Origin of the sequence: Nostoc sp. ChiSLP03a (assembly GCF_034531215.2) — a bacterium.
Taxonomy (GTDB): domain Bacteria; phylum Cyanobacteriota; class Cyanobacteriia; order Cyanobacteriales; family Nostocaceae; genus Nostoc.
Genome location: NZ_JAVRBQ020000132.1, coordinates 1 through 44,714, shown reverse-complemented (window position 1 = coordinate 44,714; position 44,714 = coordinate 1). Strand labels below are relative to the sequence as shown.

At 41.5% G+C, this 44,714-nt stretch carries 36 protein-coding genes, 1 other RNA gene and 1 CRISPR repeat array; of the genes, 19 read left to right on the top strand and 18 right to left on the bottom strand.

All coding sequences use genetic code 11. The annotated features are described in order from the left end of the window. Positions 1–130 precede the first annotated feature (130 nt). Positions 131–484, top strand: coding sequence for a gamma-glutamylcyclotransferase (locus RMY32_RS21700; RefSeq protein WP_322712229.1), 354 nt, complete (start codon positions 131–133; stop codon positions 482–484). Here the strand turns inward: RMY32_RS21700 and RMY32_RS21695 are convergent. The 4 genes from RMY32_RS21695 to RMY32_RS21680 form a co-directional block, all read right to left on the bottom strand. Continuing rightward, positions 468–1,307: a class I SAM-dependent methyltransferase gene (locus RMY32_RS21695; protein ID WP_322712228.1), complete on the bottom strand. Its 840-nt coding sequence runs from the start codon at positions 1,305–1,307 to the stop codon at positions 468–470. The genes RMY32_RS21700 and RMY32_RS21695 overlap by 17 nt on opposite strands. Beyond that, the gene (locus RMY32_RS21690) at positions 1,291–1,680 is read right to left on the bottom strand and encodes a DUF120 domain-containing protein (protein ID WP_322712227.1); all 390 of its coding nucleotides are present in this window, start codon (positions 1,678–1,680) and stop codon (positions 1,291–1,293) included. Before RMY32_RS21690 ends, RMY32_RS21695 begins: the two co-directional genes overlap by 17 nt. 136 nt (positions 1,681–1,816) lie before the next feature. Continuing rightward, a complete protein-coding gene (locus tag RMY32_RS21685) occupies positions 1,817–2,425 on the bottom strand; it encodes a TetR/AcrR family transcriptional regulator (RefSeq protein WP_322673064.1) in 609 nt (202 codons plus the stop codon). 113 nt (positions 2,426–2,538) lie between these two features. Next, positions 2,539–3,042, bottom strand: a complete 504-nt coding sequence (locus RMY32_RS21680; protein ID WP_322712226.1) for a GNAT family N-acetyltransferase — start codon at positions 3,040–3,042, stop codon at positions 2,539–2,541. Between the two features lie 467 nt (positions 3,043–3,509). Here RMY32_RS21680 and RMY32_RS21675 point away from each other — a divergent pair, with 467 nt between their 5' ends. Next, positions 3,510–3,995 carry a beta-lactamase hydrolase domain-containing protein gene (locus RMY32_RS21675; protein WP_194040625.1) on the top strand — a complete coding sequence of 162 codons (486 nt, stop codon included), beginning with the start codon at positions 3,510–3,512 and terminating at the stop codon, positions 3,993–3,995. A 270-nt stretch (positions 3,996–4,265) separates the two neighbouring features. Here the strand turns inward: RMY32_RS21675 and RMY32_RS21670 are convergent, their stop codons facing one another. Next, positions 4,266–4,589 carry a hypothetical protein gene (locus RMY32_RS21670; RefSeq protein ID WP_322692259.1) on the bottom strand — a complete coding sequence of 108 codons (324 nt, stop codon included), beginning with the start codon at positions 4,587–4,589 and terminating at the stop codon, positions 4,266–4,268. Between the two features lie 730 nt (positions 4,590–5,319). On the opposite strand from RMY32_RS21670, the gene RMY32_RS21665 reads away from it, so the two are divergent. The 9 genes from RMY32_RS21665 (at position 5,320) to RMY32_RS21625 (ending at position 16,724) form a co-directional block, all read left to right on the top strand. After that, entirely contained in the window at positions 5,320–5,844 is a 525-nt protein-coding gene (locus RMY32_RS21665) for a pentapeptide repeat-containing protein (protein ID WP_322712225.1), read from the top strand. Continuing rightward, the gene (locus RMY32_RS21660; protein WP_322712233.1) at positions 5,841–7,010 is read left to right on the top strand and encodes a 5-(carboxyamino)imidazole ribonucleotide synthase; all 1,170 of its coding nucleotides are present in this window, start codon (positions 5,841–5,843) and stop codon (positions 7,008–7,010) included. Before RMY32_RS21665 ends, RMY32_RS21660 begins: the two co-directional genes overlap by 4 nt. A 56-nt stretch (positions 7,011–7,066) precedes the next feature. Then, positions 7,067–7,250: non-coding RNA, 6S RNA (gene ssrS / locus RMY32_RS21655), on the top strand. 538 nt (positions 7,251–7,788) lie between these two features. After that, positions 7,789–9,384: a serine/threonine-protein kinase gene (locus tag RMY32_RS21650; protein ID WP_322712224.1), complete on the top strand. Its 1,596-nt coding sequence runs from the start codon at positions 7,789–7,791 to the stop codon at positions 9,382–9,384. Between the two features lie 847 nt (positions 9,385–10,231). Continuing rightward, positions 10,232–10,990: an FHA domain-containing protein gene (locus RMY32_RS21645; protein ID WP_322712223.1), complete on the top strand. Its 759-nt coding sequence runs from the start codon at positions 10,232–10,234 to the stop codon at positions 10,988–10,990. Between the two features lie 722 nt (positions 10,991–11,712). Beyond that, positions 11,713–11,871: a hypothetical protein gene (locus tag RMY32_RS21640; RefSeq protein ID WP_322712222.1), complete on the top strand. Its 159-nt coding sequence runs from the start codon at positions 11,713–11,715 to the stop codon at positions 11,869–11,871. A 164-nt stretch (positions 11,872–12,035) separates the two neighbouring features. Next, positions 12,036–12,230: a hypothetical protein gene (locus RMY32_RS21635; protein ID WP_322712221.1), complete on the top strand. Its 195-nt coding sequence runs from the start codon at positions 12,036–12,038 to the stop codon at positions 12,228–12,230. A 698-nt stretch (positions 12,231–12,928) separates the two neighbouring features. After that, on the top strand, positions 12,929–15,427 hold the full coding sequence (gene hetF, locus RMY32_RS21630) for a cell division protein HetF (RefSeq protein WP_322712220.1): 2,499 nt from the start codon (positions 12,929–12,931) through the stop codon (positions 15,425–15,427). 95 nt (positions 15,428–15,522) lie between these two features. Continuing rightward, positions 15,523–16,358: a CRISPR direct-repeat array (repeat unit 37 nt; unit sequence GTTTCAATCCCTAATAGGGATTTTGATGAATTGCAAT). A 183-nt stretch (positions 16,359–16,541) separates the two neighbouring features. Continuing rightward, the gene (locus RMY32_RS21625; protein WP_409883668.1) at positions 16,542–16,724 is read left to right on the top strand and encodes a hypothetical protein; all 183 of its coding nucleotides are present in this window, start codon (positions 16,542–16,544) and stop codon (positions 16,722–16,724) included. Positions 16,725–16,757: 33 nt separating this feature from the next. On the opposite strand, the gene RMY32_RS21620 is transcribed toward RMY32_RS21625, so the two are convergent. Both RMY32_RS21620 and RMY32_RS21615 read right to left on the bottom strand, forming a co-directional pair. Then, complete coding sequence (locus RMY32_RS21620) at positions 16,758–17,075, bottom strand: hypothetical protein (protein WP_322712218.1); 318 nt, start codon at positions 17,073–17,075, stop codon at positions 16,758–16,760. 356 nt (positions 17,076–17,431) lie between these two features. Next, entirely contained in the window at positions 17,432–18,268 is an 837-nt protein-coding gene (locus RMY32_RS21615) for a prephenate/arogenate dehydrogenase (protein ID WP_322712232.1), read from the bottom strand. A gap of 70 nt (positions 18,269–18,338) precedes the next feature. On the opposite strand from RMY32_RS21615, the gene RMY32_RS21610 reads away from it, so the two are divergent. The 3 genes from RMY32_RS21610 (at position 18,339) to RMY32_RS21600 (ending at position 21,556) form a co-directional block, all read left to right on the top strand. Beyond that, the gene (locus RMY32_RS21610; protein ID WP_322712231.1) at positions 18,339–19,901 is read left to right on the top strand and encodes a pentapeptide repeat-containing protein; all 1,563 of its coding nucleotides are present in this window, start codon (positions 18,339–18,341) and stop codon (positions 19,899–19,901) included. A 97-nt stretch (positions 19,902–19,998) separates the two neighbouring features. Then, complete coding sequence (locus RMY32_RS21605) at positions 19,999–20,589, top strand: DUF1517 domain-containing protein (protein ID WP_322712217.1); 591 nt, start codon at positions 19,999–20,001, stop codon at positions 20,587–20,589. Positions 20,590–20,671: 82 nt separating this feature from the next. Then, on the top strand, positions 20,672–21,556 hold the full coding sequence (locus RMY32_RS21600) for a hypothetical protein (RefSeq protein WP_322706421.1): 885 nt from the start codon (positions 20,672–20,674) through the stop codon (positions 21,554–21,556). A 130-nt stretch (positions 21,557–21,686) separates the two neighbouring features. On the opposite strand, the gene RMY32_RS21595 is transcribed toward RMY32_RS21600, so the two are convergent. Together RMY32_RS21595 and RMY32_RS21590 are read right to left on the bottom strand one after the other, a co-directional pair. Further along, positions 21,687–21,923 carry a hypothetical protein gene (locus RMY32_RS21595; RefSeq protein ID WP_322712216.1) on the bottom strand — a complete coding sequence of 79 codons (237 nt, stop codon included), beginning with the start codon at positions 21,921–21,923 and terminating at the stop codon, positions 21,687–21,689. Positions 21,924–22,164: 241 nt separating this feature from the next. After that, complete coding sequence (locus tag RMY32_RS21590) at positions 22,165–22,938, bottom strand: hypothetical protein (RefSeq protein WP_322712215.1); 774 nt, start codon at positions 22,936–22,938, stop codon at positions 22,165–22,167. 275 nt (positions 22,939–23,213) lie between these two features. On the opposite strand from RMY32_RS21590, the gene RMY32_RS21585 reads away from it, so the two are divergent. After that, positions 23,214–23,681, top strand: a complete 468-nt coding sequence (locus tag RMY32_RS21585; RefSeq protein ID WP_322712214.1) for a hypothetical protein — start codon at positions 23,214–23,216, stop codon at positions 23,679–23,681. A 40-nt stretch (positions 23,682–23,721) separates the two neighbouring features. Here RMY32_RS21585 and RMY32_RS21580 read toward each other — a convergent pair whose 3' ends face one another. Beyond that, on the bottom strand, positions 23,722–24,129 hold the full coding sequence (locus RMY32_RS21580; RefSeq protein ID WP_322712230.1) for a hypothetical protein: 408 nt from the start codon (positions 24,127–24,129) through the stop codon (positions 23,722–23,724). A gap of 67 nt (positions 24,130–24,196) precedes the next feature. On the opposite strand from RMY32_RS21580, the gene RMY32_RS21575 reads away from it, so the two are divergent. Further along, positions 24,197–24,862, top strand: a complete 666-nt coding sequence (locus RMY32_RS21575; RefSeq protein WP_322712213.1) for a class I SAM-dependent methyltransferase — start codon at positions 24,197–24,199, stop codon at positions 24,860–24,862. Positions 24,863–24,916: 54 nt separating this feature from the next. Here the strand turns inward: RMY32_RS21575 and RMY32_RS21570 are convergent, their stop codons facing one another. The 5 genes from RMY32_RS21570 to RMY32_RS21550 form a co-directional block, all read right to left on the bottom strand. After that, positions 24,917–26,623 (bottom strand): fasciclin domain-containing protein, encoded by a 1,707-nt coding sequence (locus tag RMY32_RS21570; RefSeq protein WP_322712212.1) that lies wholly within the window; start codon positions 26,621–26,623, stop codon positions 24,917–24,919. Between the two features lie 768 nt (positions 26,624–27,391). Continuing rightward, positions 27,392–27,859, bottom strand: coding sequence for a GNAT family N-acetyltransferase (locus tag RMY32_RS21565; protein WP_322712211.1), 468 nt, complete (start codon positions 27,857–27,859; stop codon positions 27,392–27,394). Between the two features lie 41 nt (positions 27,860–27,900). Continuing rightward, positions 27,901–29,586, bottom strand: a complete 1,686-nt coding sequence (locus tag RMY32_RS21560) for a M14 family metallopeptidase (protein WP_322712210.1) — start codon at positions 29,584–29,586, stop codon at positions 27,901–27,903. A gap of 49 nt (positions 29,587–29,635) precedes the next feature. Further along, positions 29,636–33,496 carry a CHAT domain-containing protein gene (locus RMY32_RS21555; RefSeq protein WP_322712209.1) on the bottom strand — a complete coding sequence of 1,287 codons (3,861 nt, stop codon included), beginning with the start codon at positions 33,494–33,496 and terminating at the stop codon, positions 29,636–29,638. A 197-nt stretch (positions 33,497–33,693) separates the two neighbouring features. Further along, entirely contained in the window at positions 33,694–34,383 is a 690-nt protein-coding gene (locus tag RMY32_RS21550) for a hypothetical protein (protein ID WP_409883675.1), read from the bottom strand. Between the two features lie 390 nt (positions 34,384–34,773). On the opposite strand from RMY32_RS21550, the gene RMY32_RS21545 reads away from it, so the two are divergent. Then, a complete protein-coding gene (locus RMY32_RS21545) occupies positions 34,774–36,858 on the top strand; it encodes a DNA polymerase III subunit gamma/tau (protein WP_322712207.1) in 2,085 nt (694 codons plus the stop codon). Positions 36,859–36,924: 66 nt separating this feature from the next. Here the strand turns inward: RMY32_RS21545 and RMY32_RS21540 are convergent, their stop codons facing one another. Next, positions 36,925–38,331 (bottom strand): glycosyltransferase family 2 protein, encoded by a 1,407-nt coding sequence (locus tag RMY32_RS21540; RefSeq protein ID WP_322712206.1) that lies wholly within the window; start codon positions 38,329–38,331, stop codon positions 36,925–36,927. 686 nt (positions 38,332–39,017) lie between these two features. Here RMY32_RS21540 and ebsA point away from each other — a divergent pair. Next, the gene (gene ebsA, locus RMY32_RS21535) at positions 39,018–39,392 is read left to right on the top strand and encodes a type IV pilus biogenesis protein EbsA (RefSeq protein WP_322688958.1); all 375 of its coding nucleotides are present in this window, start codon (positions 39,018–39,020) and stop codon (positions 39,390–39,392) included. 167 nt (positions 39,393–39,559) lie between these two features. On the opposite strand, the gene RMY32_RS21530 is transcribed toward ebsA, so the two are convergent. Together RMY32_RS21530 and RMY32_RS21525 are read right to left on the bottom strand one after the other, a co-directional pair. Then, positions 39,560–40,363, bottom strand: a complete 804-nt coding sequence (locus RMY32_RS21530) for a PEP-CTERM sorting domain-containing protein (RefSeq protein WP_322712205.1) — start codon at positions 40,361–40,363, stop codon at positions 39,560–39,562. Between the two features lie 426 nt (positions 40,364–40,789). Further along, entirely contained in the window at positions 40,790–42,229 is a 1,440-nt protein-coding gene (locus RMY32_RS21525) for an AAA-like domain-containing protein (protein WP_322712204.1), read from the bottom strand. A gap of 474 nt (positions 42,230–42,703) precedes the next feature. Between RMY32_RS21525 and RMY32_RS21520 the strand changes: the two genes are divergently transcribed. Beyond that, positions 42,704–44,233 carry a PAS domain-containing sensor histidine kinase gene (locus RMY32_RS21520; protein WP_322712203.1) on the top strand — a complete coding sequence of 510 codons (1,530 nt, stop codon included), beginning with the start codon at positions 42,704–42,706 and terminating at the stop codon, positions 44,231–44,233. The last annotated feature ends 481 nt before the right edge of the window (positions 44,234–44,714 follow it).

Genomic DNA, 44,714 nt, shown 5'->3' with positions numbered 1-44,714 from the left:
TGTCGCCTGACGATAATGAGCCAGTAGTTCTTCCGTACTCATGTGGTTAACGATCGCAATCCGTTTCGGCATAAGACGTAGATAGATACACTGCAACGATCCCAGCTTTATTATAAGTATTTATCCGAACTTGATATTACTGCTGATTTGGCGACGAGAGATGTTAGCTGGTGTCTACATTGCTCGTTGGGTGAAGGTATTTGACGGTACGCAGGAATTCCCAGCGATCGCTTTTGTTGCTAATCGCCAACATCCCAGGTACGCTCATAAGATACCATTAACAACTACTGTGAATAGCATTGCTACCGCATCGGGAAAATTGGGTTCCTGTGCTGATTATCTGATGAAAACTGTTGAGGGATTAATCGCAGAAGGCATTAAAGATAGACAATTACTCTGGTTACATAAACAAATGTTGGCAAAACAACAAGCACTTTTAGTTAGTGGCGATCGCTCTATTTTAGGGCCTATTTCCGGGCAATAGCCATGATGTGAGCGCTCATCCCCAACATAGAGGGTTCGGTTTCTAACCAACGAATCGCTTCTAAAAGGCGATCGCGGCGACCGACATCATTCCAGTGTTCCTGAAAGTTTTGTAATAACCAGCCTGCCCCTTCAATCGCTAAAATCTTTTCAGAATGTAAACCCGCTTCTTCAACCTCTGCTCTGAGTTCTTCTGGATGATGAAAGAAGGTTTTTGTAAAGTAGCGAGGATGGTTGTTTGGGTTACGGTGTTGACCATCAATCAAATCCTGTTTAACAATCTCTACAAACTCAGGATCGTCTAAATGTCCGCCAAATAATCCATCTAAGGTTGAGGCAAAGCGAGAAACTCCCGCAGCGAAAACAAAACCTCCAGTTTTTAAGATCCGATAAGTTTCACGCAAAGCAATAATCCGATCTGTACGTTCAGTCAGATGATACAGAGGCCCAAGTAAGAGAACAGCATCAACACTATTATCCGCCCGATTCAGTTGCCGAGCATCTCCAACAGCCAAACTAGCTAAAGGATATTCCGGTTGAGCTTGAGATAAATGTTGAGCTTGCTCTATGTGCAAAGGAACCGCATCAATGAGATGAACTTCATAGCCTTGTTGAGCAAGCCAAAAAGAATAAACGCCAGCGCCACCGCCAACATCGAAAATCACTGCGGGTGGAGACGGTAGGTAGCGGCTAATAAGTTCTTGGCTTCGGGCTAATTCCAGCAAACCTGCACCTTTTGATAACCGATTTTGCTCCCGACCACTCGCGTAATGGATTAATGCTTCATCTCCAAGCAGATTGTTTAATTCAGATAAATCTGACATCGTGAATCTCAACTTCAATCAAATCATTATCTTTAAAGTTATATAGCTCCCGCAGTTTCACATCGCAAGCTATCTCAATAATTGTTTTTGGATGATCTCCATTTTCAGTATTATTTTTGTCCGTTCTTAAGATAAAAGCATCTCTGCCAAATATCTTACAGGGAACAATGCTCACAGAAACAGTCCCTCCATATTCTTCCTTTTCCAAACGCATAACATTTTTCGGGAGATGGTAAGGTCGATCTAATTGAATATTTAAAGTTCCAGGGAAGAATTTCATTCCGGTTTTTCTCAAGTAATATTCCTGGAATTTCTCAATCCAGTAAGAAAAGTTTCCTAAACCACTGACAACCTTACCTTTTAAGATTTTCATATATCTTTATGTATATAAATAAGCTGGTATTTATATCAGTTGAACTTAAAGAAGAATTCAAAATTCAGAAACAATAATTTGTCTCTAACTCTTTCCCCCTGCTCCCTATTTGTATCAACCTTAAAGTAAAATGGTATTAGAGGGGAGTAGTACTGATACCGCGCACAAAAATATCTACACAGGTTTCGATATAGTCCTCACAGCTATAGTTGCCTTGATTGAATTTTGCACTGCGGCATAGCATTCCAGCTAACAGCATTCCTGTGAACATATCGACAGCCGGAAATGGATCGAGGTCTGCTCTGACAGTGCCTCGTTTCTGACTCGATTGCAGGTAAGCCACCAGTTTTTCCCCTAAAGGCTTGGCAGCTTCTTGAATCACTTGTTTAGCTGCCTCTGGATGACGTTTGGCTTCTCCAATGAAGGTGCGAATTAAGTCCTCCTGTGTCTCTAGCATAGTATTGTAGAGATGGGCATACTGTTTTAAATCAATTTTTAGATCCTGTGTCCACGCTTCGGGGTATGCAAGGGCTTCTGTCTGGAGTGCCAAGGCATTCTTCATTACTGCTCCCAGAAGTTGTTCTTTGCTAGCAAAGTGGCGAAATAAAGTCACCTCATTCACACCAGCAACACGAGCTATTTCACGGGTAGTTGCTCCTTGAACACCTAAACTGGCAAATACCTGTAAGGCGGCTTCTATCAAACGTGTACGGGTGAGAGTTGATGAACGGATGGTTTTATGCATTTATGCTGGCAAGTACTTACTTTCATCATAGATTATGTAGAAAAAGTGGTGATAATTTGAGGAAAATAGTGTTGATGCCAACATTTTTAAAATTATTTAAAATATTTACCTTCTCAAATTGATTTTGGTGTGGTAACTAATGTTTTACTCATTTTAGTAACTGGAACAACTATCCCACTTCTTAAATAATGAGGTGCTTTTTGGATAGCAGTAAATCCTAGTCGTAAATAAAACCCTTCAGCATAAAGGCTAGCGGTTGTAATTACCTTATCTATACCTTGCTCAGTTGCTTCATCGCAAAAATGTTGAACTAAAGCACGTCCAATACCTTTACCTTGATATTTAGGGTGAACATACAGCCCGATTAGTTCATCAACAATGAAACTAGCAAAACCTATAACAACATCTCCCTCGATCGCAACCCAGAAAGATTCGGTTTTCATACTCTTCAAGATATTTGAACCATCAGGTTTATCGCGGTAATTGCGCCAAGCTAAAAGTTCTTTTTGAGTGTAGAAAGTTGCAGGCAGAGCTTTGATAGCAGCAATATGAATTGCACTCAGCACCCACGCATCTGTTTCTTGGGCAGGTCGAAGAGATATTTCGTTAGCGCTCATAGGTTCAGGGCTGGCATTGGAGGCAGGGGGAAGGGGACAGGGAGCAGGGGGCAGGGGGCAGGGGGCAGGGGGCAGGAGGGAAGCAGTATGAATGAAAACTTTAGTTCTGGGCTATGTGCCCAAGTTTAAAAAGAAGAATTGTTCTATTTATACACTTGTTCGCGAAAATCTCGATCCAATTGCTCCCCCAACTTGCCCAATAGTATAACTCCTGAAATATAATCTACGGTAATTTTATCGATAAAAAGTATAATAACCTTTAATCAACACTAATTCTATCGGCAAACCGTATATTATGGATAAAGCAATAAATTAACCAACTTCAAAAGGCAAATTTTGAAGCAATTAAGCAATATCTTGTGATAATTGGCTAATTTTGCTGTGTTTATTTTGAATATCTGCTTAAAGCTTGCTCCTTTGGAGTATTTAGCAAGCTGGCAGATATTAGAAAGTTAAAAGGAGTGAATGTGATCAACGCCATACAAATTAACGAAAACTTGACAACGACAGGACAAGTTATACCGAAACAGCTTGAGCAAGCTATTCAAGAGGGTTTTAAGTCTGTTCTCAATCTGCGATCGCCTGATGAACTAGGATTTTCCAAAGATGAGCAAAAAGTAGCGGAAGCATTGGGGCTGTATTATCAAAATGTTCCACTCAAGGTGGATCTCAAAAATTTGAATGAAGAGGTGATTACCAAAATCCTCACGACACTCGAACAAATCCCGAAACCAGCAGTTGTGCATTGTGCCGCCGGGATGCGATCGACTGGAATTGCGCTGTTGAGTATCGCTATCCAGGAAGGATTAACGCCAGAGGAAACCTTAGCAAAAGCAAGGAATCTCGGTTTTGGATTCTTTGAACACGCTGGCGTTAGTCCCCGATTGAAGCAATTATTTGTGGACTACGTTAATAAACACGCGAAGGTAGCTTTACCTGCTAGCTGCTCTTAAGTATTAGTAATTTCTAATTGTTATGTCTTAATAGACTAAACGGCTGCTATACAAATTATTGAAGAAGAATTCAGAATTCAGCAATCTTGACGCTCTCTACGTTCGCGCTGCGGTAGCGAGTCCCACAGAATTCAATTCTGTTAGCGGATAGCTAATGTTTAGCCCATTCTGACTTTGTGACTCCTGAATTCTTTCTTCTTAAAAATTCAAAACTGCTCTTGCTGAAAGCAGACAAGAGCAGTTTTGAATAGCAAAGCCCAACATAAAAACTTAGGCATCTTCAAGTTCAAATTGAGCCACCGTAACAGCATTAAAAGCGAAAGCTAAAACTAATGGCATCGGCGACTGAAACCAAAAGGTAAAAAGAACAGCTAGGATTGTGCCAATTACTGCGGATATTGACCACAATCGTTCTTCCAAAGTCAGTCCTTTTTCGGCTTTAATCAATCTGAGAACATGAACTGGAATTGGCTCTGGCATTACCCCACCCGGAGGAAAAGCCCAGAAATTGTTACGTCGCTCAACAAATAAATCTGTCCAGCCATTTTCTTGGCACCATGCCTCAATCCATTGAACAGAGTAATGATTCATCATCGGGTTTCGGAGTTCGGTTTGTGGAAGTTGTGTACTTGGTGAATGTAAACTCTGGGAGATTCCTGAAGAACTAACTAATCGCTATAAAATTAACGCTAATTATCGAGCTTTAAACTTTGTTAAGCAATTGAGACGCATATAATTACGCTCAAACCTTGCTTTCATTAATTAAAAGACTAACAGTCTATCGGGGCTGTTGAATTTAAAAGACAACAAACTTTACTTGAAAAATGGGAAGTCAAGAATTGTAAATAACTCCGTGAGTATTACTGCTCAAAAAAACTTTTTATATCTTGAAAATTTAAATCTACGAATGAAGAATTGTAAATAAGTCAACAAGCATAGACTATAGGAAACATTGCTTTATCAGCTAAATTATTCCTTGAGAGTTAGGAATTTAAAGTTTTATTTTCATCAAGAGCGATAAATTATGCTCCCCGTCTCTATTTTACTAAAGCTTGCTTGCTGTGAGAAATAATTTATACTCAGTCATGGCGATCGCTATTGTATTTAATAAATATTCTTCTCAGTATCTAATTTTAGCGCGATCGCAGATTGCCCCTCTCTACCTCAAGTAGCTGGGAGAATTTTGCTAAAGTAAGAAGTCTATGCTCTTTTTGCGTTACAAAATATTAAGCAACGGAAATACACGTTATGCAAGTCCAGTAGCAAGGCTGCGAGTCTCAATTAGTACGAGCCAGTCTTGCTAATATTCAAATGCGGTAATTAAATGGGTAAACTATACACTAAATTGGCTCTCAATATTTTTTGGCGGCAAACACTAGCATTCCTTCTCGGAATTATTATCTGGTGTGTGGCCGATCCAGCAGTGGCAGTAGACTGGACTCATCCGCTGTCATTTAGCAATGCAGAGCTATCAAGACGTGATTTTTCTGGACAAAGTTTGCAAGCTGCGGAGTTTTCTAACGCCAATATGGAATTGGCTAACTTTACAAACGCTGATTTACGGGGAGCAATCATGAGCGCTTCGGTGATGACAAAAGCAAATCTTCACGGAGCGGATTTAACGAATGCAATGGTCGATCAGGTAAACTTGACTAAGGCAGATTTGAGCGATGCAGTTTTCAAAGAAGCTCTTTTGCTCCGTGCCATATTTAATGATGTAAATATAGACGGTGCAGATTTTACAGATGCAATTTTGGATAAAGCGCAAATCAAAGAACTGTGCATCAAAGCCAGTGGTGTGAATTCCAAAACAGGCGTGCAAACTCATGATTCTCTAGGATGTCAATGAAGCGTGTTGGTGTAATTGGTGGCGGACAACTTGCCTGGATGATGGCGGATGCAGCACAGAAGCTAGGAGTAGAATTAGTAGTACAAACTCCAAGCGTTCACGACCCGGCCGTGTCAATCGCCAAAGAAACTGTTTTTGCGCCAGTTGATGATGCAAATTCTACGGAAATATTAGCTCAAAAATGCGATGTTATCACCTTTGAAAACGAATTTGTTAACCTGAATGCTTTATCTGGTTTAGCACAGCAAGGCGTTTGTTTCCGTCCCAGATTAAAAGCTTTAGCTCCTCTTTTAGATAAATATCATCAGCGTTGCTATTTACGCGACTTGGGCTTACCAGTTCCTCAATTTTTCGCCCTTGACAAGGTAGAAAATCTCAAATCAAAAATAGAATATCTAGGTTTTCCAGTAGTTTTGAAATCCCGCCGTCATGGTTATGATGGTCAAGGTACTTTCATAATTCAGGATTTTGCTACTTTAGAACAAAAGTTAAGTGATGAAACCACAACACAAACTTTAAATCGCTCGCTATTCTTGTTAGAAGAATTTGTTCCTTTTGAAAGAGAACTAGCAATAATTGCAGCTCGTTCTGTGGAGGGGGAAATTGTCACTTACCCAGTAGTGGAAAGCCAACAAGAACAACAAGTGTGTCGGCGGGTGATTGCGCCAGCAGAGATTACGCCTAATCAAGTAGCAGAAATTCAAGCGATCGCACATACTCTATTAAATAGCTTAGAAGTCGTAGGCATTTTTGGAATTGAGCTATTTCTGAGTGCTGATGGCAAAATTCTGGTAAATGAAATTGCACCACGTACCCACAATTCTGGGCATTTTTCTCTTGACGCTTGCGAAACTTCTCAGTTTGAGCAACACCTGAGAGCAGTTTGTGGTCTACCTTTGGGGAATCCGGCTTTGCAGTACGCTGGTGCTGTCATGATCAACTTACTAGGGTATGAAAATTCTCACAGCGACTACCAAAGCCAGCGTCAACAAATAGCAGAAATTCCCCAGGCGCACGTTCACTGGTATGGGAAGACAGAATCACGTCCTGGGCGGAAGTTGGGACATGTTACCGTTTTGCTCGACGATCAAAATCGAGAGTCGGCAAGTGCATACGCCAATGACATCGCCCACAGCATAGAATCTATCTGGTATCCAGGTAAATAGATGGGAAAATTTCGCTGTTGAACACACAACATCTTTTGAAAAGCTATAATGAGTGAGTTGCACTACGACGTTGGTGACTGCCATCAAGTTTTTTGATCTATGCCTTTAATGACAAGGGAGTCAACTGTTCTCGTGGCAGTATACCGGGCATGTACCCGGAAACTTTAAACGAGGAATTTAGGTTCCCACCTGGATAAACCCAGGTCATAAACTTAGGTAAAACGGCGTCGCGGTGAACTTAAAATTATTAGCTCCCAAAATCAGTTAGAATTTGGGAGCTTTAATTATTTCAATCAATTTAAAATAAGCGAACTGACAGTAAAGATTGCCATATTTTTGGGAAACCTAGATACTATCGTGTAATCGCCGCAGCCCACGCCAAATGCGGCAAGCGAGTCCGCGCTCGTCTGGGGTTTGCCCCAAATTAGTAACTGGCATTGGGCACTGCTCTTTAATACTTTTAATACCAGTTTTTCCATATAAACAACAGATTAAAGCTGATTTTCTGAATGGAATAACAGCACAATGCACGCCACAAGCCTTGAGAGAGCGTGATTAGGAATTACGAATTGGTAGAAAGTAGCATACACAGTCTTTACCAATGTAAGTATAATAAATAATCTTGTTTAGCGATCGCTTTAGGTAATCTCAGTTAAACTTTAGGAACTCTTCAAAGGATTTCCAGCAAAAATTACCTGGCAAGAGTTGATTAATGTCTAAATAATTGGAAGGGAGTATAACACTCCCCGTGATTATTCGTGCAGCGAGTTGAGAGTGCATGAGCTACTGCTTAAATCCTACCTGTTCCAATCCAGAAAATTTGGTATATAGCCAAAGGTGTCAGTCTTGTGGCTCGCAACTACTGTTGCGCGATCGCTATCAGGCGATCCAACCATTAGGCCAGGGTGGCTTTGGAGCGACCTTCCTAGCCAACGATCGAGGCTTACCAGGAGAACCGAGTTGCGTAATCAAACAATTACGCCCATCAGGAAGCGCCCCACACGTTTTACAGATGGCTAGAGAACTTTTTGAGCGAGAAGCTAAAACTCTAGGTAAAATTGGCAACCATCCCCAAGTACCAAGATTGTTAGACTATTTTGAAGATCGCGAGCAATTCTACTTAGTTCAAGAATATATTAGTGGTGACACCTTGCAAGAGGAGGTCAAACTTAACGGCATCTTGAGTGAAACTGGAGTCAAGCAATTTTTGAGCGAGATTTTGCCACTGTTGCAATACATCCACGAGCAAAAGGTGATTCACCGTGATATCAAACCAGCCAATTTAATCCGCCGCACTCAAGATGCCAGAATGGTACTCATCGATTTTGGTGCTGTCAAAAACCAAATTAGCCAAAGTGCGACAGGCCCATCAGGACAGACAGCATTAACTGCGTATGCTATTGGTACTCCTGGTTTTGCACCTCCAGAGCAAATGGCTATGCGTCCAGTCTACGCCAGTGATATTTATGCACTAGGTGTGACATGCATTTATTTACTGACTAGCAAAACTCCTAAAGATTTAGATTACAATCCCAACACTGGCGAGATGATGTGGGAGCAGCTTGTGCAAGTGAGCGATCACTTAGGCAATGTGTTGCGAAAAATGTTAGAGGTGTCTGTACGTAATCGCTATCAGTCAGCAGCAGAAGTTCTCAGAGCATTGGAAATAGAACCATACTTAGATAGTTTAGCAAAGGGTTTGCTGACTAAATCTGATAATCGATCTAAGGAGCGAACACATAACCACCTGGAAAATTCTGCTGTTTTATGTAACAACCCTGCTGGTACCAACACTGGAGTGGCACAGGTAGCGGCAGCGATTCGTGCTAGACGAGCCAAGGCAGCGGAAGTTGCGGGATTACACCAGGGTTCTGGGATGGCCAAATCAACGACTTTCAGTAGCAACAGCAATGGTTCACAAAGTCAAAATTCTAAAGTTGGGCGGAAGTTAGATACCCAAGGTTTATTAACAGCTTATCTGAAGGGAAGACGAGATTTTGCCTTACACAATTTAAATTTGCTAAATCTGCAAGGTGCTGATTTATCTCAAACAAATTTCCATTCTGCTCAATTGCAAAAAACCAATCTTCAGGGAGCTAATCTTCACAATAGTGACTTTGGCAGAGCCAGTCTGACTCGAGCAAATCTTAAGGATGCTAATTTGAGCAAAGCATACTTTAACCATGCTGATTTAGAAGGAGCAGACCTGAGAGGCGCAGACCTTAGCAATGCTTATCTCAGCAACGCTAACCTCCGAGGAGCTAATTTGTGTGGTGCTAATCTCACCAGTGCTAAAATTTCTGATGAGCAGCTAGCACTAGCAAAAACAAATTGGATGACCGTGCGTCCCAATGGCAAACGAGGCCTGTTGTGATTTGAAAGTGTGAACTACTGCAATCTAGAGACGGATGGAGTTTCCTAATTCATCGGGAATAGCCTCTTTTGCCGCCGTAGTTCTATGCGAATATTCTCCTATAGCAATCCGATTTGATTTGGAGAATCACTCGTAGAGGTAAGGGACTGGGGATGGTGGGGCCCCCTCTGGGGATAAGGGGTAATGGAGATTGGGGACTGGGAAGAAGGAATAAAGCTGTACCTAGCCTCGCAAAAATCAAATATGAGTCCTATATATTCGGTTCTAGATTATCTTGAAGGATGAATCCTTTTTATTGAAATCAATTATTTTCGATTAGCAGAATAGCCTCAACCTCCCTGCTTTTCAGTTCTCCATTTTTATTAACAATTTTCAAATACTTGTTCGATCGGAATCACTATGCTGAATTTTTCTTATATATGGGAAAATTAGCCCTGATTCTTTTTGATAAAACTTAGATTTATTCAAAAACGATCGAATATGTATAATGTTTAGGTCGAGCAATGACCATCACTCTCACGAATATTAAGAAATATCCAACTATCTAGCAAAAATACGTAGATAATTGTCAATTCTTCATGAAATCTTTATGATTTTTATCTGTTACAAACAACAAATGATTATTTACAATAAACAATGAAGCATCATAATAATTTTCTAAAGATATTTATATGCTTTTTATGGTTATAAATAGCAAAGAATCTCACACCTAAAATTTGTAAAATAGTATGTTCCTAAAGCACTAAATTTTTCAGATGGCAGTAAAAAGCAAAAAATTAATTATCCCTGATTGTCGGCTGGAGAAGTAGATCGCAACCGAAATCAGGTAATATAAGGTTTACGTATAATGACTGACTTTGCACAAACGGAAATAGAACGGCGATTAACTTTATATCAAGTATTCCTCAAGTTGTATGAACACCACAGCAGTCTTCTAGATGAAATTCTTCAGCTAGAAAACCTATCTCAACCGTCGTTGAGGAGAGTCAAGACGACAAGTTACGTACATGGTGTAGTGGATAGTGTTGCTGTTTATCTGATGACTAACTTGGGCGATAATCAGACTCAGAGTTTACGACAGCCACAACAAATCTGGACGATAGGTCGTAATCACACGAGTGGTATTTGCATTGCTGACAATCATCTGTCTCGTCGCCACGCTGCTATTCAGCATATTGACGAGCAAGGCTTTTACTTAATTGATTTCAACAGTACCAATGGCTCCTTTGTGAACGGTAATCGCGCTGTTAGGCCGATTAAGCTCAAAGACGGCGATCGCATCCGTCTAGGAAATATGACTTTTGATTTTTTTGTGACTTCTACCTACCGCGTTTTGCCAACTGTTGCAATAGATTTATTGATGCAGCTTGTGCATCGAAGGAGTAATCATCCAGTAGATATACTTAGTTATTCTCAGAATAGACAAAAACCTTTAATTGAAAAACCAGATTCTAATTTAGAGGCCTTCAGAAATTTCGGAATAGTTGAGAAGCTTGAAAATTTTTATGACAACTTCAGTTCAGAACAAAAATCAGAAATTTTAGACCGCCTGTTCACCACACAATTATCGTCTAATCTCAACCAGCTAAAAAATTGTAACTTATAGCAGTTTTCAATTGCTTCAGGGGTGCTGTTAGCGGTAGCCTGATATTTAGTCTGTTAGTGTGTGCTGAGAAGGTAAGGTTTGCTGAGGCAGACAAATAGTGAAAATTAAAAGGAAACTCGTCAGACAATTTTGGATTTTAGATTTTGGATTTTGGATTGACCCTATAGATAAATCTAGGGGCTTGGGAATTTTAGATTTTAGATTAACTCCATAGATGAATCTAGGAGCTTGTACCATCAAGGAATGTCGCTCAAAATATATAAAAAAAATTAAGAATGTGATTAAATATCATAGCAATCATTTTGGAGTGGCGTCTCTAGCTCACAATAAAAAGAAAGCGATTCAGGGATTGAGTGAGTAAGTTATGCTCTATCCTGGCAACAGGAGGATACTCAAGGTCTACCAGCAGTAGCAACAAGAGTAGTGATAGTGATTTACTCCGGTTATGTGGCTCACTGCTACGCGTCTGGGGCAAAAAAACCCCCAGTGGGTGTTAACCTACTAGGGGAGTTAGTTATCAGGGTGCATCTACCAATTAAGTGTTCTCAGGTTGAAGACCATACTCCGGATAAATTTGGACAAAGGTCAGTTATTTTTTTAAATAAAAAACCCCCCAGTGGGTGTTAACCTACTAGGGGAGTGAGTTATCAGGGTGCATCTACCAATAATCTTTTCTAGGGGCAAATAGCATCTTCCGGGAAAAAAGAACTAAATTAGAGTTGATGTCTACGACGATGGGCTGTAAAGCTCGTACCTCTATGGAAAAGCAAGCTACGGTAGCATCTCTAAGAGGAGAAGACTCGGTAACATTTTTCTACCAGAGGCATTTGCGATCGCTATTGGTAACGCAACTAGTAGAAAAAACTCCCAGTGGATGTTAACCTATCAAGGGAGTGAGTTATCAGGGTCAGTTATTTTTTTTAATAAAAAAAACCCCCAGTGGGTGTTAGCCTACTAGGGGAGTGAGTTATCAGGGTGCATCTACTAATAATGTTTTCTAGGGGCAGATAGCATCTTCCGGGAAAAATGAACTAAATCAGAGGCAATGTCTGCCACGATGGGCTGTAAAGCTCGTACCTCTATGAAAAAGCAAGCTATTAGCATCTTTGAGAGGAAAAGACTCGGTAACATTTCTCTACGAGTCGTATTTGCGATCGCTATCAGTGATGCAATAAAAAAAAACCCCCAGTGGGTGTTAACCAACCAGGGGAGTGAGTTATCAGGGTGCATCTACCAATAATCTTTTCTAAAATAAATGGGTCGCTACCGGATAAATTAGCAGAAGTTGAAGTTGTTACTGTTTGTCGATGGAAGAAAAACCTTAGAGGGGTTAGTTATCAGGACAGACCTACCAATTAAACGATCGGTGCGCTGCTTTACAAAATGGGTGTTTCAGGGTTAATCAATAGGACTCAATTTTCATAAAAAAAACCCCCAGTGGGCGTTAGCCAACCAGGGGAGCTAGTTATCAGGGTGCATCTACCACTTAAATGTTCTAGGTTTAACCACCATGCTCAGGATAAATTTATGAGAAAATTGATTGTTATCGTGTGTCAAAAAGACCAAAGTGGATATTAACTCAATTAGGGGAGTTAAAGATCGAGGGACATCCATCTATTAATCAAGTATTCTAGGATTAAGCACTATTTTCTGGTAGAGAATATCTGCGTCAGAAGTTGCTGTTGTTTGCCAAAAATAAAAAAACCCCCAGTGGGTGTTAGCCAACTAGGGGAGTTGAAGATCAAGGTGCATCTACCAATTAAGTGTTCTAGACCCAGGTAATCCGATCCGGATAAAGTTGTAAAGGCAGAAAAACCAAAACGACACCGAATCAGAAACATTCAGGGGTAGGATGCATCTAAATTATCAGAGGAAGCGAAAAATCGACTTGAAACTTTCGCGTTTCAAACCAGATTTAGGAGGCGGACAGGAGAAACTGTGACCCAGGAATTCCACATTTCGGTAACTCCTGTAGGGCAAAATGACTACTTGGTGCGGACGGAACAAGTCGCGCCTGGGGTACCATTGGCAGAAGAATTGGTGACTTGGCCTATAGCTGATTGGTTGATGGCTGCTGGGCATTTGATGAATGACCCGTTGAATTCAGTGTTGCAAGGAGATCCATTTACCTCTGGCGGACATGAAAGCGATATCGCCAGAAACTCTGTGAATTTAGTGGCGTTGGGTCAACAATTTTATAACGCCCTATTTCAAGGCACTCTCAGAGATAGTTGGATTACTGCCCAAGGTATTGCTCAGAACCATCAACAAGTACTCCGCTTACGCTTGGGGCTAAAAGACACTAGATTAGCTCGTTTGCCTTGGGAAGTGATGCACGCAGGCGATCGCCCTCTGGCTACTGGGCCTTATGTGGCTTTTTCTCGCTTCCAAAGTGGAATTTTGGGAGCTTCTCCTTTGCGGTCGCAAAATATGCCCACACCACCAGAACAAGGTGGTGTCAGAGTCTTAATGGTAATTGCTTCTCCCTCAGATCAAGTCCGGCTTGACTTACAGAAACAAGAAGCAATTAAACTGCAAGCGGAACTTCACCGTCAAACGTCACGACTTGGTGAAAGTCGGAATCGTTTCCCAGAAATTGAACTTACTGTCTTAGACCAACCAGGACGGGAAGAACTGACGCAAGCCCTAGAACAAGGTAGATATCACGTTCTCCATTACTCTGGTCATAGTAACTTAGGCGCAAATGGGGGAGAAATTTATCTTGTTAGTCGCAGAACTGGCTTAACGGAAATCTTAACTGGGGACGATTTGGCAGGTTTGCTCGTCAACAATAATATCCAAATGGCAGTGTTTAATTCCTGCTTGGGGGCATACACAGCAGCGTCTAATTTCTCTGGAGATACTGGCGAACGAAACTTAGCGGAAAGTCTGGTGAAGCGCGGAATTAGAAGCGTTTTGGCGATGTCAGAAAGGATTCCTGATGAAGTGGCGTTGACGCTCACACAATTGTTTTACCGCAATTTAAGTCAGGGATATCCAGTAGATTTGTGTGTAAGTCGGGTGCGCCAAGGATTAATTTCTGCTTATGGTTCTCACCAGATGTACTGGGCATTACCGATTTTATATCTCCAGCCAGAATTTGACGGTTTTTTAAGTCAGGAAACTGAGGTATCTACAAGTACAGATTCGCTGAATCAGTATAGTTCGCCTTTAGGGGTAACTTCCATGATGTACCCTGGTATACCTGATGAGAGCGAGATGCCTTTAGGAATGGAAGATATGATTCCTAGTGGTTTGACGCGGGATTCTGGGTTGGACTGGCTGGGTGAAGATACTTGGGGCGATCTGGTTGATGAAATTGAGTATGATGACCCAAGCTATGAAGAAGATTCTGCGATCGTTTCGGATTTGTTTCGTCAGCTAGATAACCAAAAACCTGCAACTGAACCGGATCGACAAATTAGCGAAAATAGTCTTCACCAAAGTCAGATTTCAGAGGAAATGACTTCTTCAGAAGAGTCAGCAGATTTGTGGGGAGAAGTTCCCCCACCGCCACCTGCAACTCCTGGAAACCTGGAAGAAAATTGGCAAAATTCTAATTTTTCGCAATCGCAACCACCCCCGCCAAGAAATCGTATTCGTCGCCGCCAACTGTGGCCGATTGTGGGTGTTGTGGGGATTAGTGCGATCGCTGCGGCGATCGGTTTAAATTGGTGGCAAAATCGCCCCCAAGCATTGCCTAAAATACCAGAAATTCCCGCCCAGTCTCTACCTGATTCTCGACCGATTCAAAAGCAGCCGAACATCGATTTAGGAATAGAAGCAACTGGAATTGTCACCGCTACTGCTACGGAAAAATTGAGTCAGGGTGACTTGCAAGGTGGGTTATTGGCTGTAGAAGAACTACTGAATCGGGGCGCACTGGCTGCGGCTGGAACTTCCTTAAAACTAATTCCCAGCAAACAAGCTGACGATCCATCTGTGAATTTTTACAAGGGACGATTGGCGTGGCAGTCTATCCAAACTGGAGACAATAACTATAGCGTCGATGATGCCCGTCGTTATTGGGAAACTGCTGCCAAAGCTAAACCCGAATCGCTTTTGTATAATAACGCTTTGGGATTTGCCTACTACACAGAAGGCAATCTGAATCGAGCCAATGATGCTTGGTTCAAGGCTTTGAATTTAGCTCTCAAAGAACAAAACACAAATTCAACATCCCAAAACACAGCAGTTCCTCAAGATGCTTTAACTTCTTATGCTGGTTTAGCTCTTGGATTGTATAAATCTGCACTTAGTCAATCTAATGGTAAGCAAACGCAATATTTGAATGAAGCGATCAAATTGCGGCAAACGGTTCTCAAGTCCGATCGCGAAAATTTTCAGGTAGATAAATTAGCTAAAAATTGGCTGTGGACGGAGAAGGCGATTGAAGATTGGCGATCGCTTCTTCAAGAAAAAGGCGAAAAACAGTAATAAGTAGGTGCGTGTAAATATTTGTCGTTGGGATGAGGTAGGAGGCAAGAGGGAAGAGGGTTTTAGCAACGCTAATGCTAAAACCTATATGGGGTTTCAGCTTCCCTAATAGGGATTTTAATGAATTGCAATACCTTTTTCCTGCTTGTCTTAGCTGCCAGCACAGATGTTTCAATCCCTAATAGGGATTTTGATGAATTGCAATACTACCCTCACAATTGAGCCTGCATCTGCTGCTTTGTTTCAATCCCTAATAGGGATTTTGATGAATTGCAATATAAAAGCTCAAATCGATATTGCCAGCACTATTTGGTTTCAATCCCTAATAGGGATTTTGATGAATTGCAATAGATGTGCCAGGACTTCACTAGCGCAAGTAAACTGTTTCAATCCCTAATAGGGATTTTGATGAATTGCAATCTCCCTTTAATTCCTTAGCTATTTTTTGCACGATCGCTGTTTCAATCCCTAATAGGGATTTTGATGAATTGCAATTTTGAGGTGCAAGTGACGAAAACTGACTTTTGTAGTTTCAATCCCTAATAGGGATTTTGATGAATTGCAATGAATTAATACTAGCAAGCGAGTTTTTCGATACGCGTTTCAATCCCTAATAGGGATTTTGATGAATTGCAATTTGAACTTCGCTCGAATTGGTAATGGTTCAATTGTTTCAATCCATAATAGGGATTTTGATGAATTGAAATGGGGTGAGCAGTGCTGAGTATACGGCCGGAGTAAGAGGCACGTTTCAATCCCTAATAGGGATTTTGATGAATTGCAATTTGAGAGTATTTTTAGATGGAGTGGACTTAGGAATAGGTTTCAATCCCTAATAGGGATTTTGATGAATTGCAATCGAATAACACGATCTCCACCTTGCCCTTCATAAAAGTTTCAATCCCTAATAGGGATTTTGATGAATTGCAATAGCGGGAGCCGGAAAGCCAAGCTGTATTTAGTTTTCAAGGTGCGGTTGCGCGATTCTGGAGCAATCATAGCATTAGAGAATTCCTTTGGGAAGAGTGCCGGGAAAAGTTAAAGGCTGACATCCTAGTTTTTGTAAGCATTTCAGAGATTGCGCGGATGATAATTGGGTAATGAGTGGGGTGAAATGCTTGCTGGTATTGAGATAGAAGCAATTTTTTCGGGGGTGTGGAATTTGTACACCTACCCATTCGCGCATTTGACATACAGGAACTCTATGAGAGACGCGATCGCTAAAAATAATCTAATGGTGATGGGGGGCGCGATCGCTGCCTTCAAAGCCAGAAATCTCAGTCTTTTTAGCTTATAGCCTCCCACATCACACATAACAACACTTGTAATGTTAATCTTGAGACTCCTCAGAGATAGATTCTGATTCGGTTTCAAGTTCTTCTGTTTTAACTTTAGGGGTTGGAGGTTTAACGGGTTTTGGGCCGCGCGCTAGTGCCGGATTTACCGGTGGTCTGCCTTCATCCCTAGATGACGATCCTTTTTTCCCTTTGTCAGACGAGCGTTGGCGCAGCCCGCCTTCGGCATCGCGGCTCGGTTTTGAGCTTTTGGGGTTAGATTCAATCGGGGTTACAGAATCCGAATTTTCGGAATTGCTGTCAGTGTTTGCTTGAGCCTGACGTTCCGATTTCTTGATTGGACGTTCTACCATTGTTGATTTTTGTAAATTTATCTGTATGGTACATCGGTTTGGTGACTATCAAACTGTTGAGTAGCATTTTTAAAGATTTTATCGAACAGAATTCAGGAGTCAGGAATCAGAATTCAGAATGAATTTTGTACGACTGGTGGATAGCGCCGACGGCAAGCGAGTCTGTGTATTCTTTCAGAGTTGCAAGCTACGCTTTTAGCGTCTGTCTGCGACACGCTGTTAGCGTTCGTAGAGAGCGTCTGAATAACCTGATTGATTCAGAATTCTGAATTCAGAATTCTGAATTCTGTTTATCAATTAACTTACTAAATTAAAAAATGGGTACGTTATCGATAGCTGAACGCACCCGACAACTATTAAACAAAATCAGGTCGTGCCTGTTGCCTTGATTTAAACTTCTCCTCTAAAACTGCCCAATTTTCTTGCTCAATTAAGTTAGTCAATTCATCGAGATTTTGACGATATTGTTGCAGCGATCGCAGCAATGCTTGACGATTATATCGCGCCATCATGACGCCCAATTCTGGATTCCCACCACCCACACGACTGGTATCCCGAAAACCCGAACTAGCTAACTTTTGGGCTAATTGCAAAACATCGGGGTCAGTTTCGCTCAAACAAGCAGCAATCAACGAAGAACTAACCATCACAGGTAAATGAGAAATCCAACTCACAGCACGGTCGTGTTGCTCTGGTTGACAAAAATAGATATTAGCTCCGAGCGATCGCACAATTTCTTCTACGACTGTAATTGCATTAGTTGGTGTTGTCGTTATCGGTGTTAATACATAAGGTTTATCAACAAATAAATCGCGCTGTGCAGCTTCTATCCCACTATCTGTTCTGCCCGCCATTGGATGACCGCCGATAAAATTTTTCCAAAGGGGAGTAATATCGTTGACTATCTGTGCTTTCGCCGAACCGACATCAGTGACGATTGTAGCCGTAGGCAAATGAGCGACTAACTGTTCAAATTGGGGCACAATAAGGGCTAGAGGTGTACAAATAAATACAACTTCTGCGGCTGCTAATAAATTCAGATCGACTGATGCTCGATCGACACTGCCCAAGGTAACTGCCTTTTGACAGGTTGCTTCACGGCGACTAACTCCTAAGATATGATGTCCTTGCGATCGCAAATCAAAACCCAAAGATCCGCCTATCAGTCCCAATCCTAAAATTCCAATATTCATTTTTGATTTTGACATTCCGTTTTTTATGACTTTACCAACTATTAAAGTTGGCATCCAAGGGGTAGCATCAATGACTGTAGAGGAATTACTGGAACAATACGCAGCAGGAGTCTTAAACTTTAGTGGTGTTGACCTCCCAGAAGCAAACCTGAGTGGAGTAAAACTCACTGGTGTAAATCTGAGCGATGCTAATTTGAGTATAGTCAACCTGAGTGGCGCGAATCTGAGTGAAGCGAACTTAAGCAATGTCAAGCTGAATGTAGCTAGACTGAGTGGTGCAAATTTATGCAGCGCCATCCTTAATAACGCCAGTCTCAACGTCGCTAATTTGATTCGAGCGGATCTAAGTCGCGCTCAACTGAGAGGAGCCTCATTAATCCGCACCGAGTTAGTTCGCGCTGACCTCAGTCGCGCTGATTTGTTGGAAGCCGATCTCACCAGTGCTGATTTGCGAGAAGCGACACTCCGCCAAGCGAATCTCCGTCACGCTAACTTAAGTGAGGCGATCTTGAGAGGTGCTTCTTTAACTGGAGCCAACTTAGAGATGGCTAACTTAAACGCCAGTGACCTGAGTCGTTCTGACTTGAGCGGTGCAAATTTGCGAGATGCCGAACTCAGACAAGCCAATCTCAGCCAGACTAACTTGAGCGGGGCAGATTTGAGTGGTGCAAATCTCCGGTGGGCTGATTTGAGCGGCGCAAATCTTCGCTGGGCAGATTTAAGCGGCGCAAAATTGAGCGGGGCTGATTTAATTGGCGCAGATTTAAGCAATGCCAATTTAACAAATACAAGTTTAGTCCACGCTAATTTAACTCAGGCAAAATTAATTAGAGCAGAATGGATCGGTGCTGACTTAACAGGAGCAACTTTAACAGGAGCCAAGCTTTATGCCACTTCCAGATTTGGCTTAAAAACCGAAGGCATAGTTTGTGAATGGGTTGATCTTAGCCCAAATGGCGATCGCTCCATTGTCCAAAATTTCCATTCTGAAGAGTCACGAGATTTTTTTAACGAAACACCGCCAACAATTCGGATTATTGTTGATGCAGCTCTAGAACATGAAGCCAATTTTGCGATCGCTGGCGCTTACTACCAAATTGCTCAAGAATATCGAGGGCTGAAACAACCTCCAAGCATCGAAAGTGGTCGTCGCCGGACTATTTTCACCTTTCATCTAGATAGCGACGAAGCGTTATTTCCCACTGCTTACATTGTCATTCTTCCCTTTCTAGATGCGGCATCTACTCAAAAAAATATTTCCAGTATAGTGGAAATGATTAACAGTGAAGTTGTAGCAAAGCAAAACTTAAAATCGCCTCAAATAGTGAAACAATTAAATACTCTTTTTCAACAAGCTATGAATCAGGCTACAACAATTAAACAGATGAAAAAAAATATCGAAGTAGCCGCAAAATTAAATTTTTGTAAAGCCCCAACCCAAATAGTTTTAACGAATTCCAGTGCCCACACTTTGATTGTTTATGACCATCCCAACTTTGGAAAAAGATTTATTAATCGCTCTGCTCTTAATGCTTCAGCTTATGATATGTCTAGTGATTCAACAAAAAATATATTACCTTCATTAGATATTATTATAGATTTTGTTAAAGGATTTCATTATATTAATCATTAGTTATGGAGATTGAGCATTGGGCATCGGGGATTGAACTAATAACCAATGACAAATGACAAATGACAAATGACAAAAAACAAAAATTTTGGAGGAAAAAATGAGCAATATTTTTAATAAAATGATCGGTCGAACTCGCTATGTCGTGTTTCGCCTATTTCTGCACTTAGGGGGAGGTGAAGTAGCACCAATTTTGGGAGTGTTAAATAGTGCAGGACGAGATGCGATCGATGCCGATGGCGATTTAGAAGTTTTAGGAGAAGGATTGGTAGAAATCAGCCAAACCCTGCTGCAATACGATGAATATTGGCTTTCTGCTGCTAACGAAGGTGACGTATTTTTTAATGAGGGCGAAGCGGGAGATTACGTGAATGAATTATTTACTGACTCTGCCGAAAGATATCTTAGCGAACCAGATTACGCTTCCAATGGATCGAATGAACCTTTATCTATACCTGTAACCCGCAACGTCATTGTGATGATTACAGTAGCTTATGAAGGAGAAGTACCAGATTTGGAAACCGATCTTTCTAACGTTCAGGCGCTCAAGGAAGGATTGAAAGCATTGATAAATTTGCATTATAAACATAGATTAAAGGCAATCCAAGTACATTTCTCACCAGCACAGCTGGGCGATGAACTTACTAGCGATCAACTGTTGCAATATTACCCAGAATTGATTCCTTTGTAATTTGTTGTTGTAATTTGTTGGGTAGTCCGTACTTACTACTTAGATGATAAATTGTTAAGCTCAGAGATAGGACAATAATCCAATGATCATGACCATAGTACGTAAATTTACAGCCGTTTTTTTAGCTCTGAGTTTGTGTATCACAACTGTTGCTTGTGGTGGCGAGAACCAAAGTACTCCTCCAGCTAAGAACGTTAGCCAAACCTCTACTAATACAAAGTTGAGTGATGGCGAGTATCAAATACAACAAGCCACTTATGACGATGCAACTGGTGAATACAGCTTGTTTTTACTTAACAATAATCCTCCAACCTTTGCAACCGAAAATTTGCAAATGGCACGGTTAACTGATGATGAAATCAAGCAGGGTAAAAAAACCTATCTGAAGGTAGATAAAGGACAACCGATTTTATATCTGACAGAAGATTTTAAAATTGAGTACGTCCACAACGTTACCGAGAATAAAACCAATCCCCAAACAGGACAACAAGAGACGGTTGTAGTCCGTCGAGAAAATAATTTTTGGGCACCATTTGCTGGGTCTGTAGCTGGTAGCTTGGCAGGACAGGCAATTGGTAGTATGTTGTTTAGACCCCAGTATTATGTACCCCCTGTCTATCAATCAGGGCAAGGATTAAGTGGCTTTGGTGGATATGGCGGAAGCTATGGCCAAGCAGTTCAAAGTTACCAAACTCGCTATAATACGCAACCCGCAGCCGTGAGAAATCGCACTGCCTTCCGCAATACAGGGACAATTAGAAGGTCATATCCTGGAAATACAAATATACGCAATACACCGCGTAGCACTACAGGTAATAATCGTCCTTCTGGTTCTGGTTTTGGTGGTAGTACCTTGCAACCTTCAGGTAGAGCCACTTCACCCAGACGCAATTCTGGCAGTGGTTTTGGTAGTGGGCGTAGTTCAGCACCTCGCCGCTCAACTGGTTTTGGCAGCAGACGCCGTTAATTAATTCCAAGTTTAATAAATAAACTGCCTAACAAGTAAAGGTAGTTGTACATAAAGAAGCCGGAGGGTAACAAGTCAAACCTCCGGCTTCTCTTTAATATCTATGCAATTTGCGAGGAGGAATTATTAATTATTCGGTTAAATAATATGAAATACTAAATACAAATATTGCTAAGAGAACAGGAATCATTTTACTAAAGTCTACGCGCTTTTGTTGAACCATTTCTAAACAAGACATCGGAATCATCAAAGGCCAGAAGATAGTTGTTAACACAAACATCACAACCGATAAAAATTTATCTTCTGCATTGGAAGCAGGATGACGTAGGGAAAATATTAACCAATTAGTTAAAAAATAGCATGTCATTAATAAATAACTAATAGTTAAAGTCAGTTGTATCTGATTCACCGTGAGTACTCCTGAAGTTATGTAAGTTTTACTAATCATCATTCGTACAAAGTTATAACATATACATTCGGAACCTCACCCCGTATTTGCTGAGGCAAACACTCCCCTCTCCTTAGTGAGGAGAGACGTTGGGGTTGAGGTTAAAAGATGTACTTTATATAAACGATAACTGCTATAGCTGTAGCTATTAAAGCAATCATTAAGTGGTCTTAAAAAATCGAATGATTTCGCGGACATGATCGAGAAATTGCCCATCGGTAGAAAGTTGCGCGATCGCATTTCTGGCTTCTCTTGCCAAACGCTCATGTTCTGTTTGATTTGTCGCCCGTAATTCTTCTAAATTAGCCGCAATTCGAGCTAAATCTCTGCGAGTTTCTTCGGCAAAACGTTGTTGAGTTGCAGATAAGGAATAGGGTTGTTCGGGATTAAGCTGGTCTTCCAAAGACTGGATTTTTTGTTCCAATATAGAGAAGCGATCGCGCAGTTCAAAAATATCTTCGCGTGGATACTTCCATTCTTGGCGAATCATCGCTAACCGCGCATATAAATACTCGTAAGCGCGAATCGCGGGACGCAGAATTGTTAATAATAAAGCTGCACCAGAACTTATATATCCCACCGTACTAATCCCAGTGACAGCAAGGGTATAAAGACCAACGGCTGAGAATAAGTGTAAAGCAATAGCAACCCAGAGCGATCGCTTTGCCAACACTGTGACATACTTCACTTGTTTCTCATCAACTGGAATTCCTTTCTCAGTTGATTGTGCTGCTTCTGCTAAGACTTCTTTGGCTTGAAAATGCACATTCCACGGTACGGTGACAATTACCAACAGCCACCAAAAACTTGCACCACCAATTACCCAATCAAGAAAGTTACCTGTAGGTATGTGCAACCATTGCAGTAAGCCAAAAGCCACCAGCACCGGAACCACAATTCCAATAATGGAACTGATGAAAAAGTTGATATACATCTTACCCTGTCTCCGATGAAACTATCACCTCGATTATGGCTAGTGGTTCTCAATTATACAAATATATTTGTGATGGTTTTTCTAGTTGCACATAATAAAAGAAAAGAGAAATAATGGAATACTGTTTTGTAGAGTTTTGTAGGTTGGGTGCAGCGACAGCGTAACCCAACATAAAATTTGGTGGTAATGTTGGGTTGCGTTTCACTCCACCCAACCTACTAGCTACAAAAATATATTTTTTCAAAAACTCTAGGTTTCAACTTAGATGAGGTTTAATGAAATACTGCTTTGTAGAGTTTCAAGTAGATGATTGCAAAAGATTCAATACTCTTTGTGAAGTTTTCAACAAAATTAAAAAAGATAAAGACAACGATTTTTGGCGTAATGAAGAAGATTGGCTAATTTTTTTTGATCGCAAAGCATTATCACATTTTTGGTGGCCTAGTGAAGAGCAAAAGACTGAATATTACCGTCGCTGGTTTGCAACACCTGTGGAACAGAGGTGGACAGATCCTAGCCTCGAAACTCCTTGGGACTTTTATTCTATGTTTGATGCTTTTCAAAATGGTGAATATCAATTAATTGCTTGTAGAATGCTTTCTGCTAACAGAGCTAGACTGGAGTTTGAACCCTTTAGCCATCCCTATGGCGGAACTAGTGCAATACAGGCGTTAATTGAATCCTTCGATTTTGTCATTCTTGCAGAAGATGACGGCATAGAATACACAAAATTTAATCTGTAGTTTGGGAAAAGAATGAGACAATTTAAGCCTTTACCCGTCACTATTGGATGAGATAACTGCGCCAAATTGATTGAGCGTCTTTACTACCCTTTTCTGGAATTAGCGATCGCCAAGTTTTACCTTCTTGCTGAATTTGCAGGTAAACATCAAAGGGTTGTTTTGGTTGCGTCAAGCGTCGTTTTGGTAGCTTAACAATCAAATCGTAGGTTCCCCGAACGTGGAAAGCTGGTAAATTTTCAATCGTCAGGGGTTGTTCCTGGGTAATTGATAACCGCTTGATTTCAAATCCTTGAAAATCTAAATCCAACTGTTGGCTAAGTTTTTGTTGAGTTTGTTCTAGCCCAAGTGCGATCGCTTTTTGCACTAACTCGCTAGTCGGTAGCAGTCCAATACTGCCACAAGCTGTCACTAGCATCAGCAGTATTGCTGTCAAAACTAACCGCACCATGTTATTCCTGAGATTCCACTTATCAGCGATAGTATAACTGTAGTTTCTTTCAATTCTCCGATCTATCATGCCAAAACAGTCTATAGGTCTTGATAACCAACTCTACAATTATCTTTTATCTGTTTCGCTGCGAGAACCAGAAATTCTTGGGAAGTTGCGCCAAGAAACCGCCAATCATCCCCGGAGTGGAATGCAGATTTCACCAGAACAAGGGCAATTTATGAGCCTTCTGGTGCAGTTAATTGGAGCGAAAAAAACCTTAGAAGTTGGAGTGTTTACGGGTTATAGCTCACTTTCTGTAGCTTTGGCACTACCGACTGATGGCAAGATTATCGCTTGTGATGTGAGTGAAGAATTTACTGCGATCGCTCGGCGGTATTGGCTAGAAGCTGGAGTTGCTGATAAAATCGATCTCCAATTGGCACCAGCTTTGGAAACTCTAGATAAGTTATTAGCAACTGGACAAGCCGAAACTTTTGATTTTGCCTTTATTGATGCTGATAAAGAAAATTATGATGGATATTATGAGCGATCGCTGCAATTAGTGCGTCCAGGTGGATTGATTGCGATCGATAATGTTTTATGGTCTGGACAAGTAGCTGACGAGCAAAATCAAGATGAAAGCACCCAAGCAATCCGGGCGTTGAACAACAAGTTACATCATGACGAACGTATTACCCTCTCCCTTGTCCCCATTGCCGATGGACTTACTTTAGCAATCAAGCGACCTTAATACAGCAAAGGCGCACAACTAACTGTGCGCCCTTATTGCATGTTCTACTTCTATTTACCTGAAGTTATAGCCAATTCCTAACTGTAGTCCTACATCAGTATCATCTACAAAAGCAGCATTTACACCACCTGTTAGCGTAAGTCTAGAACCGAGAGGAATGTCTACACCACCTGTTAGTAGTAATCCAATATCAGTATCAGCATTAGCTTCAATTGCTACACCAGCACCGATGTAAGGAGATATAGCAAAGGTTCTTTCACCCACTGAACCTGCTCTGCGGGGAGAAAAATCTAAAGTCACGGGAACTAGAAATATTGTATCGTCCCCGAAGATTACCGATGGTCGCACTGATATATTGTTTGTCAGACCAAGTTTGCTGATCACTGTAAAGTTGGTGTCGCTCAGAGCTGTATCATCACCGCTCAAACCAATGTTACCACCAACTCCGATATAGCTTCTGCCACCACGAGTAGCTCTACCTACGTTAACATCAGGTGTCCCATTTCCTGTTGGCGGCTGATTTAATTGACTGATGTTAACATCAGGCGGAATTAGAACTTGGTTAATTGCATGGATAACACCATTGCTAGCTTTCACGTCCGCTTGGAGAACTCTGGCATTATTCACTGAGACTTGACTGTTAGCGGAATCGATTTGAATATTTACAGGTCTTCCTTCATCGGTTTTCAATTCTCCTGCTGAGAGTTGACTAGCAGTTACCGCACCGGGAACTACGTGATATCTCAAAATTTTAACTAACGCTTCTCTGTTCTCTGGTTGCTCTAACTGCTGCAAAGTAGCAGCAGGCAAAGCAGCAAATGCATCATTGGTGGGAGCAAAGACTGTATAAGGGCCTGGCTGTTGAAGAATATCTGATAGACCGGCTGTCTTTAATAAAGAAGTCAGAGTTGTAAAAGAACTACTGGATGCCGTTAGAGAAACAATATCAGTACTTGTAGGAGTTCCAGCGACAACGTACTGACTAGCTGGAAGATTGCTAGCAATAGGTTGTGCCCGTCCTTGTCTAACTAAAGCTTGATATAAAAGTGCTGCTGCTTCCGCACGAGTCAAAGACTGTTGCGGATTGAGTTGTTTTACATCCGGGTAGTTGACAACAAGATTACCTACTGTCGCTGCTGCCACACTGCCAACAGCATACTCTGGGATAGCTGAGGCATCGTTATAGTAATTAGTAAGAGTACTTGTGTCGCCACCAGTTAAACCTAAGCCACTACTTAAAGCAACGATCCCCTGTACTCTAGGAATTTCTTGATTTGGTCTAAATACGTTCCCAGGATAGCCTGCCAAAAATCCAGTTTCGTAGGCGTTTTGAATTGCAGCAGCTGCCCAGTAGTTAGCAGGAACATCACTAAACCCACCTGCACTTAATTGTCGGACTCGGTTTTGGTTACTGAAAGCTTTTTGAATCAAAGCAGCAAATTCTGCACGAGTCACAGGCTGATTTGGTCTATAAGTGCCATCAGGAAAGCCACTAATCACGTTATTCTCAGCTAGGGCTTGAATGAAGGGACGCGCCCAATAATCTGAGGAAACATCAGACAGGTTAACTGTTGAAGTCGGCGATGGTGTCGCAGGTGATGGTGTCGCAGGTGATGGTGTATCAGGCGATGGTGTCGCAGATGGAGCAGGAGTTTGAGATGAAGCTGGGGCAGAAATTACGATGGGAGTTATTGTAGCAGCTGTCATTCCCAGAACTAGCAAAGCAACCTTTGTTGATGACCAACGAGACAAACTAGACATGGAAATATCCTCTTTTCAATTTCTTGGGTTGATGATGTGGAAAATACTGGATGCAAGGTTAAATGAAAACAAATATCTAAGATGATTATTTGGTTCGCCTCGACATGAAAACCAGAAATGAAACCTGTTAGCTCTGGAAAATTAAAACGCTGAACATTATGAGTAGCTGCTCTGATATCTCATAACGTTTATCCTCATGTGCACCACACATAGTATCGAATTCCTATTTTTTTTTAAGAACCGCAGAGCACACTAAAAATAAGCATGGCTCCTGTGGTAATATAATATGTCGCAACCATAAAGAGAATTAATGCAAGTAAGCGATTTTATTCAGTTCTAAAATTGCAGTCAAGCAGTAAAATAATTGGCTTTTAATAGCCGTCTCTTTATAATTGCCGAGGAGGGTTAATGCCGTCAAATTCAATGTATCATGATCTTTAGCAATATTTAAGAAATAAAAGAAATAAAATCAATTTTGGCGATATGGTGTATTGTTAATCTTTTTTCGAGAGTATACAACTAACTCAGGGCTGGATTTTGAAGAAAAACTTTCACTCTTTAGATAGTTGTCATTGATGGGAAATTTTTAAATATAAATTTTCAAATACTAGACTGGAAATTAGCGATCGCAATCAAAAATTCCAAGCCTGATTGCCCCAGCATTTTTGGCTAGGAATTTATTTTTTTAAAAAAGACTATTTCATGAAAAAGAACCCATAGATAAATCAATATTTTGGAAAGAGGTATAATCTGTAAAATCGGTTCTGCTCACAACTCCTCTGGAGAGAAGGCAACAAATCCGGTTTTTACTCCACGTTTGAACCCTGCATTTTCATAGAAGTGCAACGTCTTTTCACGTTTTGAGCCACTCAGAAGCATCACTTTATAGCACTGTTGCTGCCATGCTAATGTTAAGGCATAATGTAGCACTTGTGTACCCAATCCTTGTTGTCGAAAATCGAGATGAGTGACAACATTTTCAATAATGCCGTATGGACGTGCGCCACGCGTCAAGTTGGGAACAATAGTTAAATTACATGTTGCTACTAGCTGGTTATCAACATCAGCTACAACGTAATGCAAACGGCGATCGTGTAAAATCCCATCCCAGATAGATTGTAAAACATCATCAGTCGGTAGAGGTGCATCGACAGGATTTAGATGCTTATATAAAGCCAAAAGTTGGGGAAGTTCGTCGCGTGTAATTAGGCGAACGTTAATTATTGATTTAGACAAAGCTGTATTAGGATAATTTTTGACAATTTTAAATATCCAAATTATGGAAATGTCAATTCAGTGCGAGCAACTCCAGCACGTTGATGACGGGCTAGCAGTCTAACTGTACTACCTTGGGGCGCACGTACCACCCATTCCATTTTTGCCCGATCCTTGGTAGGATCGCTGTGCCGTCTAATGGGAGTTGAAGGCTTGTAGGCTCGTCCTTCTAATTGACCTAACTCTTCACGAGGCTTACCCGTTACCAAAGTTCCCCCAGGAGGCAGTTCAATTTCACAGATACAGCCTTGCACCAGCTTTTTTTCTAAAGCTTTTTGGGTGACATTAGTGGGCAACCAGCCTGTATTATGCACAACTAATTGCACCCGATAAGTATCATCACCCAAGCTATGGACACTGGCTTCGTAAATCTCTAAACGCGGAGATATTAATAGATGCCAAACTAGCCATTCTGGGAACAGGGCTATTTCTTTCTCCAGAAATTCAGGGGGTGGATTTGTCCAAGCGTACATGGTATCCCAGCCGCCTAGTTCAATCTGACCGAGTTGCGGATGCTCGAAGGGATACCAATCTACGTAGCCTTTGCCTGCAAGTTTTTCATCGTTCCAACGCAGCAACTTCAGGTCGTCTTCTACAGAGTGTTCTCGTTGCCAATCGATGTATTTATAATCATTAATTCCAGCTTGGCGCTGCGGACTCCAGACTTCTACTGTCCAGGCAAATAGACCTTGGTATTCATAAGCCCAATCGTCAAATGTACCTGTAATTACGTCTTTGGGGTCATAGCGGAAATCATGAAAGGCAGAGATGGCTGGGTATTGAGTAAGTTCAGTACCTTTTGCGCCAATACGTTGATAAGTGCGGAGGTCATTGACCGGGAATTCATCATCGCTGAGGTGGGTGTAGGGACGGATGAGAACACCGCTAAAGGTATGAAAAGCGATCGCTCCTGTAATATTAGGATGTGTAGTGATAAATTGAACTAGCGAGCGCACTTCTGTTTCAGATGTAGGATAAGAACCAGCCCCCGATTGCTCAGATTCTTGCCGCCACAAAAATGGAAAATTCCGATTTAAATCTAGCCCTTGCTTAGAACGCTGAATCTGAATCTGAACTCCGTCATAATTTTCTATCTTTCCTTCTGGTAGTACGCGATAATACTGACCACCTGTTTCTGTTGGTTCGCGTCGCACCAACAGGCGAGGTTCAGTCGGACAGACTTTCCAAGCCCCATTAGCATCGGGGATTCGCATCAGTAAAATCCGACCATCGCCATCGATATCTTCCATCACTAACCCGTCGTTACCTTCTTCATCATCAGGATAAGGGCGAGTAGCGGAGCGAATAAATTTCGGTTTGTCAGCCAATGCCAACTCAGCACCATCAGGATTAACACGGGGGCAAATGTAGAAAGTGCGGGTATCTAGACAACGGGTAATTTCTGGGTGAGTACCGTAAGCTGTCACTAATGTTTGCAAGAGATATAGACAAACACTTGATGGTGCTAGTTCTGTGGCGTGAATGTTGCCATCAATCCAGAGGGCAGGTTTTTCTTGATGTGCGCCAGTGGCAAAGTTGCTAACTGTTAATACCCAGATGTCACGTTTTTCGTAACTTTTGCCAATGCTTTCTATGCGTACTAGTTGGGGAAATTCTTTCGCATAACTGTGTAGAATGCGCGTTAAGTCTTCATAACGATAGTATTTATCAAACCGAACATCTGGCATAACAAACCTCTCCATTATGAATTACGAATTACGAATTATGAATTACGAATTATTTATTCGGCTTACCCATAATTGTAAAAGCTGCCCAATAATAAGGATGATTATAAAGATTTTTATCTGATGCCATTTTACTATTTCTATATAGTTGAGTCGCTAAATAAGTTTGAATTCTTACTTCTTCTGGATGCAGATTATTCAAGATATCTTCATACCATTTTGTCAGTTCTCCAGCAGTTAGTTCTTTGAGCCATCGTGTTGCTTCAGCTAAGGCAGTAACTGCTGATTTATTGGGCTGTAATCGTCGGTAAAACTCGATCATCACCAAGGCGCTAGCCGAAGATTCTACACTCCAAAGAGTACTCACTACATGAGGTACGCCCTGAGTTACAAAACCACTGACTAAAGTTACATATTCGCTGGTGATAGTGTAATTGTTAGTACTTAAATTTTCACAGGCAGAGAGGGTAATAAGGTTGTAACTATCTAGATTTTGTTGGCAGATTTCATCTAGAGTAATTCTGTCTTCACCCGCTAATGCTAATTCTGACTTTTTGGGTTCAGCTAAATTATTAGTAACATGACCTGTAAAATGCAAGATATTATAATTATCAAATAGGGCATTTTCAACAATATTTTTCGTAGCTTCTGCCCCTTGAATTCGTTGGATATTATTGAACATCTGACTAACAATTTCAGACTCCAATTTGGCAAATTTAAGTGTGGGATAACTTGTACTTTCAGGATGTTCAACACTAAGCAATAATTTATTTTGCCACTGCCAAATATCCTCAGTTCTGATTGATAAACCTATTTGGGCACTAGGTAGATAAGTAAAGCTGAAATTTGATTCTACATTCGGTAACTCTTCTGGTGATGGCGAAGAAAAATGGAAAAGTGTATGAATGGGCAATCTGTACAAGTCACGGTGAGGAATTAAGACCAGTTGGGTGATGCCTTCAAGTTCCTGTGCAATTGTGGAAATATTCAGGATTTCATACAGTTGCAACAGCTTCTCTTCCATCTCAACTCGCCAAGAATGCTGACTTTTACTTTCTTTGTCGTGGGCTGTGCTGCGATATTCTTGGTATTGTTGATGCCAATTTTCTAGCCAAATTTCAAATTCAATTAGGCGTTGCACTGCTTCGGGTAGAGGCAATTCATTGAGACGAATAGCATCTTCTCCTAAAGGTATTACCCCAGTATCTTGCATGGGTGTAAACAGGAGAATTGGTGATGGTGCTTGGTCTTTGAGAATAAAAGTATGTAGGGCAACTGGACTAATATGCCAGTAAATAATTGCTGTTGAAGGATTGAATAGTTGTTGAATTGCGCCATAATAAGGCGAGTAAATATTATGATTCCAGCCAGAAAGCAGCCAGTTTAAACAAGCATTTTTACCTTGTTCGGCAATTTCCCAAGCTTCTACTAAATCACCCGACTCTACAGCTAAATCAACTGCCAATTGATCGAAGCCGGCAAATTTTAAAGCTAACTGTTTTTTACTGTCATCTGAGCGAGTTTCTTCACTCAGTAATTGTCGCAATAAATCTGTGCCACGTTGCAGCAATTCTTGAACTTGTGTTGTGTGTCCCAAACCCATCAACACTTTGCTGAGAGATTGTAAAACCTCTAGATGCAACTGGGGAAAATATTCTAATGTCAGGGTTAACAGCGCTTGATGGTACTCAGATGCAGCTTTGCGCCAATAATCGCGGGTGTTAGTATGTTTTTTGCCTTGCTCATAGTAAGTATTAGCGATCGCAAAATGCAATCTACCCCAACCTTCTGGATGGGTATCTGTTCGCAGATGCCTTAACCCTTCTTCGTAGCTGGCTAATTTTCCTTCGTAGCCGCCCTGTTGTAAGGCGGGATTTGTCGCGATGATACTACTCGACAAATTTTGCAAAACGTCAAAATCTACTAAATGACCGATCGCAGTTCCCCGACCAATCCAAGCTTCCCAATAATCTTGTTTAATTTGCAAAGCGTTGTCATAACAGACGATCGCTTCGGCAAATTGTTCTAAATAAAACAGTGCTACTGCTTGATTATACCAAGCTAAATGGAAATCGGGTTTAATGGCGATCGCTTGTTGATAGGAGGCGATCGCTTCTTGTCTCCTTCCTAAGTTGTCTAATGCTATACCCCGGTTGTACCAAGCTAAGTAGAAGTCGGCTTGAACTGAAAGTGCTTTGTCCCAGGAAGCGATCGCTTCTGACCACCTGCCTAAATTAAACAGCACTACACCCCGATCTATCCACACTTCGTGGTAATCTGGGTTAATTTCTATAGCTCTGTCGTAAGATATAATCGCCTCGGCAAATTGTTCGCTGACGGCTAGGGCTATGCCTCGGTAATACCAGTTTTCCTGGTCTTCTGGTTGGAGTTGTAGCGCTTGGTCATAACTAGCAATGGCTTCTGGTAGCCAACCTAATTTCAGTAGTGCCAAACCCTTGCTAGACCATGCTTCTTGATAGTCTGGCTTGATTTCTATAGCTTTGTCAAAAGAAGCGATCGCTTCTTCAAAGTATCCTAATTCTCCGAGAGTTCCACCCCGGTTGTACCAAGCTTTGTAAAAGTCTGGTTTCAGTTCTATGGCTGTTTCATAAGACGCGATCGCTTCATCAAAACGTTCTAAATGGAACAGCGTTAAGCCTCGATTAAACCAATATTCGGAAAATTCGGGTTGCATTTCAATAGCTTGGTCATAAGATGCGATCGCGCCTAGCAAATCGCCTGTTTTCGCTTGGCTGAGACCTTGGTAAAACCACCCTTGAGCGTGGGTAATCGGATTATCGTTATGCCGCTCAATAATACCAGGAGAATTACTGCTTTGAACTGCCAAATCTGAAGCAAGTTGCTGGACTAAATTGGTACTTTGATCCAACTTCACCCACAACTCATCTAAAGTATTAGCCACATTTGGCTCTAAATTCGTCAAAGTGTTATCCCAGGTTTCCACCGAGGGAGACGTTGCTAATTCAGTCTTTTGTCTCGTGGAAAGAAGATTTGCTGGTGTAGTAATTTGAACAACTTCTTCTTCGTCAAACCGAAGTTGGGTTAATAAGCTGATTGTATCTTCTGCTGTCGGCAGGGGGATATTTTCTGGTATTGTAGGTTGGGCGTCTTCCCTTTCATATTCTGATACCAGTTCCTCGAAGTTTTCGGGCGATTTCTCCTCAAAAGAGGCATTTTGAGGTGCTGACGTTATTGTTTCAACATCTGGCACATCATATTCCCATAATTGCTCGCCAAAGCTACGGATTAGCTCTTGTCCGGGAGAAGTTGAGATAATTTCTTCATCGGTTGTAGTTTCGATTACATCTGGCTCATCATATTCCCATAACTGCTCGCCCAAATCGCGGATCAGTTCTTGTCCAGGAGTAGTTTCGATTACATCTGGCTCATCATACTCCCATAACTGCTCGCCCAACTCGCGGATCAGTTCTTGCCCAGGAGTGATTTCTAGATCGTCTTGTGCCTGATTGTCCTGATAATTTTCTATTTCTGTAGGTAAGTTTTGCATTAGCCGAATGCCAATGTCATAAGCAACTTCTCCAATTCTGCCAACACCAAGTTCCCCTAATTGCACCATTTGTGTTGCTAAAAGAGGATTTGGTGTAGGTGAAGCTAGTAAGCTTTCACCAAACATCACCAACCAGTCTATCCAACGTTCAGCTGGAATGCGATATTCGATTCGTTGCAGATACCTCAATGCCCACTGTCGTCCTCGTGCTTGATGCACGCCTTCTAACAATTGGATAAACAATTGTTCCAGATCCGCATTGGTTAGTTCTGGTGGTACCCCCACCAGATTGCGTCCTCTCGAAGCTTTGAGAGAACTATTCTGTTTACTTGCAATGAGGCGCTTTAAAAACCTTTTAAGCGACTGCGATATCCGCCTGAGCATCTGCCACACTCTTGGATTTTGTTTTTCTAGATTGTAGCCATCGTTGTCTTAAAAAAATCATCAATTACGTAAAAACCCATTAGATTCGGACAGCGCTTCCGTAGCAGGTTAGCAAAAAATATACAAATCTTCAAGAGCATAGCATTACAACGTTACAATTCCCAGGTTTAACTCTTGAATTTGATTCTGACAAGCAGTTAATTTTCAGTTTGCTCTGTAGTCGATTGGCCAGCAGGATATAACTGACTAATTAATGCCTGAACAAGCACTTGTGGATCGTCTGTTTCAACGGCAAGCTGTTGAGCAATCTGCTGACGTAAATTTTCATCCTCCTGCAACATTACAAACAACTGTTCTAGGGTGACAGTTTGGTATTCTCCCTCTGGAAGGTTCTCTGGTGCATCTGCTGACTCCGATACTGAGGCAGTTCCCTCAGAGGGCAAAGGAGTAGTGCTAAAAGCATCTGGCCCTTCATATTCCCAAACTGGTTCGCCTTCATTGCGTGTCAACAACTGCATCCCGATATTATAGGCAACATCTCCAATTTCTCCGACTTTTAACTCACCCAATTGCACTAACCGCGCCGCCATTTCATTATTGGGTGTCGGAGATGCGAGCAATCTGTCGCCAAAGCGCCCTAACCACTCAACCCACTCTTGAGTTGTGATGCGATGTTCGATATTATGCAGCCACTTCTGTGCCCATGCTTCCCCTCGTGCTTGATGTACTCCTTGCAACAATTCGTTGAAGAGAAATTCCAGATCCGTATCGCTCAAGGGTGGTGCTGGTTCTTTTTCTACATTCCCCCTAGATTTTGAGGTAGTCTGTTTTCCACCAAACAAGTTCTGAAAAAGCTTTTTGAGCCATTGAAATAGCCGCTTGAGCATTTGCTGCACCATCGAGTTTTACTTTATCTATAAAATTGTAGCGATCGCACTGGACTATGGCGTTAGTTCAGTCAATAAAACGTATAGTCATTAGTCATTAGTCATTTGTCATTTGTCAAGAGTTATTCTCCTCTGCTTCCCAGTTTCTTTAAATAGAACAAATGTACTAAATGATATGCTATAATTCCCATACATTGATGTTGAAATCATAGTAGAGGATAAGCTCTGGTTGCTTGCTTTCCTAAGTGCCAAAATTTACGGCATTAGTTGAGTCTTGGGCTATGGCAACATCGGTAAATAAAGCCAGGTACGAGAGTTTAAAATAATTGAATCCTCAACTCGACTCGGTGCTACTAATTCACTTTGAAAGGCATTGAAGTCTATATTTCCATGTCTTACGAACCCCTGCACCACAAATATCGCCCCAAAAGTTTTGCTGAACTGGTGGGCCAAGAGGCGATCGCCACCACCCTCACGAACGCGATCGGCACATCGAAAATCGCCCCTGCCTATTTATTCACCGGGCCAAGAGGTACGGGGAAAACTTCTAGTGCCCGAATTCTGGCTAAATCTCTCAATTGTTTAAAAAGTGACAAGCCCACTGCTGAACCCTGCGGCGTGTGTGAGGTTTGTCAGGGGATCGCTAAGGGCTACACCCTAGACGTAATTGAAATTGACGCCGCCAGTAATACTGGTGTCGATAATATCCGCGAGTTGATTGAAAAAGCCCAGTTTGCTCCTGTCCAGTGTCGCTACAAGGTTTATGTTATTGATGAATGCCATATGCTCAGTACCCAGGCATTCAATGCGCTACTGAAGACACTAGAGGAACCACCGAGGCACGTAGTTTTTGTATTGGCGACAACAGACCCGCAACGGGTTTTACCAACAATTATTTCACGCTGTCAAAGGTTTGATTTTAGACGCATTCAGTTAGAGGCGATGGTGAAGCATTTAAGTGTGATCGCATCTAAAGAAAACATTCATATTTCACATGATGCTGTCACCTTGGTAGCCCAACTTTCTCAGGGAGGCTTGCGAGATGCCGAAAGTCTACTCGATCAATTGGGCTTGTTAGCGGGTGAAGTGACACCAGAGCGAGTTTGGGATTTGGTAGGGACGGTAAGCGAACAGGACTTGTTAGCGCTTTTAAATGCGATCGCTCAAGATAAACCGGAAGCAGTTCTAGACTGTACTCACTACATTTTAGATCGTGGTCGAGAACCCCTAACTATTCTGCAAAATCTTGCTGCTTTTTACCGCGATTTACTGATTGCGAAAACAGCACCCAACCGCCACGATTTGGTTGCTTGTACTCAGCAAACCTGGACAGCGCTGATTGAATTTGCTCAATACTTCGATATGAGCGCGATCTTAGCAGGACAGAAACACCTGCGAGAAGCTGAAGTACAAATTAAAAATACCACCCAGCCGCGTTTGTGGTTGGAAGTAACATTACTAGGATTATTGCCTAGTGCAACGACGAATATTCAGCTACAAGCCCCAAGTGTCGCACCGCGAGTTAATACACCTGCTGTATCTCCAAGCTATCCTCCAGTAGTTGCCCAAAATCACGCAGTCTCTTCTGTACCTTTAGCTGAACCGCAAACAAATCATAATTCTGCATCTCCCAATCATCAAGCAGCTGGTCAAAATCAGCCCGTCACTTCATCTCCCCCTGTTGAACAGCAAACAAATCACAATTCTGCTGCTAAATCAGTTTCACCACCAACCCCAGAACCTGTTGCTGTTCCTGTGCCACCTGCAAACATTGAACCAGAAACTTCAGAAGTTGTTGGAGAAGAAGAAGTTGTTGGGGAAGCACAATATGACTTAACTCAGGTTTGGCAACAGGTGCGTGCTAATTTTCCGATGCCTTCCAGGCAAGCTTTACTTGGACAAATGTGCCAGCTAATAGAGTTTAACGGTACTGTAGCGCGTATTGCTGTTAAAGGGGCTAAATGGTATGAAACACTTAAATCTGATCTCCCGATGATGAAAGCAGCTTTCCAGCAGACTTTTCAACGTGAAGTTCAGGTAAATCTGGAACAAGTCAGTTCTGCAACTCCTACCTCAGCTAAAAAAAATCCTCCGCCAAAAGATTCTACTCGCGTTCAGCAACCACCAACTCCCAGTTACAACCAGCAAATTTCGCCTCCAGCGCCAGCACCACAGCCAACCAATCCATTACCAGCACCACAAAAAAGCGAGTTGGCAGCAAGAAATGGCAATGGTGTAAATGGAAATGGGGCAAATAGAAACGGGGTAAATGGAAAGGGGATGCAAACTTTGCCTCCACCCCCAAAACAAACACCCGCACCTGATTGGGAACCTGATGAAGTAGCGATCGCAGCTCAACGTGTAGCAGAATTTTTCAACGGACAAATTATCCGTTTTGCAGATGATTTCCCAGAATTCTCCGATTCTATAACTACACCAGAATGGGTAGAAGAAGCAGAAGTTGATGATGAATAAAAAAATGCAAAATTATTTTAGGTAATTTTGCATTTTTAATTTTTAATTTTTAATTCCCCAAAGGGGCTATTCCCCATTCCCCGTATGCAAGGTTTTCACCCATTTCAGGCGCTTTGGTCTTACCGACATCCGAGCAGTAGTGCTGCTCATGACGACTAACCAGTGCAACATATATAAACTGCCACGCAGGGTTTGCACCAGCATCGTAAGATATGTAGAAAGTGGGAACTTTTGATCTTGACGTACCCGTTTCAGACCTGTAAACATTCCTACCATCGACATAGAAATGGACAAGCCTGTGATCGGACTTAACATTGGTGGACGATGACGAGCGATCGCCATTAATAAATCTGGTACTGCTGCTGTCGGTAAAATATACATAATCAGCATAAAAATCAGCAAATCCCAGCTTTTACGCCATCCCATCCGGTTTTTGAGAATTAAATCCCAATAATCTAAATAGCGCTGATAACCGCCTTCTGCCCAACGGTTGCGCTGATGCCAGAGTGAAACTGCATTTGTCACTCCTTCTTCTTGCACCGCAGGATGGAAAACACATTCAATATCCCATTTATCCAAATGTAAGCGGATTGTCAAATCCAAATCATCGGTAATAGTTTCTTCATTCCAGCCACCGCAGCTTTCCAAGGCGGAACGCCGGACAAATTGACCATTGCCCCGCAGCTCGCCAATACCACCAAGGGCAGTCCGTTGTTGCTGAAACCATGTATCAAGAGCCATTTCGGCCATTTGACCCTTAGTCCAAAAGTTTGCTTTAGCGTTGGCGATCGCTTTTCGCACCTGCACCGCCCCCACGTTTTCTCTTTGAAATAAAGGTATTACCTGTTGCAGTAAATCTGGTGTTACTTGGGCATCAGCATCAAATACTGCTATAATGTCGCCCTTTGTCAGCGGTAATACCTGATTCAACGCCCCCGATTTGCCACCAGTAGCTTCTGCTGAACGCCTTAGTACTTTCAGCTGGTCGTGTTTCTGTGCGAGTTCCGCTAATAAATGTGGCGTGCTATCACTGCTGCGATCGTCAATTATCCAAATTTCGTACTCCCCACCTGGATATTCCAGATTACAAAGATTTTTGACTAATTTAGCAATTACTGCTTCCTCATTTTTCGCAGCCACTAGCACAGAAACAGAAGGCAAATCTCCCTGTATTTCTTTTGGATAGCGACGGGATTTAGTAAACACCACCACCAAAGCATGAAATCCTAGAATGGTGGTCAGTCCTAGAATAAAAATGGAAGCCCAAGAAACTAAATGTAGAGCGATCGTGCCACTCCAGACGATAGTCAAGACTAGAGCTGCTTTGCCTCTACGACCTTGAAACCGGGATGTTAGAGACATAGAATCTGTCTCTAACACTGACTCCTCATCTACTGATAGGTCAGATAACAAGGAGTTGAGCGGATCGAGCTCTTGATAAGAATCTTCTTCGGGCCAGGAATTCGCTGGCATAGGTTAGGTTGCTTGATTCAAAAACCACTATTTGTCTACAGTTAGTAATTTTACGGACAAATATCCCTAAGCTACTTTTCCCGATATTAATCGGAATGGGCAAACTGCAATACCCGCTATCCCTAAGCCAAAAGCCGCTGGGACTACCTTTGTTGTCACCGCCACTGTGCGTAATTACCTCATATTAACCGCGTTTGCTACTCTTAGACAGAAGCTTGATTCCTTTGATAGCCACTTCGGCAGGAAGCTTGTAGAGTCGGACTTTTCCTAATGAAAACTCCGGTTTGGGTAAAGTAATAGCAAGGCAGCAGCAGCTTTTTGTTGGGAAAAACTGCAATAACGCCATCCACCACTGTACAGTAGGGATTTTTAGTGTTACCGTTCCCAGATTCGATAACAGTTAATGCAGCATCATTGTAACCGAAATTTTAATATTTCTTAGTAGTAACTTCATTTATTGGGTATGGGGCATGGGGACTGGGGCATGGGGACTGGGGGACTGGAGAGCAGAGGAGTGGAGTTCAAAAACTCGTCAGCAAGTATCAAAGACTTATCCCTTATGCCCAATGCCCAATCCCCAATCCCCAATCCCCATTCCTACTATGTGCTTTAGACACATCTTTGGGGAATACTACTAACATCCACTAATATCCCCAGTTGCTAACTAACTTGAGGAATATTTAACTATGTCTATCGAGCAACTCCAGCCTGCAACTCAACAACAAGCCAGTGTTTACTTACCTTATGTTCAGGGTGCTAGGCGCAATTTCTTACCCTATGCCATCAGTCTTTATCAAAAAGGGGTCTTGGAGGGACATCGGAAGATTGAAGCCAGCGAACATGTTCCCTTTGTCGCCTCCTGGAATGTTGCTACTTTACCCTCAGACTTAACCCGTTGCCGAATTCAGTTTGATGGCAATGCTGACCTGAGCTATGAACTGATGATGGCTAGTTTCGAGTTTATTAATTTTTTAATTGAACTTATGGACAACTATAAACGTTATCGTATAACCGATTTTTCACAACCGTTTTATCGCAAGCTACTGCGTATAGATGAATGATTAAACTCAGCCGGATTTGCAAAAGTCCGGCTTATTTTAAATTGATAGATAAATAAGTTCGTAGTAAGGACTTTAGTCCTTATTGTCTGAGATTATTTGCTCACAAGGCACTGATTTTTACAATTCAGCTTCAGCCTTGTGAGCTTTTTTACAACAGGCTTTAAGCTTTAAAACGTCTTCCTAAGTCCCCTGTCTTTTCTTCTTTTCAGAATGATACCAAAACTAGCTACCATCAGAGTTCCGAGAAGGCTAGCGGGTTCTGGAATAGAAGTTTCATTTATAGGTACTATGATTCTTAAATTTGCCAAACTAGCGTTAGTTATGGTCAAAGATGTTACGCCTGGGAAACCTGGGATATCAGACTTGAAATCAAAGACCGTGGGAGTTAAATCCCCATTGGGATTACTATATCGCTCCCCATATCCACTCACTTCAAAAGTACCTTGATATTTCTTTCCGGTATTTGGATCAGTGACAGTACCAGTGTAGAAAGCTTTTGTAAGATTAAATTCATCTTGAACTACTCCTTGAAATGTGGTTCCTGGCAATTGTCCCTGGTAAAGAAAGGTAGTCAATTGACCACCAGAAAGCACCGGCGATGTCAAAACACCATCAAACGAGACAATTGGAATACCTTTTAAGTCAACAAAGTGATGCAGACTTCCATCAGAGCGTGTTTCTACCTGTAAATAGTCTGATTGGTATACAGGAACATAATTAGGATTATTATTAGTACCTAAGTTCCGGTAATAAGTTCCAGTATCATCCGTATCAATACGAGTAATACTATTATTGAAATTGGGATTATTTCTGGGCAGTTCGATAGTTCCTGATAATGTACCAGTGCTTTCAATTGTGATGAATTGAGCAGCAATTGCACTTGCTCCACTCATAGCGATCGCTACTGCCGCAAGACAACTACTGCTAACAGCTGCAAAACCTAGCTTAATCCCTGATGAACTCACTTTCATTAACAAATTGTTCCTTTATTTGTCGATAGTAAACACACCTAATATGCTGAGATTAATTGCAAGTTTATCTCATGCATGATTTATTATTCCCAAGCTAGTAATGGAAGTTTCATCGATAAAAAAAGTCTTATCAGTTGCTATTTTTAGCAAAACAGAATAAAGGCGTCAGAAGTCAAAATTCAGAATAAATTTTGTGCGACTGCTGGATGAATTAAGGGGTTTAACACCTCCACTCAATCTGCATATTTAGTGGTAAACAAAACAGTGGCGGGTCTGAATTTCTCACTGATTCATTCTGACTCCGGAATTTAGAATAGCTGAATTCTTCTTCATATCGCAAAAAATCAGTGATATTGGAATGTTTTGACGAGCAAAATTTTGCCACTCAATTTGCAGGTAGCTTTCAAAGTAGCAGTGATTAACTAATTAAGTTAGTTCATCTAAACTAGAGAGGACTGATAACTGTTGATTTTCTTGTTTCAATTGTTCAACATGAGTATTATTGAAATGCTCACTTTTTTTGAGATATTGTTGGAAATATAACCGATATAATTCACACGCAGGAGTACCGCGTAGGCGTAGCCCGTCGTAGACATCGCCTTCTAAATTAATTAGCCCTATACTTTGTAATTGATATGCCAAGCTTGGCTCTAATTTCACATAATTTGTAGTATTAATCACTTCATAAAAAGCATCTCCCAATTCTGGCTGATCTCGAAGTGCTAATACATATTGCCTTAGACACTGGTTATAAATTCCGGCTTCTGTGGGTGCTTGTTGCAATAACTGCCCTAAATCTCCTTTTAATCCACCTTTACCCACAAGGTGATACAATGCCAATCGCACCAAATAAGGATTTCCTCCCACCATTGCCATCAAACTATCGGCATCTTTACCATCTGTCCAATCCAAGCCGTGACGTTGTGCTAAATCCTGCACTTGCTCTTTCGTAAAGGGAGGTAAATTAATTGTCAAACCAATATTAAATAATGGCGATTGAGTGAGTTTTATGGGAACAAGAATTTCTGTTGAATAAACTAGAACCAGACGCAGTTTTTGCCAAATTTCTACCCTTTTGGCTTGTTTATGCCACGATCGCACTAATGGTAGCAGCTCTTGAGCAATTTCCTGATACTCAAATACCCAGTCCACCTCATTTAATACTAAAACCAAGGGACTTGAGAGCGCAGGCAGTAAATATTTTTGGAAATAGATAGAGCAGCTGACTTTGCTACCCATATCTTCATCCCAATAATCATTGAGTTTTGGTTCTAGCTGTAACTCCCGACTAACATTGACACAAAACCAGCGCAAAAATTTATCCAAACTGGCAAATACTGCTTTGTCTGCTTGCTGAAAGTCCAAAGTTACGGTACCAAAGCCTTGCTTGTTAGCGCGTGCAAGCAACCGCAAAACCAGAGAGCTTTTTCCCATCTTTTTGGGTGCTTTGATGCAAATTACACTCCCAGGTTCAGCCATTTCTGCGTAAGCGAGTTCTTCAATTGGCGGGCGAGGGATGTAAAATCTGGAATTAAAAGATACTGGGCCGCTAGGAAATTCTAAGGATATCGCTGTGGCGGCTCGGTTGAATTCCTTAATTAACTGCTGATGCGCAACGCTTTGAGGGTGATTTTCTAAAGTCTCGCGAAAGTTGGATTTATGTATTGGTTCTTTGTAAAAATTACTCAGTACTTGCCATAAATGAGCAGCGATTTCCTTGACACGTTCCTCGCCGTAGTGCGCTTCACTAGCTATCTCGGCGTAGGTTTCTCCTTCCCACGAAGAACGTAATATCAACTCTTGGAGGGTCGTTAAACCGGTTGCTTGACTGGCTTTTAGTAGCAATACTAGTTCATCTATAGTCATTACTCATTGACTCTAATTCAGTATGATATTTTTTCACACCATTCAGCTTTAGAAGTCAATGTCGGCTGCCTTTTATGCATAGCAGCCAGCTCTGACTAAAAAAGCTACAAAAAAGCCTTGACAATTTTTTGCATCCTGAAATTATTTAGCGTGATTCAATCATAGAATTTTTTTTACAAAGTTTTCGGGTTTTTTAGGTAATTATATGTGACTTGAACTACTTTTTTTAGACATATCTTAGAATGTAGATGCACAACAATGTAGCGATTTTTTCTAAAAGATTGCTATTGCGATCGCAACACAGGTTACATTCTTCTAAATTCCATTCCAATTGATGATATCGGCTGATATATCCCTGACCTAAGTTACAGCCTAATAAACCAACTAGGCGATTTGTCCATAACTGAATCGTCAGGGTGCTAAAACAGCGTAGAGAGAAAGCTACAGAATATCTTCCTCATCGTACCAGCAGCTATGCATATCCAAGAACCCGCTACTCATGAATCAGAAGCTCCATTTTCAGTACAAGATTCTCAGAGTTTCCCAGAAGCCAAAGACTTATCTCTAGAAAATTTAGATACTTGCCAATGCTCACAAGCCACCTTACAAATGGCATTAATCGCTAGTGGCTTGGGATTGTGGGATTGGAATCTAGTAACTGACAAAACTTATTACGATTCCCAATGGAAAAGTATCCTGGGATATAAAGTAGACGAAATCGACAACGATTATAAATCCTTTGAACAACTGGTACATCCACAAGATTTACCAAGAATTCGCCAGGTATTGCACGATTATCTCCAAGGATGCATACCTGTGTTTGAAGTCGAATTGCGAATGTTGACTAAATCCGGGGAGTGGAAGTGGATTTTGACTTGTGGCAAAGTATTTCAGTGGGATAAATTCGGTAAACCAGTGCGGATGGTGGGAACGCACAAGGATATTAATCAGGATAAAGCAATCGCTACTCAACAATACCAACTATTTGAACAACTCCAAAGAGAAATTACTCAACACCAGTCTAACGAAGACCAAGTTAAGGAAAAATCACAACAGCTAGAAACTACTCTTGATGAACTCAAATATACCCAAAAGCAGTTATTGCAGAACCAGAAAATGGCTAATCTCGGTCAACTGGTGGCAGATATGGCTAACGAAATTAACAACCCCGTTAGCTTTATCTCCAGTAATCTCCATACTGCTAGTAAATACGCTGAAGATTTAATCAGAATTATTGAACTTTACCAATATTACTATCCCACGCCTACCCCAGTTATTGCCTTACATTTGCAACACCTTGACCTTGGTTTCGTGAAGACAGAATTTTTCAAATTACTGTGGTCAATGCGAGCCTGTTCTGAGCGTGTGAAAGATATTGTTTTCGCCTTGCGGAATTTTTCTACCTCTGACGAAGGTCAAATGCAAAAGGTTGACATACATCAAGGATTTGATAGTGTTCTCAGGATTTTACAACATCGTCTCAAAGAAAAACCTGATAGAGCAGAGATTAAAGTAATTAAAACCTTTGGAGAATTACCCTTAATTGAGTGTTACCCTAGTGAACTAAATCAGGTATTCATGAACATCTTAACCAATGCCATTGATGCTTTAGAAGAGAGGATGAAGCACGATCATTCTTTTACTCCAAAAATTTTGATTCATACAGAAGTTGTTAGCAGTCATTTATCATTGGTCAATAATCATGAACCTTGGGTAAATGACAAACTACTAGGGAAAAAACACAAAGTTATCATTCGCATTTTTGACAATGGCAAAGGTATGCTTCCCCATATCGAAAGACATATATTTGAACCGTTTTTTACAACCAAGCCAGTAGGCAAAAGTCAAGGACTAGGGTTATCAATTAGTCGGCAAATTATCGTTGAAAAACATCAAGGTAAACTTAAGTGTAATTCTCAATTAGGTCAAGGGACAGAGTTGGTGATTGAGATGAATACAACAGCAAGACACTATGCCGCGATTAGAAAACACGCCAACTTTTAGGTATTTAACTTTAGGGAGGAGGTGTTAATTTTTGCAAGTCGATGCATTAACAAGGCGGCCGTCGCCTTCACAATGCAAGTCGATGCATTAACAAGGCGGCCGTCGCCTTCACAATACAAGTCGATGTATTAACAAGGCGGCCGTCGCCTTCACAATACAAGTCAATGCATTAACAAGGCGGCCGTCGCCTTCACAATACAAGTCGATGCATTAACAAGGCGGTCGTCGCCTGCTTTTAACCAAAAAATTCCTTAACCGAACGGTATTGAGCGCGGTGTAGTCCGCCACGTGCTTGTGTAACATTGCATAAGTCCTGATTAAGCAAATTGCTGCAATCCATTAATATCAAGTTCGGATGAACACTTATAATTAAGCTGCCCTTGTTTTTGGCCACCAGTAGTAGCAAGTTAAACCAGAGATTAAATCATGTTGTTTCATTAGTTCTTGACAACGAAGTAGTAACAAAGCTTCTAGTTCATCT

Coding starts and splice junctions, on each gene's coding strand:
- RMY32_RS21540 (WP_322712206.1), bottom strand. CDS start 38,331: ATGCCAGCGAATTCCTGGCCCGAAGAAGATTCTTATCAAGAGCTCGAT.
- RMY32_RS21645 (WP_322712223.1), top strand. CDS start 10,232: ATGACTGACTTTGCACAAACGGAAATAGAACGGCGATTAACTTTATAT.
- RMY32_RS21610 (WP_322712231.1), top strand. CDS start 18,339: ATGACTGTAGAGGAATTACTGGAACAATACGCAGCAGGAGTCTTAAAC.
- RMY32_RS21660 (WP_322712233.1), top strand. CDS start 5,841: ATGAAGCGTGTTGGTGTAATTGGTGGCGGACAACTTGCCTGGATGATG.
- RMY32_RS21690 (WP_322712227.1), bottom strand. CDS start 1,680: ATGAAAATCTTAAAAGGTAAGGTTGTCAGTGGTTTAGGAAACTTTTCT.
- RMY32_RS21560 (WP_322712210.1), bottom strand. CDS start 29,586: ATGCCAGATGTTCGGTTTGATAAATACTATCGTTATGAAGACTTAACG.
- RMY32_RS21530 (WP_322712205.1), bottom strand. CDS start 40,363: ATGAAAGTGAGTTCATCAGGGATTAAGCTAGGTTTTGCAGCTGTTAGC.
- RMY32_RS21625 (WP_409883668.1), top strand. CDS start 16,542: ATGCTTGCTGGTATTGAGATAGAAGCAATTTTTTCGGGGGTGTGGAAT.
- RMY32_RS21550 (WP_409883675.1), bottom strand. CDS start 34,383: ATGCTCAAGCGGCTATTTCAATGGCTCAAAAAGCTTTTTCAGAACTTG.
- RMY32_RS21555 (WP_322712209.1), bottom strand. CDS start 33,496: ATGCTCAGGCGGATATCGCAGTCGCTTAAAAGGTTTTTAAAGCGCCTC.
- RMY32_RS21605 (WP_322712217.1), top strand. CDS start 19,999: ATGAGCAATATTTTTAATAAAATGATCGGTCGAACTCGCTATGTCGTG.
- RMY32_RS21670 (WP_322692259.1), bottom strand. CDS start 4,589: ATGATGAATCATTACTCTGTTCAATGGATTGAGGCATGGTGCCAAGAA.
- RMY32_RS21590 (WP_322712215.1), bottom strand. CDS start 22,938: ATGTATATCAACTTTTTCATCAGTTCCATTATTGGAATTGTGGTTCCG.
- RMY32_RS21665 (WP_322712225.1), top strand. CDS start 5,320: ATGGGTAAACTATACACTAAATTGGCTCTCAATATTTTTTGGCGGCAA.
- RMY32_RS21575 (WP_322712213.1), top strand. CDS start 24,197: ATGCCAAAACAGTCTATAGGTCTTGATAACCAACTCTACAATTATCTT.
- RMY32_RS21685 (WP_322673064.1), bottom strand. CDS start 2,425: ATGCATAAAACCATCCGTTCATCAACTCTCACCCGTACACGTTTGATA.
- ebsA (WP_322688958.1), top strand. CDS start 39,018: ATGTCTATCGAGCAACTCCAGCCTGCAACTCAACAACAAGCCAGTGTT.
- RMY32_RS21570 (WP_322712212.1), bottom strand. CDS start 26,623: ATGTCTAGTTTGTCTCGTTGGTCATCAACAAAGGTTGCTTTGCTAGTT.
- RMY32_RS21585 (WP_322712214.1), top strand. CDS start 23,214: ATGAAATACTGCTTTGTAGAGTTTCAAGTAGATGATTGCAAAAGATTC.
- RMY32_RS21650 (WP_322712224.1), top strand. CDS start 7,789: ATGAGCTACTGCTTAAATCCTACCTGTTCCAATCCAGAAAATTTGGTA.
- RMY32_RS21580 (WP_322712230.1), bottom strand. CDS start 24,129: ATGGTGCGGTTAGTTTTGACAGCAATACTGCTGATGCTAGTGACAGCT.
- RMY32_RS21695 (WP_322712228.1), bottom strand. CDS start 1,307: ATGTCAGATTTATCTGAATTAAACAATCTGCTTGGAGATGAAGCATTA.
- RMY32_RS21640 (WP_322712222.1), top strand. CDS start 11,713: ATGTCTACGACGATGGGCTGTAAAGCTCGTACCTCTATGGAAAAGCAA.
- RMY32_RS21520 (WP_322712203.1), top strand. CDS start 42,704: ATGCATATCCAAGAACCCGCTACTCATGAATCAGAAGCTCCATTTTCA.
- RMY32_RS21600 (WP_322706421.1), top strand. CDS start 20,672: ATGATCATGACCATAGTACGTAAATTTACAGCCGTTTTTTTAGCTCTG.
- RMY32_RS21635 (WP_322712221.1), top strand. CDS start 12,036: ATGTCTGCCACGATGGGCTGTAAAGCTCGTACCTCTATGAAAAAGCAA.
- RMY32_RS21545 (WP_322712207.1), top strand. CDS start 34,774: ATGTCTTACGAACCCCTGCACCACAAATATCGCCCCAAAAGTTTTGCT.
- RMY32_RS21615 (WP_322712232.1), bottom strand. CDS start 18,268: ATGAATATTGGAATTTTAGGATTGGGACTGATAGGCGGATCTTTGGGT.
- RMY32_RS21680 (WP_322712226.1), bottom strand. CDS start 3,042: ATGAGCGCTAACGAAATATCTCTTCGACCTGCCCAAGAAACAGATGCG.
- RMY32_RS21595 (WP_322712216.1), bottom strand. CDS start 21,923: ATGACATGCTATTTTTTAACTAATTGGTTAATATTTTCCCTACGTCAT.
- RMY32_RS21525 (WP_322712204.1), bottom strand. CDS start 42,229: ATGACTATAGATGAACTAGTATTGCTACTAAAAGCCAGTCAAGCAACC.
- RMY32_RS21620 (WP_322712218.1), bottom strand. CDS start 17,075: ATGGTAGAACGTCCAATCAAGAAATCGGAACGTCAGGCTCAAGCAAAC.